Origin of the sequence: Carnobacterium sp. (genome assembly GCF_049673005.1) — a bacterium.
Taxonomy (GTDB): domain Bacteria; phylum Bacillota; class Bacilli; order Lactobacillales; family Carnobacteriaceae; genus Carnobacterium_A.
On sequence record NZ_JBATXB010000087.1, the window covers coordinates 1 to 46,384 of the forward strand.

Annotated in this window: 43 protein-coding genes; 3 read left to right on the top strand and 40 right to left on the bottom strand. The window is 33.0% G+C overall.

Annotated features, from left to right (window positions below):
* From WBF61_RS06405 to WBF61_RS06435, 7 genes are all read right to left on the bottom strand, one after another.
* Positions 1 to 1,739: glycoside hydrolase family 13 protein (locus WBF61_RS06405; RefSeq protein WP_424254945.1), on the bottom strand; the 1,739-nt coding region annotated here is incomplete at its 3' end.
* Between the two features lie 46 nt (positions 1,740 to 1,785).
* Positions 1,786 to 3,510: a glycoside hydrolase family 13 protein gene (locus WBF61_RS06410; protein WP_424254946.1), complete on the bottom strand. Its 1,725-nt coding sequence runs from the start codon at positions 3,508 to 3,510 to the stop codon at positions 1,786 to 1,788.
* A gap of 130 nt (positions 3,511 to 3,640) precedes the next feature.
* Positions 3,641 to 4,024, bottom strand: coding sequence for a hypothetical protein (locus WBF61_RS06415; RefSeq protein WP_424254948.1), 384 nt, complete (start codon positions 4,022 to 4,024; stop codon positions 3,641 to 3,643).
* A gap of 6 nt (positions 4,025 to 4,030) precedes the next feature.
* Positions 4,031 to 5,374: an alpha-glucosidase gene (locus WBF61_RS06420; RefSeq protein ID WP_424254950.1), complete on the bottom strand. Its 1,344-nt coding sequence runs from the start codon at positions 5,372 to 5,374 to the stop codon at positions 4,031 to 4,033.
* Positions 5,375 to 5,524: 150 nt separating this feature from the next.
* Positions 5,525 to 6,418 carry a diacylglycerol/lipid kinase family protein gene (locus WBF61_RS06425; RefSeq protein WP_424254951.1) on the bottom strand — a complete coding sequence of 298 codons (894 nt, stop codon included), beginning with the start codon at positions 6,416 to 6,418 and terminating at the stop codon, positions 5,525 to 5,527.
* Positions 6,419 to 6,458: 40 nt separating this feature from the next.
* Positions 6,459 to 7,409, bottom strand: a complete 951-nt coding sequence (locus tag WBF61_RS06430; RefSeq protein WP_424254953.1) for a LacI family DNA-binding transcriptional regulator — start codon at positions 7,407 to 7,409, stop codon at positions 6,459 to 6,461.
* Positions 7,410 to 7,593: 184 nt separating this feature from the next.
* Complete coding sequence (locus WBF61_RS06435) at positions 7,594 to 8,037, bottom strand: Fur family transcriptional regulator (protein WP_424254954.1); 444 nt, start codon at positions 8,035 to 8,037, stop codon at positions 7,594 to 7,596.
* A gap of 371 nt (positions 8,038 to 8,408) precedes the next feature.
* Here WBF61_RS06435 and WBF61_RS06440 point away from each other — a divergent pair, with 371 nt between their 5' ends.
* Positions 8,409 to 9,506: an FUSC family protein gene (locus tag WBF61_RS06440; RefSeq protein WP_424254955.1), complete on the top strand. Its 1,098-nt coding sequence runs from the start codon at positions 8,409 to 8,411 to the stop codon at positions 9,504 to 9,506.
* Positions 9,507 to 9,555: 49 nt separating this feature from the next.
* On the opposite strand, the gene WBF61_RS06445 is transcribed toward WBF61_RS06440, so the two are convergent.
* From WBF61_RS06445 to WBF61_RS06470, 6 genes are all read right to left on the bottom strand, one after another.
* Positions 9,556 to 10,398 carry a hypothetical protein gene (locus tag WBF61_RS06445; protein ID WP_424254956.1) on the bottom strand — a complete coding sequence of 281 codons (843 nt, stop codon included), beginning with the start codon at positions 10,396 to 10,398 and terminating at the stop codon, positions 9,556 to 9,558.
* A gap of 200 nt (positions 10,399 to 10,598) precedes the next feature.
* Positions 10,599 to 11,135, bottom strand: coding sequence for a nucleoside tri-diphosphate phosphatase (ntdP, locus tag WBF61_RS06450; protein ID WP_424254958.1), 537 nt, complete (start codon positions 11,133 to 11,135; stop codon positions 10,599 to 10,601).
* A gap of 225 nt (positions 11,136 to 11,360) precedes the next feature.
* Positions 11,361 to 12,521 (bottom strand): A/G-specific adenine glycosylase, encoded by a 1,161-nt coding sequence (gene mutY / locus WBF61_RS06455; protein WP_424254960.1) that lies wholly within the window; start codon positions 12,519 to 12,521, stop codon positions 11,361 to 11,363.
* On the bottom strand, positions 12,518 to 13,381 hold the full coding sequence (gene recX, locus WBF61_RS06460; protein WP_424254961.1) for a recombination regulator RecX: 864 nt from the start codon (positions 13,379 to 13,381) through the stop codon (positions 12,518 to 12,520). Before recX ends, mutY begins: the two co-directional genes overlap by 4 nt.
* 140 nt (positions 13,382 to 13,521) lie before the next feature.
* On the bottom strand, positions 13,522 to 14,466 hold the full coding sequence (locus WBF61_RS06465) for a hypothetical protein (protein ID WP_424254963.1): 945 nt from the start codon (positions 14,464 to 14,466) through the stop codon (positions 13,522 to 13,524).
* A 238-nt stretch (positions 14,467 to 14,704) separates the two neighbouring features.
* Complete coding sequence (locus tag WBF61_RS06470; protein ID WP_424254965.1) at positions 14,705 to 15,658, bottom strand: general stress protein; 954 nt, start codon at positions 15,656 to 15,658, stop codon at positions 14,705 to 14,707.
* Positions 15,659 to 15,884: 226 nt separating this feature from the next.
* Between WBF61_RS06470 and WBF61_RS06475 the strand changes: the two genes are divergently transcribed.
* Positions 15,885 to 17,000: a peptidoglycan-binding protein gene (locus WBF61_RS06475; protein ID WP_424254967.1), complete on the top strand. Its 1,116-nt coding sequence runs from the start codon at positions 15,885 to 15,887 to the stop codon at positions 16,998 to 17,000.
* A 145-nt stretch (positions 17,001 to 17,145) separates the two neighbouring features.
* Positions 17,146 to 17,814 carry a deoxynucleoside kinase gene (locus tag WBF61_RS06480; protein ID WP_424254968.1) on the top strand — a complete coding sequence of 223 codons (669 nt, stop codon included), beginning with the start codon at positions 17,146 to 17,148 and terminating at the stop codon, positions 17,812 to 17,814.
* A gap of 37 nt (positions 17,815 to 17,851) precedes the next feature.
* Here the strand turns inward: WBF61_RS06480 and WBF61_RS06485 are convergent, their stop codons facing one another.
* The 27 genes from WBF61_RS06485 to WBF61_RS06615 form a co-directional block, all read right to left on the bottom strand.
* The gene (locus WBF61_RS06485) at positions 17,852 to 18,400 is read right to left on the bottom strand and encodes a dihydrolipoamide dehydrogenase (protein WP_424254970.1); all 549 of its coding nucleotides are present in this window, start codon (positions 18,398 to 18,400) and stop codon (positions 17,852 to 17,854) included.
* A 97-nt stretch (positions 18,401 to 18,497) separates the two neighbouring features.
* The gene (locus tag WBF61_RS06490) at positions 18,498 to 19,472 is read right to left on the bottom strand and encodes a glycosyltransferase (RefSeq protein WP_424254972.1); all 975 of its coding nucleotides are present in this window, start codon (positions 19,470 to 19,472) and stop codon (positions 18,498 to 18,500) included.
* 54 nt (positions 19,473 to 19,526) lie between these two features.
* Positions 19,527 to 20,450, bottom strand: coding sequence for a beta-1,6-N-acetylglucosaminyltransferase (locus WBF61_RS06495; RefSeq protein WP_424254973.1), 924 nt, complete (start codon positions 20,448 to 20,450; stop codon positions 19,527 to 19,529).
* Between the two features lie 3 nt (positions 20,451 to 20,453).
* A complete protein-coding gene (locus WBF61_RS06500) occupies positions 20,454 to 21,566 on the bottom strand; it encodes a glycosyltransferase family 2 protein (RefSeq protein ID WP_424254974.1) in 1,113 nt (370 codons plus the stop codon).
* Positions 21,567 to 21,610: 44 nt separating this feature from the next.
* Positions 21,611 to 23,152 carry a lipopolysaccharide biosynthesis protein gene (locus WBF61_RS06505; RefSeq protein WP_424254975.1) on the bottom strand — a complete coding sequence of 514 codons (1,542 nt, stop codon included), beginning with the start codon at positions 23,150 to 23,152 and terminating at the stop codon, positions 21,611 to 21,613.
* A 25-nt stretch (positions 23,153 to 23,177) separates the two neighbouring features.
* Complete coding sequence (locus WBF61_RS06510) at positions 23,178 to 24,341, bottom strand: glycosyltransferase (protein ID WP_424254977.1); 1,164 nt, start codon at positions 24,339 to 24,341, stop codon at positions 23,178 to 23,180.
* A 47-nt stretch (positions 24,342 to 24,388) separates the two neighbouring features.
* Positions 24,389 to 25,555, bottom strand: a complete 1,167-nt coding sequence (locus WBF61_RS06515; RefSeq protein ID WP_424254979.1) for a glycosyltransferase — start codon at positions 25,553 to 25,555, stop codon at positions 24,389 to 24,391.
* Positions 25,556 to 25,608: 53 nt separating this feature from the next.
* Entirely contained in the window at positions 25,609 to 26,793 is a 1,185-nt protein-coding gene (locus WBF61_RS06520; protein WP_424254981.1) for a hypothetical protein, read from the bottom strand.
* 28 nt (positions 26,794 to 26,821) lie between these two features.
* A complete protein-coding gene (locus tag WBF61_RS06525; RefSeq protein WP_424254983.1) occupies positions 26,822 to 28,030 on the bottom strand; it encodes a glycosyltransferase family 4 protein in 1,209 nt (402 codons plus the stop codon).
* Between the two features lie 21 nt (positions 28,031 to 28,051).
* Entirely contained in the window at positions 28,052 to 29,215 is a 1,164-nt protein-coding gene (locus tag WBF61_RS06530) for a DegT/DnrJ/EryC1/StrS family aminotransferase (protein WP_424254984.1), read from the bottom strand.
* 52 nt (positions 29,216 to 29,267) lie between these two features.
* Positions 29,268 to 29,876, bottom strand: coding sequence for a sugar transferase (locus tag WBF61_RS06535; RefSeq protein ID WP_424254986.1), 609 nt, complete (start codon positions 29,874 to 29,876; stop codon positions 29,268 to 29,270).
* On the bottom strand, positions 29,869 to 31,746 hold the full coding sequence (locus WBF61_RS06540) for a polysaccharide biosynthesis protein (protein ID WP_424254987.1): 1,878 nt from the start codon (positions 31,744 to 31,746) through the stop codon (positions 29,869 to 29,871). The genes WBF61_RS06535 and WBF61_RS06540 overlap by 8 nt, the downstream gene beginning before the upstream one ends.
* 83 nt (positions 31,747 to 31,829) lie before the next feature.
* Positions 31,830 to 32,537: a CpsD/CapB family tyrosine-protein kinase gene (locus WBF61_RS06545; protein ID WP_424254989.1), complete on the bottom strand. Its 708-nt coding sequence runs from the start codon at positions 32,535 to 32,537 to the stop codon at positions 31,830 to 31,832.
* 12 nt (positions 32,538 to 32,549) lie between these two features.
* A complete protein-coding gene (locus tag WBF61_RS06550) occupies positions 32,550 to 33,290 on the bottom strand; it encodes a YveK family protein (protein WP_424254991.1) in 741 nt (246 codons plus the stop codon).
* A gap of 792 nt (positions 33,291 to 34,082) precedes the next feature.
* Positions 34,083 to 35,072 (bottom strand): tagatose-bisphosphate aldolase, encoded by a 990-nt coding sequence (lacD, locus tag WBF61_RS06555; RefSeq protein ID WP_424254992.1) that lies wholly within the window; start codon positions 35,070 to 35,072, stop codon positions 34,083 to 34,085.
* A 16-nt stretch (positions 35,073 to 35,088) separates the two neighbouring features.
* Entirely contained in the window at positions 35,089 to 36,240 is a 1,152-nt protein-coding gene (nagA, locus tag WBF61_RS06560; protein ID WP_424254994.1) for an N-acetylglucosamine-6-phosphate deacetylase, read from the bottom strand.
* 80 nt (positions 36,241 to 36,320) lie between these two features.
* On the bottom strand, positions 36,321 to 37,178 hold the full coding sequence (locus WBF61_RS06565) for a PTS system mannose/fructose/sorbose family transporter subunit IID (protein ID WP_424254996.1): 858 nt from the start codon (positions 37,176 to 37,178) through the stop codon (positions 36,321 to 36,323).
* Entirely contained in the window at positions 37,168 to 37,956 is a 789-nt protein-coding gene (gene agaW, locus WBF61_RS06570) for a PTS N-acetylgalactosamine transporter subunit IIC (protein ID WP_424254998.1), read from the bottom strand. Before agaW ends, WBF61_RS06565 begins: the two co-directional genes overlap by 11 nt.
* Before the next feature lie 38 nt (positions 37,957 to 37,994).
* Positions 37,995 to 38,474: a PTS N-acetylgalactosamine transporter subunit IIB gene (gene agaV, locus WBF61_RS06575; protein ID WP_424255000.1), complete on the bottom strand. Its 480-nt coding sequence runs from the start codon at positions 38,472 to 38,474 to the stop codon at positions 37,995 to 37,997.
* 25 nt (positions 38,475 to 38,499) lie between these two features.
* Positions 38,500 to 39,669: an SIS domain-containing protein gene (gene agaS / locus WBF61_RS06580; RefSeq protein ID WP_424255002.1), complete on the bottom strand. Its 1,170-nt coding sequence runs from the start codon at positions 39,667 to 39,669 to the stop codon at positions 38,500 to 38,502.
* 18 nt (positions 39,670 to 39,687) lie between these two features.
* Entirely contained in the window at positions 39,688 to 40,116 is a 429-nt protein-coding gene (agaF, locus tag WBF61_RS06585; protein WP_424255004.1) for a PTS galactosamine/N-acetylgalactosamine transporter subunit IIA, read from the bottom strand.
* 21 nt (positions 40,117 to 40,137) lie between these two features.
* The gene (locus WBF61_RS06590; RefSeq protein ID WP_424255006.1) at positions 40,138 to 40,863 is read right to left on the bottom strand and encodes a GntR family transcriptional regulator; all 726 of its coding nucleotides are present in this window, start codon (positions 40,861 to 40,863) and stop codon (positions 40,138 to 40,140) included.
* Positions 40,864 to 41,020: 157 nt separating this feature from the next.
* Positions 41,021 to 41,920, bottom strand: coding sequence for an ROK family protein (locus tag WBF61_RS06595; protein ID WP_424255008.1), 900 nt, complete (start codon positions 41,918 to 41,920; stop codon positions 41,021 to 41,023).
* Between the two features lie 87 nt (positions 41,921 to 42,007).
* Complete coding sequence (locus WBF61_RS06600; RefSeq protein ID WP_424255010.1) at positions 42,008 to 42,175, bottom strand: DUF6903 family protein; 168 nt, start codon at positions 42,173 to 42,175, stop codon at positions 42,008 to 42,010.
* A complete protein-coding gene (gene gnpA / locus WBF61_RS06605; protein ID WP_424255012.1) occupies positions 42,172 to 44,334 on the bottom strand; it encodes a 1,3-beta-galactosyl-N-acetylhexosamine phosphorylase in 2,163 nt (720 codons plus the stop codon). The genes WBF61_RS06600 and gnpA overlap by 4 nt, the downstream gene beginning before the upstream one ends.
* Positions 44,335 to 44,350: 16 nt before the next feature.
* Positions 44,351 to 45,232: a carbohydrate ABC transporter permease gene (locus WBF61_RS06610; RefSeq protein WP_424255013.1), complete on the bottom strand. Its 882-nt coding sequence runs from the start codon at positions 45,230 to 45,232 to the stop codon at positions 44,351 to 44,353.
* Positions 45,233 to 45,248: 16 nt separating this feature from the next.
* Positions 45,249 to 46,139 (bottom strand): carbohydrate ABC transporter permease, encoded by an 891-nt coding sequence (locus WBF61_RS06615; RefSeq protein ID WP_424255015.1) that lies wholly within the window; start codon positions 46,137 to 46,139, stop codon positions 45,249 to 45,251.
* Positions 46,140 to 46,384: the final 245 nt, after the last annotated feature.

A 46,384-nucleotide genomic window follows, 5' to 3' on the forward strand; every position in this document is an offset into this window, starting at 1 on the left:
ACAATCTTCTCGGTGTCTACTAAATGAGATAAAAGAACTATCGATTCGGTATCGCTTAACACTTCTAAATCTTCTTCTCCTTGATTAAAATAGGCAACAAGTACATCGTCCCCAAAAGAACGCTTAAATCCAACAACATTATCGTCATCACGAACATCAAACCAATCTAGTTTTCCATAACTTAATATTTCTTGATGTTCTTTTCTAAAGGCAATTAATTTTTTACTGAAATTTAGCATGTTTAAATCTTGTTTATCTTTATCCCAGACCATGCATTTACGACAATCTGGATCATCGAAACCATCCATCCCAACTTCTGTACCATAATAAATACAGGGTGAACCATGTTGCATAAATGTAAATGCTAGACTAGACTTGACGGTATCTTTGTTCCCTGCACTAATTGTTAAGATACGAGCGGTATCATGTGAATCTAGTGAGTTAAACATCACTTCGTTGGCTTGTTGACGATACAACATTAATTGCTCATTTAATCCCGAGACCATTTTACTTGCAGTCATTCGTTTGTTCATAAAATAATCTTCTATCGTTCCAGTAAAAGCATAGTTCATAACTGCATGGAACTCATCGCCTTGCAACCAACTTTGAGAAGAGTGCCAAATTTCTCCTAAAATATAAAAATCTTCTTTTAAATCCGTCGTGACTTGATAAAATCTTTTCCAAAAGTGGTGATCAACTTCATTAGCCACATCTAAACGCCAAGCATCAATATCAAATTCACGAATCCAATAAGCTGCTACTTCCAATAAGTAGTTTTGAACATCTTTATTGGCTGTGTTTAGTTTTGGCATATGCCCAGTGAATGCAAACGTGTCATAAGGTACTTGTCCAACATTTTCAAGTTCTTCAGTTGTTAGTGTTTCATCGATTTTAACCGGAAATTTATGTATATGAAACCAATCAGCATACTTAGATTTTTCTTCATTTTCAACAACATCCGCCCACTGATGAGAAAGCATTCCTAGATGATTAAATACCGCATCTAACATAATTCGAATCCCTCTTTTGTGAGCCTCATCAACTAATTTTCTGAATGTTTCTTTATCTCCAAAATCAGGATCAATTTCAAAATAATCTGTTGTGTCATACTTATGGTTTGACGTTGCCTTAAAAATAGGGCAAAAGTATATCCCATTTATTCCCAAATCAACCAAATAATCTAAATTATCAATAACTCCTTGTAAGTCTCCACCGTAAAAATCATCACGCGTTGGATGCTTTTTACTCCCCCAAGGCAATGTTCCATCCGGATCATTACTCGTATCTCCATTAGCAAATCGTTCCGGAAAAATTTGATACCAAATTGTTTTCTTCACCCAATCAGGTGACTTAAACCGATCAATTTCTTGAAAATAAGGCATTCGAAAAAAAGAGTTTGCAAAGGATAAATATTTCTCATCATAAGGAAATACTCCTCTATCTCCATAAAAAACTTCTGTGCCATCATTTCCAACAATATGAAAACCATAAGATAAACGCCTAAACTCTGCACCGGTTTTAATTAACCAATAGTCGTGAACGTCCGTACTTAACAGTAAATCCATTGGTACATTATCCATATACCATTTTTTTTGTTCATGCAAATAGGGATCTCCACTGATAATATTTACTTTTGAGACATCCCCTTTTTTTGTGCGGATCCGAATATGCATTTCATCTTTTGTATAGAGGTAGGCATACTCACTTTCGGGTCTATGAAAAATTGCTGAAGTTTCCATTGTATTTTTTCCTCATTCCTATTCATTTAGTAGATAATTGCTATTTTCAAAAAGTACTTATCCGTTTTTTATCAGTCTGTTTCAGTTCATTCTCTAACATAAATACTAATGAGCCATAAGGTTCTATTTTAATGTGTTGATTTTCCAACGAATTATTTCCATTAGACAATACTACTGTGACCGTTTCACTCGTAAAACGACTGTCACTATAAATAAATGACTGGTTTGTTAAATTGCAACAAATTAAAGCTGTCTGATCCCCAAGCTTGCGTTCATAGCAATATAAATGGTCAGATGTCTCAATTAAATGAAAACTTCCTTCAGTAAATAGAGGTAATTTTTTATACATGAATAATTTTCTATAATAATTTAAAATACTCGATTCTATTGTTTCCTGATCAGCTACATTATACTTAACTTCTCTATTAACTCCACTCCATGGTGGAGTTGTTGAAAAACCTGCAAATTGAGAGTCATTCCATTGCATTACTCCACGACTAGCATCTTTACTAGTCGCATTTAATTCTTTAAGAATATATTCTTTGCGATACCCTAAATGATAGGCTTTTTCATAAAATACAGTTGCTTCTGGAGCAAAGAAATGTTCAATTGCGTTTATTTCTAAGTTCTTCATACCTAGTTCTTCTCCATTTAAAATAAATGGAATACCTTTTTGTAAATACATGAGCGTTGCTAACATCTTACTGCTGTTTTCTCTGTAGTGAGTAGCGTCCCCAAAACGAGAAACAGCTCGCGCCATATCATGGTTATTCCAGTAAAGTGTTGGCCCTCCAAAATCAGATAACCGTTCCTGCCATTCAACCATCGTTTTTTTAAATTTTTTTATATCTAAACTCCCTGATTGCATGGATAGCGGCAACCGGATATCCTTTTGTGTTTCATCTTCAGTGAAGTAGCGAAAAGTAATGACTGCATCGCAACCTTCATTAGCTGGATCTGAATAGTTAACTGCTAAATCAATCGTTGCTGAGGCAGCTTCACCTACCAAAAATACATCAGGATAACGGCTACGCAAAGCTTGTGCAAATCTTTTCATGTAATCATTTACTTTAGGTAGATTGGCATAATAATTTTCAGCTAAAACCAACTCACCATCCTTAGTTGTGGGAACATTTGGATACCCTTCTTCTTTATCCATATGAATAAACGCATCTAAACGGAACCCATCAACGCCTTTCTCCATCCAAAAACAAGCAATTTCTAACATAGATGCTTGCACGTTCGGATTGCCCCAATTTAAATCTGGCATTTCCTTAGCAAATAAATGGAAGTAATAGTGATCTCCTAAAGGTTCTTTTTCCCAAACAGACCCTCCAAAAAAAGAGGCCCAATTATTTGGTAATTCCCCATTTTCTCCCCCATTAGCCCAAAGGTAATAATCGCGATATGGATTTTCTGAATCCTTTAAAGCTTCTTGAAACCAAGGATGCTGATCTGATGTATGATTTAAGACAAAATCAAATAGTACTTTTATACCACGAATGTGAGCTTCTTTGATTAATTCTTCTATGTCTTCCATTGAACCAAAAAGAGGATCAATCTCACAATAGTTAGACACATCATAACCATTATCAATCTGTGGAGAAGTAAAAATTGGATTTAACCAAATGACTGTAACACCTAAAGACTGAATATAATCTAGGCGTTGAATGACTCCTTTTAAATCTCCTACTCCATCATTATTGCTATCTTGAAAACTTCTAGGATAAATTTGATAAACGATTGCTTCTTTCCACCATTTTACGGTCATGTTAAATTGGTCCTCCTTTTTCCTTATTGGACTTGACTTAAGGATACTCAAATAAGGAAGCACTTACAATATCATTCAGAATGTTAACGGTAACAAAAAATGGACTAGTATTATTTTAACGTATTCAAAGCTATTTCACTTTTAAATCAGTCTCCTTCTTTTTTGCAATGAGTGTATTTTCTAATAATACGATTGCACCAAATGGAGCTAGAGTAATACAGTTTCCTTCAATACAATTCCCTTCATTTTGAAGGATAATTTGCCATTGATTCTCTATCATACCTGTTTGAGAAATCCGTTCTTTAGTATCTGAAAAATTACAAATGACTACTGCATGTTGATTATCCAATACACGTTCGTAACTGTAGAGACTGCCTTTCATTTCAAACATACGAAAGCTCCCTTCAGTAAAAATAGGAGTGTTTTTATGTTTTAAAACAGCACGGTAATAAGCTAGAATACTTGTTGGATCTTTTTCTTGTGCATAAACAGTGTACTTTTCTTCTATATTCACTCCACTTCAAGGAGTCATAGTTGAAAAACCAGCAAATTCAGAATCATCCCATTGCATGACACCACGACCAACATCTCTGGCTGTACTATTGAGTTCTTTCAAAATATGCTCTTCTGTATATCCTAGTGCTTTTGATTTTGCATAAAAAGCAACTGCCCCAGGTGTCTCGAATTCTTGTGGATTCTCATGTCTTAGATTACACATTCCTATTTCTTCTCCGTAGTAAATAAATGGTATCCCTTTTTGTAAGTACATTAAAGTTGCTAACATTTTACTACTATTATCTCGAAACAGTTTTTCATCACCAAAGCGAGAAACCGCTCTTGGCATATCGTGGTTATTCCAATAAAGAGTTGGCCCACCAAAACAATCTAGCTTTTCTTGCCATTCTATCATCGTCTTTTTAAACTCATCCTTATCTAAGATGGCGTGTTGCATATTAAACGGTAAACGCGCGTCTTTAACTGAATGATCTTCAGGAAAAAGCATAAATGAGATAATAGCATCACACATATCATTTTTAGGATCGATATACGCAAAAGCTAAATTTACATCTGCTGAGGCAGCTTCACCTAAAATAAAAATGTCTGGTTTTTCTTTCCTCAAACCACTAGTGAGATTTTGAATGTAATTTTTTATGTTCGGCAAGTTTTCATTAATTTCTTGAGCTGAGATAACTTCTTTATTATTTAATGTGATTTCTCTTGAAAAATCATCCAATTTATCTAAGTGAATAAAAGCATCCAAGCGAAAACCATCGATTCCCTTGTCTATCCAAAATTTACCAATGTCTATCATTGCATTTCCTACATGCGGATTATCCCAGTTCAAGTCAGGCATTTCTTTTTTAAAAAGATGAAAATAAAACTGATTACCTACAGGTTCTTTTTCCCAAACGGATTCTCCAAACAGTGAGGCCCAGTTATTTGGTAAATCACCATTTGGTAAAGCATCACTCCAAATATAAAAATTTCTATGTGGATTATCCGGCCCCTTTAATGCTTCTTGAAACCAATTATGTTCAATAGAAGTATGATTGAGAACAAAATCAAATATAATGTTCAACTCGCGTTTATGTGCTTCTTCGATAAGCTCCTCAACATCCTCCATTGTTCCAAATAATGGATCAATAGTATAATAATCAGAGACATCATAGCCATTATCTATTTGAGGAGAACGAACAATAGGATTTAACCAGATTGTATTTACCCCAAGTTTTTTGATGTAATCTAACTTTTGAATAATACCTCTAATATCACCTATTCCATTTCCGCTAGTATCTTTAAAACTCCGTGGATAAACCTGATAAATTATCGCTTTCTTCCACCATTTCTTATCCGTTGCTTTCATTCTAACCGACCTCCTCACTGATTTCATTATTAACCTAAGTTTAATCAAACTTAAATTTAATTGCTAAAATAATGACTCTATTTTCATCATTTAAGTACAATAAAAAACGGATGCCTTCATTAAATGAGGGTATCCGTTTTTAAAAATAAATTAGTTTAGCTTTGGCACATACACAGTTAATAATTGTTTATAGACTTCCAAATGAATAGGAAATTTCGGACCTTTATTGCCATCGACTGTTGTGGTAAATTCTTTTCCTTCTTTCGATTTTAAATCAGCTAATTTAAATTTTTTTAAGACAAGTTTTTCAGAATAATCATCACTTTCACGAAGTAATTCAGGGATAAGCTTCATTTTTTCTGCAGCAGTTGATTTTTTTAGACAAAGCATATATAAATATCCATCGTCAATTTCCGCTGATGAAAAGACAGTTCCTATTCCCGAAACCGACTTACTTAGCCCAATGACTAACATGCTATAATTCCCTTCGAAATCATCACCGTCTAATTTCATTCGAAAAACAGACGTTTCATCATCGTTTAGCGCTTTTACACCTTCCATAACATAAGCCAAAGGACCAAGTTTAGACTTAGCTTCGTCGTCTACATGTTGAACGGTCTCTGGTATAGATCCAACGGATACTGTACTAACGAAAAACAAATCATTTACTTTACCAATATCAACTTTCTTCGTATTCTTAAAATCCAATTGTTTAATGGCTACTTTTGCATTCATTGAAATACCCAAGACTCTTGCAAAATTATTGATTGTGCCTAACGGAATGACTCCAATCAATGGATGATAATCTTGTTTTGCTATACCATTAATACCCTCATTAATTGTTCCATCACCACCCATTAAAAAAATGGCGTCATATCCTTCTAATGCAGCTTGAGAAGAAAATTTCTCAGCGTCTCCTGCTTCTTGTGTTTCTTTTGTTACTATTTCTTTGAATTGCTCTCTTAAGCGCGTTTCTAATTGGGTTACAAATTCTTCTGCCTGTTCGCTACCTGAGGAAGGATTAACAACAATCATTGCTTTCATACTATCACAGCCTTCCTAAATTTTAATTGCCTTTTTTAGCTCATTTCTTCGTAGTACCTCTAATAATGAGTTCTGATTGAAATAGAATAGAACCTTGTGAAGCCCCGCCTTGGTCAATCTTATTTAACAACATTTTAGCACTAGCAGCTCCCATTTCTATTACAGATTGCTTAACAGTTGTTAGTTGTGGGAAAGCAATTTGGTCTAAAAATACACCGTCGTGACCGATAATTCCGAAATCATTTGGTATATCACCACCCATTTCAATGATCCCTCTTTCAATACCCAACGCTAATCTATCTGAACTACAGACAAAAATCGTATTCGGTGAAAAATCAGACCACTTATCTTTGATGAACTTTGCAGCTTGCCTAGAACGATTTTCAAAACGGACTACTTTAGGTTCGCGATTATTCTGGTTCATTGTTTGAATGTAACCTGATTCTCTAGATAATTCAAATACTTCATCTATATCAATACCGATAAAGATAATTTCCTGATACTTAGAATCAATTGCATATTGTGTAGCCAATGAAATCCCAGCTTTATTATCTGAATCAACAAAGTCATAGCCATGACGATTTTCACCAAATAAAACAACTGGTTTATTTGCACCAGTAATCCAATCGTAATCTTTTTCTCGAACTCCACACATTATGTACCCATCACAAGTCCCTATATCAAAGTTATTTTTTGTAACCAATTGCAAAGAATAATGCCGTGCATCCAATTCTTGAGCTATTCCGGTTAATAGGTTCATATAATAAGGTTCTGTCGTATCCATTTCTTCTAAAATAAAAAGCTTAATTATTTGGGTGCGGTTGTTAACTAGCGCTTTAGCAGCTACGTTAGGTCGGTAACTCAATTCTTCCATTGCTTTAAAAACAAGTTCTTTTAATTCATCCGTAACTTGTTCAGGATGATTAATGACCCGAGAAACGGTCATTTTAGAAACATTTGCTTTTTTTGCAACATCGTTTAATGTTGTCATATTTAATACTTCCTTTTCTAATTCTCATTCTGCAAACTATTTATTTTAATCATGTATCAATTCTGTGATGATCATTTCAAAAAATAACCTATTAGGACAAGAGAGTGTAAAGTCACACTAAATAATAATGATTCATTAAAAATGATAGCAAGACCGTTAATAATGGCTACCACAATTTGATACGTTACTCATCTTTCAGTCTTTCTTGGCATTCCGGACAAATACCGTAAACTTCCATACGGTGATTGGTTACTTTATACCCAGTTAAATTATGAGCTGTTTCTTCTAGATCTTCAAGACCAGGGTAATAAATGTCTTCAATTTTTCCACATTTTTCGCAAATAGCATGATAATGTTGAGTTGTTGCAAAGTCAAAACGACTAGATCCATCTCCATAAGTCATTTCTTTTACAAATCCAATTTTTGTAAATAATCTCAAATTATTATAGATAGTTGCTACACTAACGCTTGGAAATCGTTCTACCAATGATTGATATATATCATCTGCTGTTGGATGGGAGTCAGTTTCAATTAAGTATTCTAGTACAGCATATCGTTGAGGTGTTATTCGAATATTAGAAGCTTTTAATTTTTCAATTGTTTGCATCACCATTTGATTCGAAGCCATAAATAAATCTCTCCTTATTTTGTATATCCTTTAAATATTTTTTTGATCTCTGTTTATACTAAACAGTGTTTTTAAAAAGCATCAATTATTTCCTTAATAATAACGTTTATCACTTAAGAATGCAACAATATCAACTCTTTGGTGTTTCATAAACTTAGGTTTAAGCTAAAGAATAGTATGTTTTCTTTTTATTATTCAGTTTTTTTACTAACTACAAGTCTTTTTCATACATACTTGGCTTAATTTACCATTATTATAGATATATCTGTACAAGCTCTTCTCATTGTAAGTGGAATTTGTTAAAATGGCATTATCAGTTGATAAAAATATGATTTAATCGAAATAATTCTGCGGGAGAAAGGATATCTTTTATGAAAATCGGAGCAAGGACTATGAAAACTGGTCTAGCCATTACTCTTGCTTTAGCCATACCTTATTTGTTAGATATGCAAACAGCCGCTGTTTTAGCTGCTATATCTGCTATTTTTGCCCTTCAACCTTCTTTAAAACGATCTGTTAAGACACTTAAAGATAGAGTATTTGCCAATATTGTTGGAGGTGTTTTAGCAATTATCGTCAACGTGACGTTAGGAAATCATTTTGTATTTGTTGGTTTAGCTGCTGTTTTACTTATTGCAATCTTGAATCAATTTAACCTAGGTCCTGTAATAGGGTTAGCGACTGTAACATTAGTTGTTATTATGATGAGTCCTGGAACAAACTTTATATTTTCTGCTACTATCCGTATTTTAGCGACACTACTTGGTGTAGTTATTGCCTTTCTGGTTAACACTCTCTTTTTTCCTCCAAAATATGAAGAAAAGCTTTATCACTTAATTGATTATACTACCTCTGAAATCATGAAATGGATTAGAGCAAGTGTAAGAAAAAATAGTGAATTTTCAATTTTAAAAAAAGATTTAAAATGGGTCAAATCAGAATTAGATCGTTTAGAAGTGTATTTTGCTTTATTTAAAGATGAAGGAACCTATTCTCGTAAGAAAAATCGGTTTGAAATACTAAGAAAAATCGTTGTTTACCGACAAATCATTTCAACAACAAAAGTTGCGTACAGTTTAGCAAGTACTTTACATCGAAACGAAAATTCATTCAATCATTTTCCTGAAGAATTAAGAATTCAAATAAGGGAACGATTAGAAACGTTGTTAAGTGCTCATGAACAAATATTGCTAAAATTTAATGGACGTGTTGCTCCAAATGAAGTAAATTTCATTGATTATAAAGAATCCCTCAGAGCTAAATTCATGCACTCCTTTTTTGATGAAGCAAATATGGAAGTAGAAGTAAATAAAGACTTCACACAAAGTAATGCTGTTATCCATATTATGTCCAGCATTTTAAAATATGAAGGATATTTAATTCGTTTAAATACTTTAGTATCTAGTTACAAAGGCAATGTAAGAACACCACAAACTACAATTGATAATATTGAACACATCGAACAATAAAAAAAGGCTTTGATTGTTATTATACCAATCAAAGCCTTTTTTTCATTGTTTATTTTCCACTTGTTGTATCCACTGATATTGCTAATGCATTGTTGAATAAAGTCGTATATATTTCGTTGCCTTTATTATTCAATGTCTTTCCATCTTCTGTTAAAGTTGTTTCAAGGTCAAGATTTGTTGATTCTACTTCTGCAAGATAAGCTTCATGTAGATCAAACAAAGGTAGTTTAGCGTCGTTTATCATTTCTATCGCTTCTTGTAAATAACTTGTATAAACAAGCGTTCTAGAATTATATTCTTCTTTCCTTGAACTACTCGGGTTTGGTGTAACAAAAACAACCAATGTTTCTGGTAATGCTTCTTTAATAGCCTCATAATCTTTCATCATATACTCTTTTGAATCTGACAAACTTATATCTCTTACTTGGTCACCATATACAGGTATATGGAAGAAAACAACGTCTGGTTTTGCTTCTGATAATGATAGTGCAGTACTTTCTTCTAATAAGCGGTATGAATCAAAATCAGGTAAAGCAATAGTATTAAATTGTACGTTATCTGTTACTTGGTCATTTATGTATTCTTCAACGGAAAGAAGCCAGCTATCCGACTCCGAAAAATCTCCATAGAAACTAATAACTTTTTTTTCATTATCTGTTGGTACATTTGATAAGTAATCTAATAGGGATTTTTTATCTCTATTTTTTTCAAACGACTCTTTTTTTGTTACAGTTGGCTCTCCATCCTTAGACTTATCTTCATTAGATTGAGAAGATCCATTTGTTTCTAATAATTCCAATTTTTGTTTATTTTGATAATCTTGGCCGAACCAGAGTATGCCAATTGTCAGAACAATTAATACAAAAAGTATAAAACCACTTTTTTTTGTCAAGTAAGATTCACTCCTTTATTTAATATTTCATTTGTTATTATAGCACAGCTTAATTGGTTAAAGAAAGTCGAAGTTCTTTAATTTATACTCAGCAATAAAAAAGATCGATATAGAACTATATAAAAAAGGTACCTTTTAAAAATAAAGGTACCTTTTTATATTCATTATTGGAGAATCTAATCCCTCGTCCAGCAGAAGTTTTAGTGTTTGTTTGCTAATTGACGGTATCGGTCGTACCATAACTCAACATATTCTTTAGAAAAAGGTCCTTTTTCTTCATTGATCCACTCAACAAGAACTCTAACATTCTCCTTTAAAATATGATCGATATCCTCAGGATAGCCCCATAACTTACTATGTTCTTCATACTCATCTACATCTAATAGCCGTTTTTCTCCGTCCGGAAATACTTTTATGTCTAAATCATAATCTATATACTTCAAGCCTTCTTCATCTAAAGCATAAGGTGAAGCGAGGTTGCAATAATAAGAAATGCCATTATCACGAATCATTGCAATAATATTGAACCAATAGTGCTTATGAAAATATACAATTGCTGGTTCTCTTGTTAACCAACGTCGGCCATCTGACTCAGTTACAAGTGTATGATCGTTGCAGCCAATTAAAGATTGGTCGCTAGTTTTGAGAACCATCGTGTCCCTCCATGTGCGATGTAAACTTCCATTATGTTTATAGCTTTGGATTGTGATGTATTCTCCTTCTTTTGGAACTTGCATCCTAACCCAACTTTCTTTTTTCCTATAAAAATTCAATAAGAAATTAATAGAACAACCAGAGAGTGTCATTCACACTCGACTCAAAAGTATTATATCATAAAATCTGCTAGGGTTAACAGAAAAGCTCAGATAAAATGAAAGAATAATGAGGAATCTTTTTTTAAAAAAAGAACTCGTAATTTTATTTAGTATAAAATCACGGGTTCTCTTTAATTATTTACGTATTTAATTATTTATATAAAACAAGTAACTTTTCCATAATTTTGTTTGAGGACCAGGAAAAGTGAATTTTTCAAAGTCATCTGGATGAACCCATCTACAGTCTTCTGGCAAAATAGTTTTTAAACTAGAAACCTTTCCATAGTAGGCAGAAATCGTCCATTTTAAGTGACTAAATAGGTGCGTTATTTCAGCGAAAGACTTTTTTGTTAACAATGGTTTTATTTGATAAGCTTCATTTAATTCCAATAAAATATCTGATGTCTTTCCATCATCTATTTTATTGGAACGATTTTCTTCTACCAATGGGAAAAGCCACATATTAGCTAATAATCCTTCTTTTGGTCTTTTTTCTAATAGAAATTCGCCATTTTCATTCTCAATTAAAAAGCCTTGATAGAAAACTGGAACAGCCTTTTTCTTTTTGCTTTTAACTGGATAATTTCCCCATGTTTCATTAATGTAAGAGGCGTTAAATTCTTTGATTGGACTCAACTCTGGATGATAGTTTTTAGGTGTACAAATGCTGGATCCTAAATCCATAAACGCCTGGTTAAAGTCGCCTGGTTTGTAAGGATCTATTAGTTCTCTCATAACCGCTTCAAAAATTTTACGACTAGCTGGCTTAGCAATATCTGCATCTATTTCAAAAAGACGACTCACTACCCGCATCACATTCCCATCTACTGCTGGTTCTGGCAAATCAAAAGCCATGCTTGCTATCGCACCTGCAGTGTAAGGTCCTATACCGCTTAATTTGATTAGTTCTTTTGGATCACGAGGCATTGCACCATCATATTCTTCAATAATTTGTATCGCTGCTTTTTGCATATTTCTTACTCTTGAGTAATACCCTAATCCTTCCCAAGCTTTTAACAATTTATCTTCATTCGCTTTTGATAAGGCTTCAATTGTTGGGAATTGTTGCATGAAGTTTAGATAATATGGAATAACCGTATCCACACGAGTCTGTTGCAACATAATTTCCGAAACCCATATTCGATAAGGATCATTGTTTATTCTCCATGGAAGAGATCGTTTCTCTATATCGTACCAACTTAGTAAAGTTGCTCTAAATCGTTCTATCTTTTCTTCAGGCCACATTTTTATACCATGCTGCTCTAATAATTCTCGAGACTCATTTTTATTTAGATTGTCTTTTTTCATTCGTCTTGATCTTCCATTTCTTTTTCCTCAATAAACTGATTAATTAAGTCTCCTGCAAATCCTTTTTGAAATAAACTACTTTTAACTTTTTGAATTTTTTTATATCCTTTTAATTTAGCTTGTTTACGCCAAATTTTATCTCCTTGTGATTTTATAGCTGCATATTCCTCATTCTCTTCTTTCTCTACAGTTACTTCCTCCAAAACTTGGGTAATAATATCCGAGTCAAAACCTTTTTGCATTAAATTTTGACGCAATTTATTATTTGTTTCACGCGTAGAATGCTGTGAAGAGCGTCTAATAACTTTCTCGGCAAGTTGAACACCATTCTCAACCATTTGATCAAAAGAATATTGTTCGCTAGCCTTTTCAATGTTTTCTTCAGCGATTCCACGTCTTTTAAGCTCTTGTTTTATTACTCGAGGACCCTTTCCCCCAACATTTGCTCCCGTACGCGTAAAACTTTCTGCATACATTAAATCATCCAGATAACCTTGTTCTTCTAATTTTTCAATAACCTCATCTGCTACATCAAAAAATTCATGCTTTGCTAGATCGTCGCGGACTTCCTTTTCAGAACGCAAACCATAATTCAAATAATTTAAAGATCGTGTATAGGCCTTTCTAAAGCCATCTTCTGATTCTAATTCCTCTCTGAAATCTTCAGAAATAATCATACCTTTGTATAAAGCGTGCTTTACGAGAATGGCTTCATCAATTGGAAAAGCATAAGACTCATCTAAATAAATATTATAGCGACCTTTTCGTTTTTGAGTTTCAATTTTTGTGATTTTTGGTAAACTCTCATCAGGCGCTGTACTTTTTGAAGAGATAATTTTTTTTAACAAATCGTCTGTCATAGTTATTCGCCTCCTACTTAATATTGATTTATTTAGTATACCATAGAAATCACTAAAAAATAGAACAGAAGTTTGCCTATAAAAAATTAAAAAAACAGATAAAAGTACAGAATGTACTCTTATCTGATTCTATTCGTATTTTATTTCCACTCATCGTCTTGTAAGGGATCAATGACAGGTTGTCCTGTAATCGAGCTTCCATTAAATCTTGGTAAGTCCTGAGAATCACGGACTGCCGTTTCAGGTTCTTCATCGGCAACAAAATTCTTTCCTTTTTCAAGTTTACCTTGAAGCGGATTATTAGTTGGATCATACTCATTTTTCGTTATATTTTTATTCTTATCTTTTGAGAATCTTGCATTATCTTCTTGTACACTTTGGTCATTTAATTGTCTGTCTTCAAAACTAGACATTGCTTTTTCACCATTAGGTAAAGTTGAATCTTTAGTAACCCTAACACCGCTACCTGCTTGTCCTACTGGCTTTTTTTGACTCGCTTTATTAAAACCAGCATTTAAATCTTCTTTATTTTCTTTCCTACCTGAGTATTTATCACTTAAGAAATCAATCTCTTGATTTAATAAACCAACATCCATCTCATCATAAACGGATGACTTTCCAGAAGGATGAGATGTATCTAAAATTGATTTAGCTCCACTACCTGATTGTCCAATCGGTTTCTTATTTTTTTGTTCCTTGCTTGACTTACCAAGTTCCGTTGGTCCATCTTCTAGATTATAACGAATCGGAATATCGTTGATTTCTTCTACAAGTACGACATAATTGCCAGATTTTAAAACATCATTGTATCTCAAGGCTGTTTGTTTATCTATACCGTAATGCTCTAAAGCTACATCTTGCCCAATAGTTGTAAACATGCTTTTAAATTTCTCCCACATCGTCATATCTCCATCGGTTGAAACGTTATCAACTTCAACTAAAGTTCTATTTTTTATATCTGAATAATTTTCATTACTTGTGATGATAACGATATCGCTCATTAATCGTCCTTCGCTTAACAAACGCTCAACAGCTGAAATTGTTTCATCAACTGTATGATAAGAAGATTCAACTATTTTATTCATTTTTACACACTACTTTCTAACATTATTTTAGTCTTAATCTACTACCTCAACATTTATATTAGGTTATCCACTCATTAATACTTTCTTTGTCGCATAGTATGATTATTCATGTTCGTACATTAATTCATTAAACTTTAAATACCTTCCAGAGATAATAAAGCGGATACAATTCAAATGGAATGAAGAAAATATAAAGGGTCCGAATAAAGATAATGCATTCATCGGACCCGCCTTATATCTATTTCTCTTCTTCGTCCCTAATTGTTTTTCCACCGGCATCTTCATATTTGTTGCTATAGTATGCATCACTTTCAGGAATATCTTTATGTGGTTCAGGGTGCTCAACTTTTCTAGGCTCTCTATCAAATGATGAATCTCCGGCTAATTCGTCTCCAACAACACCTGTACTAATATTATCAGGATAAACATGATTGCTGTCTTCTGCATTTACTGATTTCTCATCACCAGTTAAATGGGGAGCGTCATGTCTATCTTGATTAAACATATCTTTCCCATTGTCTTCGATAAAACCAGTTGTCTCTGTTCTTTCTTTTTTAAACATCTCTTCGTCATTTGTATGGTCTCTATCTTGTTCTAAATCTCTATCTGGCGAAGAAATAGTTGACGTACCTGGAACGTCTTCTCTTGCAGATTGGGACTTAGAGGGATCAAATGGTTCGCCATCACCCGATGCTGGATTCATAGACTCTTTCGTTTTAATTTCACTAGGCTTCAATTGTTCTTCAGACAGTGCGTTTTTACTATCATTTGTTTCTAAAATAGAATCATCAGTGTTCAAAACCTCTTCATTCACTGTCGATAGCTGATTAGAATGCTCAGGCGCTGTGCTGTTCATTAAAATAATAATTTCGTGATTTTCTAAAGACTCGCTAAAATGTTCTGCTGTTTCAGCATCAACGCCATGCTCTACCAATGTATTAGATTCGTTTTCTTTACTATAATCTCCCATTCGAAACGTTTCTTTAATTTTATCCCAAAGTGACTCTTCTTCCTCATCATCTTCTTCGACTGATTCAACATCAACAAGCGTTAACTTTTCTAACTCGTCTTCATGTTTTTCATCAGTAATAATTAAGAGTTCTTCAGCAACATAGCCTTCGTTTAGGAGTCTTTCAACTGCTTTCACAGCCTCATCAGTTGACGTATATGTTCCTTCTACAATTCTATCCATTATCTGCACTCTCCCTTTTTATAATGTAACCATTTAAAACCAACTATCTGTTTAGATTTATTTTTTATCTAACCTAATGATAGCAAAAACTAAAAACTCAATCAAAGAAGAACCCTCAGAGATTATATTATTAGCTAGAATGTAACGTTTATTTGTTGACTTGCGTTATCACTTTATAAACCGTCGACAGTTTATCTTAGTGTTCATTATAGGATGGAGGAGTTATATGAGTTACCCTATTGAAAAAAGATTATTAAATCTTAAACAATCTAAGCTAATTGACTCACGAATAATTGTTGCTCACGAATCAGGAAATACTCGCAATACTGGTAAAAATGCGTTGGAAAATGAAGTAGCTTTTATGGCACGACAAGCTTTAAAAGGTGGATCATACGTTAGTCACTGGGTTGGTGGAGGTGGTAAAATAATTCAGTTAAGTAAAACCGGATTTGTTCAATATGGAGCCGGTGCGAATGCGAATGCCTATTCGTATGCTCAAGTAGAGTTAGCACGAACAAGCGATGCTACTGTATTTAAGAAGGATTACCTAGCTTACGTCTGGCTTTTAAAATCTTTAGCCTACGAGGCTCATATTCCAAGAACGTTGAATACTGGGAGAACAGTAAAAGAAAAAGGCATTAAAACACATCATTGGATTTCTGCTAACTTAGGTGGTACTACTCATCGAGATCCAGATGATTACTTATCTAGTTTCGGTATTAGCCTAAAAAAATTTGAAAAAGATTTGAAAGAACCGCTGGATCTCCAAATAAAGAATCCTATTGAACCGATAGAAATTAAAAACATCCATATAGTTAAGTATGGAGATACTTTATGGAGCATCGCAAAAAAGTATCGAACAACTGTAACTTGGCTGAAGAAATTAAATCATTTATCTACTGACCAGATTAATATAGGGACTATTTTGGTACTAACGACTAAACAAACTAATGGACCATCATTTCAATACTCTATGATAGAACGTAAAGAAATTATTAAAACGATCCAAAAAAACTGTGGAACAATTGTTGATGGAATTTTTGGACCAATAACAAAAAAAGCGATACTGTGTTTATTTCAAGAATCAATTCATGTACCAATAGACGGATTATGGGGCCCTAAAACGAAAAATTCAGTTAAAACTATTCAGTTTGGTGAAAAAGGAAAGAACGTTTATGCTATTCAAGCAATCCTATTCAGTTTTGGATACGAAATAACCGGCATTCCAGATCAACTATTTGGAAATAAGACGAAACAAGCTGTTCAACTGTTTCAAAAAGATCATAATCTAGTCAGTCATGGTAGTGTTGGAATTCACACTTTGTCTTTACTATTTGGTTAAAAAGAGTCACTGTTTGTTCAATTGTACCTCATTAGAATCGTTTTTATTTATAACACTTTCCCTTTCATATTCTAAATTATGATATACTAGTAAATGCAAAATAGCCGAAGACGACCACGGTCTTTGATAGGAGAGTGACCGTTAATTGAAAGGGGAACATAAAGCTGTGATTGTTTTAGCAGGAATGATAGGTGCTGGAAAAAGTACTTATACAAAATTAATATCTGAATCATTGGGTAGTGAAGCTTTTTATGAAAGTGTCGATGATAATCGTATTTTAGAAAAATTTTATGAAGATCCAAAGAGATGGGCTTTTTCATTACAAATTTACTTCTTAAACACACGTTTCCGAAGTATAAAAGCAGCGTTTTTACATGAGAATAATGTTTTAGATCGTTCTATCTACGAAGACGCATTATTTACTAAAATCAATTACGAAGAAGGCAACATGAGTGACGCTGAGATGGATACTTATCTTGACTTATTAGACAACATGATGGAAGAACTCGATGGTATGAAAAAAAAATCTCCTGATTTATTAATTTACCTACGAGGCTCTTTAGATACAGTATTAAGCCGTATTGAAAAAAGAGGTCGTTCATTCGAACAGATTGAAGGAAATCAAGGATTACTTGATTATTATACCCATCTTCATGGTCAGTATGATGCTTGGTTTGATTCTTACGACAAGAGTGAAACGATGATTATAGATATTGATACGCATGATTTAGAAAACTCTGACGACTCAGAAGCCATTATGAACCTAGTAAGAAAACGATTAGATGAAGTACGTCTGAATAAAGCTCGTGTGTAAAAAAAATAGTAAGCGAAGATGCTGTATCTTCTGCTTACTATTTTTTTGTTTTTTCTAACCATACGCACCCAAACGTTTGTGAAGCTGGCAAAACAGCCGCACTTTTCCCATGATTATCATAAGCTTTAAAAAATAATTTTCCTTCTCTATCGTAAGCGTACGCATAGACTAATACCCAATGGTTTTTGTACGGGCTTCCTAATATCCTAGCAGTCCCAACCGCTACTGGAATAAGATCAGGTTTATCCAACAATTCAACTACTTTGTTATCCGGTACAAAGTGCATTTTTGCACTATAATCTGGATTGTCTTTTAAAACATAATTTAACCCATGTCTCAAGTCCCAAGGGAACGTCCCTTTGTATGCCAAGGTATCATCTATAACAGCTTTCAACCCATTTAATAAACGTTCTTTAGTTAGGTCCTTGCCGTACTGGTGCTGATACAAATCATGCAATAAAACAGCACAGACGTATGATCCACATATACCTGGTTTTTTATTGTTAATCCATGAACGGTATTTATTATACCGTGCTGATTTTAATCCAGTCCAACTAAGCGGATAATTGGTCTCTTTTGAACTCATCTACTCACTCCTTTACTCAGACTCTCTCTGTTTCATTTTATCATATGTTGCTCCAAATAAATGGTATGTAAATAAAAAATACTCAATAGTCTGGAGTTTAAATCCCTACAATTGAGTATTTTTCTCTATTTTTAAGTTTCCAAATATAATAACTTAATTTTGAATTTTTCCGTGCGATGTAACAATTTATTTTAAGTTGCTGATTTCCTAATTCGTTTAATTTGAAACGGTATAGATTTTTTTTAAACTTTTCAATATCTTCGGTATCTTTATTTTTTTCATCATAGGTTTTCATTAATAAATCAATAGACAATGCAATGTATCTTCCTTTTAATTTTGATATATTTAATCCTTCAAAAGAAATGCATAATCTTATGATTAATAGCAATGTCTTTAGACCCGTCTCTTGTTGAATAGTAGATAATGACAGTCTTATAGGATAGCGTTTTTTGAATGTATGATAATACGGAGCTGGCGTATAAAAAATTTTTTCACTTTTCAAAATACACTCTACACACAACAATAAATCTTCATACGTGTATATAGTTGTATTAAAACGTAAATCTTCAGGTCGTTTGAATAAATCCATTTTGAATAGTTTATTGTGCATAAATCCCTGATCTGTTTCTCGGTTTATTTCCTTTTGAATAGCCTGCGTTTTTGTCCATTCTTGCATCGTATAATTTTTTACTTGTTCATTTGGACTAGCAGAGTCTTCTTCAACATAGCCGCAGACAACCATATCAACATCCGCTTTGATAATCAAGGACAACAAGTGCTCAAACATAACGGACTCTATACGATCAAACGCATTAACGAAACTAACGTATCTACCTTTAGCAATTAGCAAACCAGCATTAAAAGCAGAAGAAAGTCCCCCATTATTTTTATGGATAACCTTAAAACGAGTATCTGCTTTCGAAAAACGGTCACATATTTCTCCACTTGCATCAGTTGATCCATTATTTACTAAAATAATCTCTAATTTATGATAGGTCTGATACCTTAAGTCATTCAAACATTTAGTTAAATAGGATTCAGCATTATAAATAGAAACAATGATTGTTATCATAACGTAACCTCCCTACTAGTTCCAAATCCAGTTTGATGTATCATCATTCTAAAATTAATTTTTTTTACTATCTAGATAGATACTAAATTGTTCAACTATTTTTGAATCTACTGTTAAATCAAACTTTCTTGCAAAAAGATGAGCTGTCTTTTTTAATTGATCGTAATCACGTATTGTCCATACTTCTGGATTTGGGTTATTTGCTGTTTTAGACCACTCTATTTTCCGCATATTACTCAATTGTTTATCATTAAAATAATGAGACCCTAATTTTTTTTCAAAAGGAGATTGGTAAATTAGCGTTTGTAAAAAAAGTTCATCTGCACATTTTGAATGAGAAAAATATTTCTTAATCCATTCTTGATGCGAAAGGACATACTTTACAAACTCATCCGTAACACTAAACCAAGATGAACCAAATTTCACAGTTAAATTTTTATTCTTCAACCTATTTATTCCGAATAAACGTTGAATGGCTAAAAATAATTTATCTACAATTATGATTAAATAATTTAATGGTTTAAATGAGATTTTAGGTAAAAAATCTTGAAATAAATGATACCGTGATATGCGAGAAACTATTTTTTTCGTCTCTTTGTACTCTATTTTAGAAAAATGAATAAATTCTTTCCCATCATGTTTTTCAAAAAAATCGTGAATATCATTTTGTGTTTTTAATGGGAAATCTGCTCCTGATAGCAAGTGGAAATAACGATATTTTTTTTTATTGGCTTCTTTCAATAGCGCTAATTCGCATTGAATTTGACTGTATCCACCCCATTTAATGTCTATTCTAGGAATCAAGTACAAAGCAGATTTTAAAGAAAGTTGCTCAAAATGTTTAGAATTAAAATTAGTTGCTTTTTTGTCGACATGTATATAAATATCATTGCGTTCATCATCTAGTTGAAAGATTAATTGTTCTAATAAATCATATTGATTGTGTGCCATAATTAAGTAAGCATGCTTTCCTCTCATTAGCTATCTCACCTCTGCTTGTATTTTTATAGGTTCGTATTCTTTCCCCTTCACGGTGTTACTTTTATTTCTAAGTTTACTTATTGCCCAAAGCAAACCATACACTCCTAATGCAAAATTTAACTTTGCGCTTCCATAAAAAAGTTTCCAGTAGAATGGCAGTTGACTATAATCCATTTCTTGAAAGGCTTTTTTGTATTTTTCGTGTGAAAGAATCTTTTTTAACTTAGCTATTTTTTCATAAGGCTTTTTTTCACTTTCCATAATATTGAGTCCTAGTTCTAAAAGAGACAGCGCTATGCGATTAGTAAGTGCTTTTTTATATTCAGTTGATAGAGAATGTTCTTCTATATACATTTCCATTAAATCATACTTCATTTGATTTTGGATAAACAATCTTTCTTTGTATAAGGTAGTTACCGAAACTTCATTATCTTTACGATAATGATATAAACAATCGCTTAGACAAACAGATTTTTTTACATATCTAAAATAATAAATATTAAAGAGTGCATCTTCAGATCCTATGATTTTTGTAGATATAAATTTAATTTGATTATTTTTGATTATGTCCGTTTTATACAGTTTTGCCCATACAGTAACAATCGCATCTGCATTTTCAGGATGACTCATTTGTTTTCCTAACAAACCGAACATCCTTCTATGCAACTTTGTAGAAGTTTCTGCTTGTCCAAGTACTTCTTCTTTGTGTTTAAAGATTTTTTTAGGAAGAGACTTGTGTGAAAACTCTCTGATGTAAGAGCATAAGGCAACATCTGCGTTCTCTTCTACTATGGCACGTTGCAATAACTCGCAAGTATTTAATCCTATCCAATCATCACTATCTACATACATTATATAATTTCCTGTAACATAGTCTAAAGCATTATTTCTTGCCGCAGACAAGCCTTCATTTTTTTGGTTTATACAGATAAGTCGACTATCTTTAGCTGCTAATTTCTTTAGTACTTGTTCGCTATTGTCAGAAGATCCATCATTGATACAAATAACTTCAATATTTTTAAATGTTTGATTTAAAATACTCATCACACACTTTTCTAAATACTTTTCTGTATTAAATACAGGAATTATAATACTGATTTCAGGGTGTCTCATTGTCTACACTTCCTTTTTACTATTCGTATATCAAAAATATCCTATTATTCAGAACTAGTTAATTTCAACATTTTCTTTCTTTTAACAAATAGTTTAATAACTTCTAAAATATATTTAAACTCACTTGTTCGACTAAAGATAAGGAAGAATAAAACATTCGGAACAATAGCACAAATTAGTACTTTAATAATAAAGCTACTTAATGAATTTTCTAATACAATTGAATTAATTAATGTAGTTAAAAATGCTACGCTTAAAGTAGCTAATCCATATCCAATATATCTCTTGAAGTAATCGATGACACTTATTTTAAATCCATTTTTGTATAAAACAAAGGGTTCGATCCATACGACCGTTGATACACTACTAATAAAAGTTCCCATTAGAATACCTGCAATTCCAAAATATCTTGCTAGTATTAAAGAGACGATTAAGTTAACAGTAGCTTCTGCAATTGGTTTATAGCGGTCGTTCCAAAATAATCCATAGGCATCTTTGAATACTAACGTTGTCTTTCTTAATCCTTTCACATAAAAATTAATAACGATTAACACAACAATCCATTTATTCATTACAAACTGGCTACCAAGCCATAACGTGATAAAAGGATTTAAAAGGATCCATAACGATATTGAACAAAATCCAAAAATCCAAAAATTAATGAACAACATTACCTTATAAATATCAAAAGATTTCTCTTCACTTTCGACTGCATTTAAATTACCAACACTTGCTGTTACAGATTCAAATAGTTGATTTACTATTGAATTAATAGCACCTATAACTAGAGAGTAATTTGAGTACAATCCTACCCAAACTAATCCAACTATAGAAGAAATTAAAATATTGTCTGTACCTTCAACAACAACAGAACCTATTCTGTGGTACATAAGGGCTTTAATATTTTTAAAGATGATTTTACGATCACTAATTCCCAATCTTTCTTTATTCTTTTCTTTTAAGAAAGGATAAATTTTGTTAGCTTTATGCGCTACAAATAAATTTTCAATCATTGAAAACACTATCCTAATGAGCAGATAGAGTATAAAATCTTTTGTTAATATTAGGATAATAATTTGTGAAATCGTTGCTAAAAAAAGAAACCCACTTTTGTAAAAAGTAACTATATAGTTTTTTTGATCCGCAATGATTAACGAACGCTTGTATGCGTAGAAATAAGTTACAACGGAATTAGCTAGATAAAGTAAATAAATTGAATTAAGGTTTGGAATTGCTGGAGAATCTTTGATAATAATTGATAAAAAAGGTAATAACCCTAAGCCCAAGACTAAAACGATTAAACCAATTACTTTATACGAATGAGCATAAAAGTTCATCAATGCTTTAATTTTTTTTTCATCTTTAGTAGCTAACGGTTTATATAGTCCATAGATTACTGCAGATCCAAAACCTAGTTCTGCAAGAGAAAGAATAGATAGGACGTCTGTAAATAATCCGTTTACTCCGAGGTACTCTGCATTTAATATTCTTACAAAAACGATACGAGCTCCAAAAGAAAGTAGAATATTTAAGACTTGTCCAATCAATACAACAGCTACATTTTTCATAGAATTTGCTGTTCTCATAGGTTTCTCCTAACTAGCCAGTTATTTATAGAGAATAAAATTTATCCATCTCTGAATAAGTATCGACTATTTTTTTTCCGCTATTTTCAATAAAAGACATTCTCAACTTTTCATCATCTACTATTTTTTTTACATTTTTATAGATAGATTGACTGTTATTTTCAGCAATTAACCCATCAAATCCGTGTGAAATAAATTCATTAGCTGTAATAAAATTTGTAGCAATTAAGGGTTTTTTAAATATACTAGCCTCTGCCATCGATATACAATAGCCTTCTTGTTTAGATGGTTGAACATAAATATCACACTGTTTGTAGTAAGGAAATGGATTAGATTTTTTACCTAGCAGAATAAGGTGATTTTCAATTTCCAAATTTTTTATATCCTTTTCTAATTTGTTTCTGAGTTGCCCTTCTCCAATTAAAAACCATTTAAATTCGTAATTTTCGTTTTTTAATTTTGCTACAATTTGAGGAAGTCTTTCTTGTCCTTTTTCATCTTCTAAACGTCCAACAGTTAAAATTTTTAAACCATCATAATAAAAAATATTTTCTGATTCTTTTGATTTTTCTATATATTCATTTCTATCAAGAATAGGATAAAAATGCTCTGTCTTATCTTCTAGCTCAGGATATATTTCTATAAATATTTGTTTTGCTGCTTCTGAAACACAAAATATCTGATCGTACTTAGGGAAAATCTTTTTCCCTGCAATTTTTTCTTTTTCAGGAACTTTTGAATAATCTTCTTGGATCCACATAATTTTTTTTTGAGCATGAATTTTTTCAATAACAAATGATGTTAATGTATTTCTTGATCCTCCATCAAAAGCAATCGCTAAATCATAATGTTCTTCTTGTATGGGATAGCTAGATAACAGATGTTGATTTAATTGTTCAAATTTATCAAGCTTAATATAGTTATATAGCTGTGAAAACATCGATAAAAATTTCGTCATACGAGTTAATTTAAAACTTCTTTTTAAATATAACCCCATATTTAGCCCTAAACCTTGCTCATATAATTCAATTATTTTAACTGGCTTATTGATATTAGGTAGTAATGTTTTATCTTCTCTAGCAAGCATAATAGTAATATCGTAGCCCTCTATTGTATTGATTAGTTTTATCAACGATTGCTCTGTTCCCGCATTAGCCAATCGTCGGATAACGAAAACAACTTTTTTCATTAAAATCCACTCCTATTAGAATAATCACTATTCACTGAATCACAGCATTAAATGGCATAAAATTTTTCAATCTCATTTGTCGTATCAATTGTTTTTTGTAAATAAAATTTACTAATACTCATTCTTAGCTGTTCATCATCTAACATTTGTTTTACATTTTCGTATAAAGATTGGCTGGAAATATCTGCGATTAGACCATCTTTTCCATGGTTTAAAATAAATTCCTTTGCTGTTAAGAAGTTCGTAGCAATAATAGGTTTCCCAAAAGCCATTGCTTCAACCATTGACATACAGTACCCTTCTTGTCTTGAAGGCTGAACATAAATATCACAATCCCGATAATAAGGAAATGGATTGACTTTTCCTCCCATAATCGACAAATAGGATTCTATTTGTCGATTTTTTATTTCTTTTTCCAATTTTGACTTAACTCCATCATCATCTCCAATAAGATACCAGTGGAACTTATATCCTCCTGATTTCAACTTTGAAATAACTTCAGGTATCAAATCATGCCCTTTTTCTTGTCCTAGACGAGCTACTGTTAGTATCTTAAAACCTTTATAGCCATAATCACTTTTTTCATTCAATGCTTTTTTATAAAATGTATTTTTACTATATATAGAATAAAACACTTCTGTTTTATTTTTTAGCTCTGGATATAACTCTAAAAATTTATCTTTTGCTCCTTTTGAAACACAAAATATTTGATCGAAATACTTGAAAACGTTTCCTCCCGTTTCTTTTTCAACTTTTACTAGCTTCGAATAATCTTCATGTACCCACATAATTTTCTTTTTTGCTTTAATTTTTTGAATAACGTAAGACGTTGTAGCCCTTAAACCCCCATCATATGAAATGGCTATATCGTATTCCTCTTCTTCTAATGGGTAAGCATCTAAATAGAAATTATTTAATGGAATCATATTTTTTGTAATTAAAAATTGACCAATTCTCCAACTAACTTGTAATAAAGAGAGCCATTTTTTATTTGAAAAGGATTCATTTATGAATATTCTTGTGTCAATTCCAAGTCCAGTATCTGTTAAATATTTAACTTTTATAGGTTTTTTTATTAAAGGTAAAAGAGGTGCTTGATGTTTAGACATAATGATTGTTACATCATAGTTTTCAATAGAGTTAATTAAATTAATCAACGAATGTTCAATACCACCGTTAGATAATGCTTTAAGTACAAAAACTGCTTTCTTCATCTTTATTAGCTCCTTTACCTTCTCAATTCATTCAGTCCAATTTATACTTATTTTTAAACCTTCTCTTTTTCTTTACTTCCTTTATCTGAAAAATAAACTGTTACAAAAACAATTAAAATGAGTACCCAACCAATCATTCTAAGCCTTGCTGCAGTACCTACATTATCGTTAGATAGTCCAATCAGTCCGAACCATACAAATGCGTGTAACAATAAATAGTTATGAATGGGAGAAAGACTATTTTTTTTAATCCATAAAAATCTTAGCAAACCTATCATAGGTACAGACTCAACAATAAATAGTAATAATGTGCTAAATCCATTAATTTGCCAAGGTAATGGACCGATAAAGTTACTTAAATAACTATGAAAATAATTAACAAAAAAAGTACCGAAAAATGGTTGTTTTAAATTAATATACATTTGACTACCACCTGAAAAATTTGTTAACGCGCTAGATCTATATTCTAAGGCATCTCCCAGTGACATTTTTAGATAGGGTAATGGATAGTCCATCATAAAAGTATAGTAAAGTATAAAGATAGTGAAAAAAACACTGATTGCTACAACGGGTCGTTTCAACTTTTTGAATTGCTTATAACTAAAGTAAATAATAATCGTTACCATAAAAGAACCCGCAGCATAAAATCTTAACTCTCCCATAATCCATAAAATTGGGATTAAAAAAAGAATTATAAGGGCATATTTTCTGTAGTCAAAAATAATTAATCCGCTTAAGAAAACAGATAAGAGATAAAAAAACATAATCCAGATATCACGGTAGATTGAAAACGTAGAATACATAATTAAACTGGAATAACATACAAAAGCAAGGATTAGTATTGTTTTTGAATTAAACCGTTCATTTATCATTTCATTACTGTTTTTATTTGTGTACTTAAATATAAAGTCAATTATCCAGGTACTGATAAATACAAATCCTACAAAACCAAGATAATTAAAGAACCTTATAATATATACATCTTCTATTCCTGTCAGTTTTACTATTGTCCCAATAATCAGAGGATAGATTGAAGTGAGAATAGCGTACTCACCAGAGACTATATTTTTTGCTTGCTCCCAGTAGAAAAAGCCATCATCTTTCCCTCCAAGAATTTGAATTGCGACTCCTTCATTTCCTTGTTTCATCGCTAGTGTGTAAATAAAATAACTTAATATAAAGTACATTAGAAATAATAATTGTTGTAGTGTTAGATAAAGTAACTTGCTCTTCTTCACTTTTATCCACCTCCTATTGAGTTGTTCATTACTTAACGTGCTGTTCAGTTCCAATAGATTCCTTATTCAAAACGAACTCTTCTTCTATAATTTTCTTCGTTTTCATTTCTATATATATTTTTTCCATCAGATTATTAACATTCTTACTATCAAATCGTTTTGCTGCTTCTTTATTATGCTTACCCATTTTCCTTCTTAAATCTTTATCACTGCTCAGTTTATCCATTGCACTCGTAAAACCATTAATATCAAATGGATCTAAACAATAGCCGGTTTCTTCATTTTTTGTATAATCTCTAATACCATTTACATAAGAAGAAATAAGAGGCAATCCACTAGCCATTCCTTCAATAGCTGCAATTCCTAACCCTTCTCTTTGTGAAGGAAAGATATAAATATCTGAAGCTTTGCACAATTGAGCAATATCTGTTCTAAACCCTAAAAATTTTACTCGTTTCTCAATGTTCAATTCTTTTGATAAATGTTTTAAATAAGGTTCCAGTTCTCCTTGTCCACAAATAACATAATAAATACTTTGATTGATTGTTTTAGATAAAGCCCGAATAGCCGTTTCATGATTTTTCCTACTGCTTATTTCTCCAACAGAAAATAAAACAGTTGAATCTTCTGGTACATCTATTTCTTCTCTCAGTTTCTTTCTATCAACAACTGCATTACTATATTTACCTGTATCTAAACCTACCCCTGGAATATAGTAACTAGTTTTCATTTTAAAAGACTCATTTGCTCGCTTATAATCTTCTTGATTAATCGTTATTAATACATCGGTATAACTAGATAAGACCCTTTCAATTGGATAAAATAACCAGTTTTTTAAAGGACTTCCTTGGAAGAAATGAAATCCATGAGCGGTGTAAATAACTGGAACGCTATTTCTTTTAGCGGCTATTCTAGTCAAAGCTCCTGTAATCGGAGTATGACAATGAATAAATGAAAAATGATTTGTTTCTATAATTTTCTTTATTTGACGATAAGAATGGATGTGGGATGATAAATCTCCTACGCCACGTTTACAATCAATTTGATGATAAAAGACCCCTAGTTCGAGTAATTCATTTTTTAATTCTTCAGCATTTTCTAAAGAAGCTGGACTACCTTGTTCAAAATTGGCAGCGACATGCACTTCATAGCCTTGATTCTTAAGAAGACGGATATTCGGCATATTAAACTGATAAATCATCGATGAAACAGACGCTAACATCAATACTTTTTCCATGATATTCGCTCCTCACGTTAACTAAAGTTGATTAACCAACAGGCGCTTACTTAATAATTTTTTCAAACTATGAATAATATACTCTTGTTGGATTTCTGTCATGTTTGATCCAGAAGGAAGACATAAACCAGTTGAAAACAAATCTTCCGAAACTGAATTTTCTTCTTGGTTGTGCTCATAGAATTTTTTGTTTACAAATAATGGTTGTAAGTGGAGTGGTTTCCATAAAACACGAGACTCAATATTCTTTTTACTCATTAAATCCATCAGATCATAAGGCGAAAATCGAACAATAGCTGGATCAAAAGTTAGTGTCGTTAGCCATCTATTTGACATCGTATTCTCTAATTCTGGCATAAAGTTAATTCCATCAATAGAAGATAATTCTTGATGGTAGCGATCATAGATCGCTCTGCGTTGTGAGACTCGTTCATCTAAAACTTCAAGTTGTGCCCTTCCTATACCTGCGACAACATTACTCATACGATAGTTATAACCTATTACTGAGTGCTGGTAATGCGGTGCATTATCACGTGCTTGTGTTGCTAGAAACACTGCTTTTTCTATTAAATCTTCATCTTCTGAAACCAATGCTCCTCCACCTGAAGTGGTAATAATTTTATTTCCATTAAAAGAATAAATGCCTAATTTACCAAACGAACCACTTTTTTTACCTTTATATTCAGATCCTAATGATTCTGCCGCATCTTCAATAATTGGAACGTTAAAACGATTAGCTACCTCTAATAGTTCGTCCATCTTGGCTGATTGACCATACAAGTTAACAACGATAATGGCTTTTGGTCGCTCTCCTTTTTTTTCGGCTTCTTTTAATCCACGATAAAGTGCAACTGGCGACATGTTCCAAGTTTCTGGTTCAGAATCAATAAACACAATATCTGATCCTAAGTATAGTACCGGGTTAGCACTAGCTACAAAAGTAAACGTTGAACAAAAAACAGTATCTCCTTTTCCAACTCCCAAAACGCTTAGTGCTAAATGAATGGCAGCTGTACCTGAGTCAGTAACAGCTGCACTTTTCACACCAACATAGTTCGCAATATCTTTTTCGAAGCGAACAACGTTTGGGCCAAGTGGTGCAATCCAGTTTGTTTCAAATGCTTCATTAATATAAGTTTGCTCGTTACCAGACATATGAGGAGAAGATAATAGAATACGTTCCATATACAACACTTCCTTCCTAAACTATTCGATTCGTTACAGATTTATAAAACGGTTATTTCGCTTCGCCTTTGAAGTAGGGCATCGTATCATTCGCTGAGTAATCGATATTCTTCCTGCCAAAAACTTTGTAAATAGTAGAAAACAAAATCTTTATATCCATTTTGATACAAACATGGTTAACATAGTAAACATCCAATTTAAATTTATCTTCCCAACTAATCGTATTCCTACCATTAACTTGCGCCCAACCTGAAATACCGGACATTACTTCATGTCTTCTTAATTGATCTTTATCATAAAGCTCTAAATATTGAGGCAACAAAGGTCTTGGTCCAATAAAACTCATTTCTCCCATCAAAATATTAAATAATTGAGGAAGCTCATCAATACTTGTTTTTCTTAAATAAGCACCGATTTTTGTTATGCGTTGACTATCCGTTAAAAGCTGACCGTTTAGTACAGTTTCAATTCTCATTGTTCTAAATTTATAAATTTTAAATTCTTTGCAGTTTTTCCCTACTCTATCTTGTCTAAAGAAAACGGGCCCTTTTGTTTCATATTTAATTAATAAAGCACTAATAATTAAAATTGGAGAAGTGACAATAATGAGTAGTAGTGAAAATAAAATATCTAAATCACGTTTTACATAGTTTTCATACATTAGATAACTCTCCTCCCAGCAGTTCGCTAGTACCGTGGTCAACGAAAACTGCCTCATTATTTTTTGTTGTTTTATTATTTGTAAACTCTAATAATTGTTCTTTTAATTCATTTGGTTTGCAATTTTCCAAGCCATAAACAAAATTCATTACTTGATTAGTAGCCATGTTTTTAACTTTTCCAACAAATATTTTATCGTAAACTTGTTCTTGACTTTGTTCATCTGCTACTAGAAGTTCTTCGTACAGTTTTTCTCCTGGTCGAATACCTGTTTCTACTATTTTGATATCCTTTTCTGAGTAACCGCTTAACCTCACTACATTTCTAGCTAAATCTAAAATTTTAACCGGTTCTCCCATATCTAAAATAAAAACTTCTCCTCCTTTTGCTAAAGTACCAGCTTGTATCACTAATCTGCTAGCTTCAGGAATAGTCATAAAGTAGCGGGTCATACGAAAGTCGGTAATGGTAATAGGTCCGCCATTTTTTATTTGTTCTTTAAATAATGGAACAACACTTCCACGGCTTCCTAAAACATTCCCAAAACGTACAGCAGCAAATTTTGTTTTTCCAGGCTCATTTAATCCGGTAACAATCATTTCTGCAATTCGTTTTGTTGCTCCCATTACATTTGGTGGATTTACAGCTTTATCGGTAGAAATCATCACAAAACTATCGACCCCTGTAGCTTTAGCAGCATCCGCCATATTTTTCGTTCCATAAATATTATTTTTTACGGCTTCTTTGGGATTGTATTCCATCATTGGAACATGTTTATGTGCTGCAGCATGATAAACACGATCTGGCTGATAATTTTGCATCGTTTCAAAAATACATTTCCGGTCTTGTACATCTGCGATTACTGGGATAATTTCAATCTTTTTACTATAAAGATTTCTCAATTCCCTATCAATTTGGTAAATAGAATTTTCACCATGTCCTAATAAAATTAATCGTTTTGGGGAAAACTGAGCTATTTGACGACAGATTTCAGAACCAATTGACCCTCCTGCCCCACTTACTAAGATGGTTTTATTTGTTAATTCAGATAAAATTTGCTTCATATTCAGTTTTACTTCTTTTCTCCCGAGTAAATCAACAACGTCTACTTCTTTAAACTGGGTAACGGATAGCTTACCTTGGAGTACATCTTCAATCGATGGCATTAAATTAACTTTTACAGTGAGATGATTACAGCTATCAAGGATTTCTTTATATTTTTGAGGTTTTAACGATGGGATTGCTATAGTAAGTTGTTGAATGTGATGTAAAGCTATTAAATCGGGGATATCTTTTATTGTCCCTAGAACGGGAATATCATATAACTGGGTTTTTTGTTTAAAAGGATCATCGTCTAAAATACCAATAATTTTTATTTCATTATAATTTTGTTTTAGTCCTCGGATAAAAATATTACCCCCTTCACCAGCACCAATAATTAACGTTCTAATTTGATTTTTTAATCTTTTTCGCTTTAATTGTTTGCATTGGTATTCATGATAGGTCCGCCATATTACGCGAATTCCAATAATAAAAATTGCAGAGAATAGAGTTATCAGCAATAGGAAGCGCAAAGTAATAGTTGTTTTAGTAATAAACGAAAGAAGTCCAACGGACAGAAATGTTAAATTTAAGACTATAACCAGTGTGAAAACTTCCTTCAGGCTCATGTATCGATTAATATGATTAAAAATTTTAAAATAAGAAGCAAATACTAAATACATAGCTATACTCATTAGCATACTGACCAAATAAAAAAATTTAGGTACTATGATGTAGGGGTTTAAAAAGAGATAAGCTAAGAATGCTGATAGACAAATGGCTAAACTATCATAAGTTACTAAAGATATTTTTTTTAATTTTCTACTCATAATGTCACTCTTCTCTCTTTAACGTGGTTAATGTAACCTGGATTTTGTTCGGGGAATAACCTGAGGTGTAAATCAGTTAACTATTAGTTTATGGCTGTATAATAACCATAATCAAGATTTTCTTCTACTTTTTTACGATTTAAAATAACGCCAATTACGTTAGCATTCACTTTTTGAAGCAAGATTTTAGATTGCATAATTTTATCTTTTGTAGTGTTATCTTTTCGAATAACAACAATTGTTCCATCGACTTTACTAGCCATTATTTGTGCATCAGTAACAATCATCACTGGTGGTAGGTCAAAAACGATCAAGTCATAGTCTTTATCTAATTCAACTAATAGCTCATCCATTCTCTTAGAAGCTAATAGTTCAGAGGGATTAGGTGGAATCAAGCCACTTGTAAGAATAAATAAATTATCAATAGCTGTATGATGAACCATATCACTAAGTTCTATTGACCTATCTGTTAAAAGTGACGTTAAGCCATCGTGATTCGGTAGATTAAAAAAATGATGAATAGTCGGTTTTCTCATATCTGAATCAATTAATATAACTTTTTTGCCTTGCAAGGAAAAAGATACTGCAAGATTAGCAGCCATAGTTGATTTCCCTGCCCCCATCATGTCTGAAGTAATAGCGATTGTCTTAATTTCTTTATCAAAAATTGAAAATTGAATATTCGTCCGAATTGTCTTAAATTGTTCTGATATTACAGATCCTGGTTTAGTTAACGTAACCAATTTAGAAGGTGAACTTTTTGTGTCTGTAGATTTCTTTTTGAACATCATTTTTCTCCCCCTTTATTCTTTACTATTTATTCTTTGTAGATTTAAATTAAGCTGATTCGTTTCTTTTTCAATAGTTGTTTCATCCGTATTGATTTCATAAACACTACCTAAAATAGTCCATTCTACTTTTTCAGTGATATAATTATCTGATTTAATTGTCTTATCCATTAACTCAAGGAAAAATGTTAATCCTATACCCAGCATTAATCCTGCAATTAAACCAACTATCGCATTTAATGGAACATTTGGAGAAATAGGAGTACTTTTAGGTATGGCTTTTGAAATTATAGTGACATTATCTACTTTCATAATCGTTCCTATTTCATCTTTAAATGTTGCTGCTACATTATTTGCTAATCTTGCTGCGACGTATGGATCTTCGTCGGTAACATTAATAGAAAAAACTTGTGAACTTTCTTCCGTTTCAATAATAATTTTCCCGGAAAGTTCATCTGTAGTTAGAGGAGTATCTAACTCTTCTCTGACTTGATCTAGAATTACTGGTCCTTTAATAATATCCTTATACGTATTTATCATTTTAATATCTTTATCGATATCGTTTACTTCAGCTCCAGTAGTTTCAGAAGTTATACGATTAACTAATAGTTGTGTACTAGAAGAAAATTGAGGGGTAACAAAAATTAGAGTATACGCAATCATTAATCCAAGACCTAATAAACCTAAACCGATAATCATAAAAATTCTTTTCTTTAGTGTAGTAAAAATTGAAGCCAACCCAAGTGTATCCTCCATTGTCCTGTCCTCCTGTTAATTATAGTTATATTAAATTGTTTAAAAAAAGGGTATAAGAAATAAACCTAAGTATATTCGTTTTTTTACAAATATAATTTAAGATGCACATACTAGAATAAATTAATAAATATAAGGGATCATGCTTAAAATGAGGGTTTCTAAAAAATAGAGGGATTAAATCAGATTATGAAAATTTAATATAGTAAATACTCTTTAGAGGTTTGTTCGAGAGGGTGTATTTCCGGGTTCAACAGAAACTTTTTTTGAAGAGTAAAACTTTGTGAGAGGTGTACTAACTTTTCTAAAGAGTATTTACTAATGAGGTAAACGAAAATAAGATGGAATCTTTTTATTAAACAGGATAATTGCGTTCACTAAATAAACGAATGGTATTATCGATCTGTTTTTTTACTTTTTGGATTTTTTTTGAGAGTGATAAATTAAGGTAGGAAAATATAAATCGAGGTAAAGAAGAGTATAAAATTTTAGGAAACGTTGCTATCAGATTTACAGTAGAGATTCTACTTACTGATGAGGGTGCAACCTTTGACCTAAATTTAGTATAGCACCAACATTTTCTATATGATAATATGCACCTTATTTTTCAAGACTATTCTTCTCAAATGTGACAGAATAATGTACGAAATCGTTTTAACAAAGAATATAGCCGCAAATTACAGGATTAAAAAGAAAACCTGTTTAATTTTTAAAGTAAATATCCTCGAAATCCGAACATACTGTATTAATGAGAAAAACCAACTTCCGTTTTATGAAGTTGGTTTTTTTCTCATTTTATTTACTTATTTTATTAAACCAAGATGATGCGGTTGTATTTAAAACAGCATTTAATTCTTCAATATTTTTCTTCCCAGTTGACTTTAACCAGTCACGTCCCACTCCTTCTCCTTTTGTTGCATAAGGAGTTACACCTTCTGACCAAGTTGCACGGCCACATAGTACACCGTTAAATGTTGAGCCCGCTTCTTTTGCGAATACTAATGTATCTTGGAACAACTTTGCTGTAACGCCTGCACTTAAGAAAATAAAGGGCAACTCGGTTGCTTCACTTTGTTCTTTAAAGTAAGCGGCTGCTTCTTCTTTTGTATAAACCGTCTCGTCTTTAGCATATCCTTCTACAAAGTTCATATTTACTGGAACTTCTATTTTTAAAACATCAACATTGTAGTCTGGTTTAGAGAATTCTCTCATCGCTTCGATAACTTTGTGCGGTTTTACTTTCGCAAATTCTGCGCCTTTTACATCCTCATTTGTTGCATCATAGGTTACGATTTCTAAAAAGAATGGAATATCTTCCGCTAAACACTCTGACCCTACGCGTTCCATAAAGACATGTTTTTGTTCATTAATAGTTGTATCTTCATCTACATCATAGTAAAGCAAGAATTTAATTGCATCTGCACCAGCTGCTTTTAATCTTTTTACTGACCATTGTGTTAATAAATCTGGTAAACGACCTGGTTCTGTTGCATCATATCCTGTTTTTTCATAAGCTACTAATAATCCTGCATTTTTATCGCGCACTTTTGCTGCAGGTAAACCATATTCTGGATCTAGTAAAATAGAGGTTGCATAAGGCGTTAATTCTTCTGAAACTAGTTCTTTAAAGCGAATAATCCCTTCATCCCCTACATCTGTTGTACTACCAGCAGCAATCATTTTTTTCAATGATCCACGTTGGTCGATAGCTAAAGCTCCAATAATTCCATTTTCATCTGATAAACGTTTTAATGCTTCTAATTTAGTATGTGATAACGTTAGCATATATACTATCCCCTATCTAGTTAATTTGGTAACGGCAGTCGCCGTTTAAGAACGTCGCTTGTAAATCTAAATGTGAATTTAACACGATAAAATCAGCTGCATAACCCGGCGCAATTTTTCCGCACTCGTTATCTATTCCAACACTTTTAGCAGGAACTGCAGTTGCCATATAAATCGCTTCTTCAGGTGTAGCAATTCCCCATTTCACAACATTTTTTACTGCATCTTTTAATTCTAAGACACTACCAGCCAATGATCCACTTTCAAGGCGCGCTGCTCCATCTTTTACTTCAACAGGAAACTCACCCAATTCATACTGGCCCTCTGGCATCCCTCCAGCCATCATACAGTCGGTTATTAGAACGGTTTCTTTTCTTCCTCTAACATCCATCAATATATTAGCAGCTACTGGATGTACGTGGTGACCATCACAGATTAATTCGGCAAAGACATCTTTTAAATTCATTGCTGCACCAACCATACCGGGTTCGCGGTGATTCAAAGGTCTCATACCGTTATAAGTGTGTACAAAAAGAGAAGCACCTTTTTCTACAGCTAACTTAGCTTCTTCATAGGTTGCATTACTATGACCTAAAGCCACATTTATATTATTTTTAGTTGCATACTCGATAAACTCAAGAACTCCTTTTCTTTCTGGAGCAATAGCAATTTTTTTAATGGTTCCACTGGATAATTCTTGCCAAGTCTTTAACTTATCAATTGTTGGATCACCAAAATATTTAGGATTTTGTGCTCCTTTATATTTTTCAGTAAAGAATGGTCCTTCTAAAAAAATTCCTTTTATTTTGGCACCCTTTACAGATTTATAATTATCGCCAACCATTTTCACGACTTTGTTTAATATCTCAGTTGAAGAAGTTAACGTTGTGGCTAAGAAAGAAGTAACTCCACAAGAAAGTAAGCCTTCTGAAATACTATTTAATCCTTCCTCATCTGTAGCCATTAAGTCATGATTCTTAAAACCGTGAATATGAGTATCTACTAAACCAGGCGCAATACTATATCCTGAATAGTCTAAAACTTCTTTTGTTTCATTTGGTTTATCTTTATAGAAGTCCCCAAATGTTCCTTCTTTAATTTCTAAATAACCAGGTCCTACAACTTCATTTTCCAGAAAAAATTTTTCTGCAAAAACGTATTTTAACATGACTTATTCCACCTTTTTACTCTTTAGTTATTCTCTGCTAGTCTTAATATAAAAAGGGGAATAAATTCCCCTTAAACTTGTTAGAATAATCCTACTAAACTACCAATAACCCCAATTAATACTGTCATACCGATTAGAGTCAGAGGAGATTTCCCTTTTTTCAATAACCAATAACAGAAGAATGTATAAGCTAATGGAAGCAGTTTAGGCATAATTTGATCAATTACACCTTCTTGGATGTTAACGGGTATTTCACCTGCTTGAATAACTAATCCGAGTTTGAAGTTAACATAAGACGCAATCAAGGCTCCAACAACTGCTAGACCTACAATAGAAGCTGCACGAGAAATTTTCTTTGTGCCCTCTTTTAGTGAAGAAATGGCTTTAGTACCAGTGTTATAACCATAGTGCATTAAGAAGAATCTTAGACCAAAGTGAACAATATTAAATGCAATCAAGAAAATAATCGGTCCAGCTACGTTGCCTTGCGAAGAAAGTGAAGCTCCAATTCCTCCAGCGATTGGCAATAGTGTTAGCCAGAACATCGCATCACCGATACCACCTAAAGGTCCCATTAGAGCTACTTTAATGCCTCGAATAGTTGCTCTGTCTTCTTTATTTTCTTCCATTGCAATAATAATACCTTGAACAAATGTCACCAAAAATGGGTGAGTGTTAAAGAATTGCATATGATCCAATAAAGCGACTGAAAGGTCTTCTTTATCTTTATGAATTTTTTTCAATCCTGGAATCAGACCAAATGTCCAACCTCCACCTTGCATTCTTTCGTAGTTAAATGAAGATTGTAACATCAATGAACGCCAAACCATTCTATTTAAATCTTTTTTTGTTATAACCTTGTCAATTGTTGGGTCATTATAGGTGTTTTTTATAAATTCATCTTTATTTATCGTAGTTGCTGTCTCTTTAGATGCCATCACTATAGTCCTCCTCTTCATCAATCCCACTAGCTACAACGGGTGCAGTTTTAGGAGCGTTTCCTTGAGCCATGTAGTCATATCCAGCAATAGCCACTGCTAAAATAGCGACTGCAAGAATCGGTAATTCTAGATAAGCTGCTGCAACAAAGCCCATTGCGAAGAATGGTGCATAAGTCCATTTGAACATAATTTTAAGCAACATTGCAAAACCAACTGCGGGCATGATACCACCTGCAACGCCTAATCCACCGATTAACCAAGCTGGTAATAAACCAACTATTCCTGCTGCTTGTTCAGCCCCAAAATAGATAGGTAAGAATGAAATGACGAAAAAGAAAATGAATAGGAAAACAGGACCCATATAATTTAAACGATCAATGGATTTTGTATCGCCTTTCATGGCGTAGTCATCCATTTTATGCATGATTGGAGAATAAGCTGTAAACAATAAAGTAATAAGAGCTTGACCCGCAACGGCAAAAGGAACGGCAATACCTACAGCCACTTCAGGTGCTTGTCCTGATAAGATTGCGAAAGCTGTACCGATGATTCCTCCAATAACAACGTTAGGAGGCTGTGCTCCAGCCAGTGGAACCATTCCAGCCCATACGAGCTCTAGTGTTGCACCAGCAATCAAACCTGTTGTAAAATCTCCTAAAATAAGTCCAACGACTGCCCCTGTGACAATCGGTCTGTGAATATGTGTTAAGCCGTTAAATTGATCAATACCAGCAATTCCTGCCCATAAACCAATTAGCAATGCTTGAATAAACATCTTTTTTCCTCCCTTATTCTATTATTAGTAAAACTGTATTAAATTTTTGTCATTAAATCAAAACCACGTTCGTTTGGTATTCCTTTTACTTCTAACTTAACGCCTAAAGCATCTAGTTTTTTAAAGATAGCGATATCGCTTTCATCTACAGATACAACTGGAGAAATTTGTTTTTTCCCTTCTGAAAAATGTAGATTTCCAACGTTAATTTCTTTTAATGGTACTCCTCCTTCGACAAGTCTCAACGCATCCTCAGGTGTACGCACCACTAACAAAATCTTTTGATGTGGTGCAGCTTTATCAATAATACGAATGGTTTTTTCGATAGTAAAGAAACGACTTTGAGCGGTTTCTGGCAAAACCATATCCATCAAGTTTTGCTGAACCTCATCAGTAGCTACGTCGTCATTGGCAACAATGACTAAGTTAGCTCCTAATGTGTTGGTCCAAGTCATTCCGACTTGACCATGTATTAAACGATTATCAATTCTTGTTAATAAAATATTTGGTGTTCCCATAAGTTATTCCCCCTAGATTGTTTTTTTATTTCTTATAATCGTAAATCGTTACGCCTTTTACAACGCGGTTAACGGTTCCACTTGGTGATGGTGTATCTGGTTTGTTTCCTACTTTAATAGAAGAAAGTAACGAAACGGTTTGTCCGTACATGACATAAGGTAGTGCTAGATAAGCATCCGGAACATCTGTCCCTTCAATACCAAATGAGAATGTGTCACCATCGTAGTTATCTTTACCAGTTGTTTCAATCGCAACAACAGATTGTGCAATTCCATCAGCTTTTAGTTCCTTTAAGATATCTAAGTCATATTTACGTGTATAAGATTGGTTTGATACAAATACAAAGACTAATGCTTTTTCATTTACAAATGATTTTGGTCCGTGTCTAAAGCCTAATGATGAGTCAAAAGCCGTTACAACTTTTCCTGCTGTTAATTCAAGTACTTTTAATTGAGTCTCTCTTGTTAAGCCTTCAAGACTTCCTGATCCTAAATAAATAATGCGATCATAATCTTCGTCAATAACTTTTTGGATCTCTGACACTCTTTCTATGACAGATGAGCCCATTTTACGAATCGTTTTAACGTGTTCTTCTTTTTCATTTTCTGAGATAGTATCAAAAACTAAAAGAGCCGTTAATGTCATACATGAGTAACTACCTGTCATAGCGAAACCTTGGTCATTTGAAAGTTCTGGCATAAGTAAAACTAAATTATCATTATCTCCTTGTGCACGTTTTGCTAATTCGCCATCTTTGGCACATGTGATGGTTAGTTGATAAAAGTCCGTTACGATTTGTTTACCTAATTCTACACTTGCAACACTTTCAGGACTATTCCCACTTCTTGCAAATGAAACCAATAAAGTTGGGATATCAGATTTATAAAATTGATACGGGTTAGAAACTAGCGTTGTTGTTGGGATACTGCTTAATTCCCAGTGATTCTCATCAACTTTTCCTTTTAAGTAAGGGGTAATGGTATCCCCTACGTATGCAGAAGTGCCCGCTCCTGTGAAAATAACTCTCATTTTAGTATACTTTTCAGTCAGTTTGTTTAAAAACGCTCCAATTTCACTCTTTTTTTCTGTATAAGTTGAAAATGCTTCATCCCATAAGTCTGGTTGTTGTGCAATCTCTCTTGTCGTAATGGTTGCACCTAAATTTTCTAATTCCTCTTGGTTTAATGTAAACAAATCTGAACACTCCTTTTATTATATTCCGTCTTCCATATCTGAATTGACGCTACTTTTTTTCTTTTGGATAAATTCTTGCAAGCCTTCTCTACCTGAATCTAATACTTTAGTTGTAAAGTTATCTAGTGGTAACTCCCGACTAAAACACCCGTCTAGTACCGCTGGTAAATTCGTACCTGAGATCACTCTGATGTTTTCTTTTCTTGTAGAAAGAATAACCGATTGATTAAATGGTGTTCCTCCAGGAATATCTGTAAATATAACAACGCCTTGCCCTTGATCAACTGTTTCAACTGCACTATCTAATAATGCTTGAAGTTTTTCTGAACTTATTCCTTCTGAAAAATTAATAACATTAAATTTTTCTTGTTCTCCTGCTATTAATTTCACCGATGAATATAAACCGCTTGCAAAATCTCCATGACCACATAAAACAAGTCCAATCATAGTGTACCCTCTTTTCATTTTTTATTTAGAATGTCGTACTTTATAAACAAATTGATCACTTCTAGCTACACTACTTGTGTATTCAATTACAACATTTTGCTTGTTGTAAGAAGTTCGCTGAATTCTTAAACACGACGCGAAGAAGTCAACTTCTAGCATCTCTGCTTCTTCATCATTAACCAAACTAGCTGAGAATTCTTCGTCCGCGATTTTAACCGTTTGATTGTAATCTTCTCTAAAAATTTCATATAATGGTTTGAACGACAAACGCTCCTTAGTTAAGTTTTCAAATAAATAAACTGGGATATAACTAATTTCAAACATCATTGGCTCTGAATCAGCTAAACGAATTCGTTCTAATCGATAAACTTCTTCTCCTTCTTTTAACCCCATTTGTTTTGCAACCATAGGATTGACAGCATCTATCTCAAAAGTTACAACAATCGTTTTTGGTTCTTTACCTAATTGACGCATGTGGTCTGTAAAACTATAATTATCCATTAAGTTTTTCCGTTCTTTTAAAGCTCCGGATACAAAAGTTCCTCGACCATGTCGCTTGTATATGTATCCTGAATTTTCTAATTCTGCTAAAGCTAATCTAACTGTTGTACGACTAACATCATATAATTGGCAAATTTCTCTCTCTGACATCATTTTATCATTCGATTGCATTTTTTTAGTAATGTCATTTATTAGAATCTCAACAAGTTGAGTATACAAAGGTGTCGCACTATTTTTATGGATCATTATTATTCACTATCCTCTACTGGTCATTACTGGTACCTACCAGTTGACTTAACTATATATCATCTAAAAAAGCCTGTCAATAGAAAGCGTTATCTTTTTATAAAAAAAGCTCTATTATCTCTCAGTAAGTTACTGTCAAGATAATAGAGCTATACTTTTATTTAAACACGCTTAAACCGGCACCTATGATTCCATTGTTTTTTGCTATCTGGCTGATAAATAAACGGTCTAACATGGTTTCTTGTTCTTTAATTAAATAATGTTTTAGCTTCTCTTTTAAAACAGTTAACAAGAAAGGATTGTTAACAATGACACTTCCACCAAAAACAATTTTATGAGGATCAATTAGGCTAGTAACCGCATAAACACCTTGTGCTAAATTATCTGCAATCTCTTCAATAATCATAAAATAACCGTCTACACCTTTTGTATAATTTTCAAATACATCCTTGGTTGTTGTTTCTTTAAGTCCAAGTTTCTTTTCTGCTAGTTTTTTGATTGCGGGACCGGATCCAACTTGCTCCAATCGTTCATTTTTTGAGTCATTAGATTCAGAAAGGACAGGAATTAAACCTAATTCACCTGCAAAACCAGCACCTCTAAGAAAAGAACCATTATGAATAGTTGTACAAGAAACACCTGTGCTTATAGTCATATAAACAAACGTTTCTTCATTACTCATTTGAGCCATTTTCCATTCTGCGTATGCTGCCATATACACATCGTTGTCAATAACAATCGTTTTCACTTCAAAGATTTCTTTCAAACGTTTAACAACTGGAAAATTTTCCCAAGGAATATTGTTTTGGAAAACAGCTACACCATTAGGAATATCCACTTTTCCTGGAACCCCTACACCGATTCCTGCAATCTCATCTAAAGAGGTACCAGAATCTGTTACTAGTTGATTGATTAATTGAACCACTTGATTAAATAACGTTTCACTAGAGGTAACATCACTTTTTAGTTCCATGCGATGCGATAGCTCTCCTGATTCAGTTACTATTCCAGCAGCAATTTTTGTTCCGCCGATATCTAATGCGATTGATTTTTTCATGTTTATTCTCCTTTTGTCTCTGTTAATCAAAATTAAAACCTTATCAAAGCAATGAGTTGCTTCAATAAAGTTTTAATAAGGCACGTATTAAACGTATTTTTGATTGTAATTGTACAATAACCCTAGTAATCCTGTTAAGCCAATTAACATAATTCCTAATTCCATTTTACCTGTTGTTCTTTGGCCATAAATAACCAATCCTAAACTAACAACAAAAATAAGTAATTTCACAATGATCCAGGTACTTTGTTTCATTTGTATTCCTCCCACCGAATCTCACTAGGTGATAACGTTACTTCTGAAGAACGACCTTCTCCATCATATACCGTTGTTTGCTGCTCCACCATTGAATTGTTTACAATAGCCATTTTTTTTATCGATGGATAAGCATGAACTTCACATTGAATATTGCTCGCATGCCATTTATTAAAGTTATTTTCTTTGTTGGCTGCATAGAATAAGGCACGGATTAATAATCTTGTATTGTCTTGACTGTAAGGAAGTCCTGCCATATACACTGCTCGTCCTTCACCAAAATCATTACTTGATAAGTGAACTTCTCCATTAGAATATTCTATAATTTCAGTCGTTTCTGATAAAGCATAGACGTTTTTCATAGTTTCACCAAAATCAAAAGTACTTGTGTCTGCTGAAATAAAGTGTTTATCTAACGCACTTGTAAAGTATTTATCCGTTGATAAACTAAACCCTAACTCTTTATCTACTCCAAGCGCAGTTGCTAATTGAAAGTAATGCCCTTCATGGTGATATGCAGTAGGTTCACCAATACCAACAAAGCCTCCACCTTCATAGATCCATTTTCTAACCGTCGTAATGAGAGTTTCGTTCATCCATTCTTTTCCGCCTGAGAATGCTGTTCCTCCATCTCCTGCATTAATGATAACATCGATGTCTTTATCTATACCTTTGTTTACCACGTCATCAAAGCTGATGAAAACAACATCAACAGCAGCGCCACTTAACGACTCAATGACTCCTAAATAAGAATAAATTTGTTTATACCACAGAGCATGTGCAACCATATGTGTTTGCCACGTTCTTATTTCACCCCACGAGTTTAAAATAGCTACCTTAATTCCAGTGTAGGGTTTTACATTTTTAATCGTGTCATAAATCTCACGAAACTCATCTGTAATATCCGCAATATAATCGACAAACCCAGGAAACTTATACGCTAAACTCAAATATCCGCCATAACCAATGCGGTCAACAGGGTTACGTAATATCGCTCTACGTGCTGTTAGCCAATTTTCATTAGCCTCAATAACCGGATCATTGCCTTCAAAGAAAGTATCTGGGAAAAAGTAAGGCAAGAAGCGCCCTTCTGTGTAGTTAACGTGCGGGATATCAGCGATCATGCGTAATGTTGCCCCACCCCCTACGCTTCCTACAACCGCATCCAATCCAATCATTTCGAAGTGCTTGCCATAAGGCTCTGTCCCAATCCAGTTGTCTCCTAAGAACATCATCGCTTCTTTTCCGCTCTCATGGACGATATCAACGAGTTCTTTTGCTTCTTTAGCAACAAAATATTGAATGAAATCCATGTAATCTAAATAGGTTTTCGTAGGAATCCGGAATGATGTATTGTAATACCCACAGTCGACAATATCTTCTGGTCTCAATCGGTACCCTTTTTCTTTTTCAAAAGCATCTAGTGCTGCAACAGAAACACTTGCACCATAGCCGAACCAGTCCACAAATTTTTCTTTTCCGAGATTATTAAAAACAAGCGTAAAGTGATAGAAGAAAGTTGTGAAACGAACAACATCTGTTGCCGGATTATCAATCAACCATTGCTTTAAATAGGTTTTCATATATTCATTCGAATAAGGTTGTCTTACATCAAATGGAATATCATGAGGTTTATCGCCCCAATCGTTTGTGATGTGATTATACATTTGAGTCGGATCCCATATCGCGTAAACTAAGAATGATACTGTGTATTCATGGAATGGAATAGCATTAGAAATAATGACTGTTTCATCAGATTCATTGACATCCCAATTTGTTGTTTCCACGATATCCCCCGTTGTACGGTCAATGACTTCCCAATACTTCTTAGGATCATGAAGGAAATCAGGTTTTAGCTGTTCTGAAAAATAACCTTCCATAAACGGAATTGTTAACTCTTTTGAAACAGCTGTATGAAAAAGACTCATCAAATAAATTTGTTGGCATTCTTCTAAATGTTTTTCAGCAAAATCATTGTGTGCACGAGCAACAAAATAAGTTGTATAAATTTTTGCATCTAGCTCTTTAATCTCATCGTCTAATTTTGTTCCATCGCTATCGCGAATTGCATCCGCTCCCCAACGTTTCATCATTTCTTTTGTTTCTGCTAAAAAATTCTGTTCACTTGGTAAAGTAACTCTTCCAGTACTCTTTTTCATTTTAATTAACCTCTTTCTAATCTTTTAGTCCTCCAAGGCTCATCCCTTGAGTCAATTTCTTTTGTACTAAAATATATAGTATTAATGTTGGCAGCATAACGATAACCATACCGGCATACATTTGACCATAGTTAGCGGCTGATTTTTGTGCAGCCATTAAATTCATCAAGCCAACTGGTAACGTTTTATTTTGACCAGGGATTAATGTCAACGCAATGATATATTCATTCCAAAATGTTAAGAAATTAAATAAAATAATCGTAATAATGCTTGGACGCGCCATCGGTATCATAATTTGAATCATTGTTTTGAAGTAACCCGCTCCGTCAATAAAAGCTGCTTCTTCAAACGTAGTGGGCAATGTTTGGAAATAACTCGATAAGAGATAAATCGTAAACGGCAACGCTGTTGCTGCATAAACAATGGATAAAACAAACAAATTGTCTAACAAAAATCCTTCTCCAAAATAAGTTCTTAAGAAAGTGTCTCCTTTTAATAACATCAGGAAGATAGGAACAACAATATAGTTTACGTTAATAAATAAACCCGCTTTGAAGAATGAATTCATTAATTTGCTGCCTTTAAATGTGTAACGGGCTAGAACATAAGCTGCTGGTAAAGCAACAATTAACAAAATAACCAATGAAAGAGCTGTTACCATAAATGAATTTAATAAGTATGTCCCCATATTGGCTTTTTGAAAGGCATCTATAAAGTTTTGAAAATAAAATCCTTTAGGCATTGCCCATGGACTTCCATAAAATTCAGCATTTTCTTTAATTGAGGCTAAAAACACCCAAGCTACAGGAACAAATATTGTAATGGCTAATGTAATTAAAGCCATGTAGATAAATAAACGATAAAGCTTATCAACACTCATATTTTTTATTTTTTCCATTTTAGTGTCATCCTCCTTAATACTCAAGTACATCGCGTTTAGTAATATGACTAATTATAGCTGCTAAAGCGAATGAGAATAAGAAAATCACCACTCCAATTGCCATACCATAACCATAGGATGAATTTGTGTATGCTTGTTTATACATATAGCTTAAAAACACTTCGGTTGAGCCATCTGGCCCTCCACCTGTCATTGCTTGTACTAAAAGAAAACTTAGATTAATCGTACTGATAATAAAAAATGTTAACGTTGTGCGAATATTATTCCATATCAAGGGCAGAGTTATATTGAAAAATTGAACAAAACGACCTGCTCCTTCTAAGGCAGAAGCTTCATAGTAACTTTCTGGAATACTAGCCATACTTGACATATACATCACCATATAATAACCGATAGCTTGCCAAACTAAAGCTCCACCAATACTATAGATAACAATTTTTTGATCGCCTAACCAAAGTCTTTGTAAATTTTCAAGTTTTAATGTTGAAAAAAGATTATTTAACAATCCTGTATTTGGATCGTAAATAGCTGAAAAAATACCCGAAATAACAACAACAGATAAGATATTTGGGATATAGAAAATAATCCTGAATAGATTATCACCCTTTACTTTTTCTCTTGAAAGCAACGTAGCATATAAAATAGCAAAAACCATTGTAATAAGTGTGACTACAACAATCAATAAGATACTATTTTGGAAAGCTCTAAAAAATTTCAGATCGTTCCATAATATTTTAAAATTATCCAATCCTACAAATACTTGATTATTAGAAAAACCGCCCCATTTATACATAGACATTCTAAAAACTTCAACTGTTGGTAGAAAAATGAACACACCTAATAAAATTAAAGCTGGTGTCATACAGACTGCTATAAAAAAATTCTTTTCTTTTTTCTTATTCATTCTCTTCACCTCAATTTAATAAATAGAACGATGAGGGATTAACCTCACCGTTCAAACTTCGTGAAATTTAATTTATTTTTTATTTTAAAGCAGGTCTCAATTGATCGCTTGCTTTTTCAACTGCTGATTGCCATTCTTCGATTGTCTTATCGCCAGTCACAACACTATCAACAGTAGCGAATAATTCATCTGCCATGCTGACACCTTCAACAGCGTCTGTCGCAGCAAATCCACCCATACCGGCT

Coding starts and splice junctions, on each gene's coding strand:
- WBF61_RS06410 (WP_424254946.1), bottom strand. CDS start 3,510: ATGACCGTAAAATGGTGGAAAGAAGCAATCGTTTATCAAATTTATCCT.
- WBF61_RS06420 (WP_424254950.1), bottom strand. CDS start 5,374: ATGAAAGCAACGGATAAGAAATGGTGGAAGAAAGCGATAATTTATCAG.
- WBF61_RS06425 (WP_424254951.1), bottom strand. CDS start 6,418: ATGAAAGCAATGATTGTTGTTAATCCTTCCTCAGGTAGCGAACAGGCA.
- WBF61_RS06430 (WP_424254953.1), bottom strand. CDS start 7,409: ATGACAACATTAAACGATGTTGCAAAAAAAGCAAATGTTTCTAAAATG.
- WBF61_RS06435 (WP_424254954.1), bottom strand. CDS start 8,037: ATGGCTTCGAATCAAATGGTGATGCAAACAATTGAAAAATTAAAAGCT.
- WBF61_RS06440 (WP_424254955.1), top strand. CDS start 8,409: ATGAAAATCGGAGCAAGGACTATGAAAACTGGTCTAGCCATTACTCTT.
- ntdP (WP_424254958.1), bottom strand. CDS start 11,135: ATGCAAGTTCCAAAAGAAGGAGAATACATCACAATCCAAAGCTATAAA.
- mutY (WP_424254960.1), bottom strand. CDS start 12,521: ATGAAAAAAGACAATCTAAATAAAAATGAGTCTCGAGAATTATTAGAG.
- recX (WP_424254961.1), bottom strand. CDS start 13,381: ATGACAGACGATTTGTTAAAAAAAATTATCTCTTCAAAAAGTACAGCG.
- WBF61_RS06465 (WP_424254963.1), bottom strand. CDS start 14,466: ATGAATAAAATAGTTGAATCTTCTTATCATACAGTTGATGAAACAATT.
- WBF61_RS06470 (WP_424254965.1), bottom strand. CDS start 15,658: ATGGATAGAATTGTAGAAGGAACATATACGTCAACTGATGAGGCTGTG.
- WBF61_RS06475 (WP_424254967.1), top strand. CDS start 15,885: ATGAGTTACCCTATTGAAAAAAGATTATTAAATCTTAAACAATCTAAG.
- WBF61_RS06485 (WP_424254970.1), bottom strand. CDS start 18,400: ATGAGTTCAAAAGAGACCAATTATCCGCTTAGTTGGACTGGATTAAAA.
- WBF61_RS06490 (WP_424254972.1), bottom strand. CDS start 19,472: ATGATAACAATCATTGTTTCTATTTATAATGCTGAATCCTATTTAACT.
- WBF61_RS06495 (WP_424254973.1), bottom strand. CDS start 20,450: ATGAGAGGAAAGCATGCTTACTTAATTATGGCACACAATCAATATGAT.
- WBF61_RS06500 (WP_424254974.1), bottom strand. CDS start 21,566: ATGAGACACCCTGAAATCAGTATTATAATTCCTGTATTTAATACAGAA.
- WBF61_RS06505 (WP_424254975.1), bottom strand. CDS start 23,152: ATGAGAACAGCAAATTCTATGAAAAATGTAGCTGTTGTATTGATTGGA.
- WBF61_RS06510 (WP_424254977.1), bottom strand. CDS start 24,341: ATGAAAAAAGTTGTTTTCGTTATCCGACGATTGGCTAATGCGGGAACA.
- WBF61_RS06515 (WP_424254979.1), bottom strand. CDS start 25,555: ATGAAGAAAGCAGTTTTTGTACTTAAAGCATTATCTAACGGTGGTATT.
- WBF61_RS06525 (WP_424254983.1), bottom strand. CDS start 28,030: ATGGAAAAAGTATTGATGTTAGCGTCTGTTTCATCGATGATTTATCAG.
- WBF61_RS06530 (WP_424254984.1), bottom strand. CDS start 29,215: ATGGAACGTATTCTATTATCTTCTCCTCATATGTCTGGTAACGAGCAA.
- WBF61_RS06535 (WP_424254986.1), bottom strand. CDS start 29,876: ATGTATGAAAACTATGTAAAACGTGATTTAGATATTTTATTTTCACTA.
- WBF61_RS06540 (WP_424254987.1), bottom strand. CDS start 31,746: ATGAGTAGAAAATTAAAAAAAATATCTTTAGTAACTTATGATAGTTTA.
- WBF61_RS06545 (WP_424254989.1), bottom strand. CDS start 32,537: ATGATGTTCAAAAAGAAATCTACAGACACAAAAAGTTCACCTTCTAAA.
- WBF61_RS06550 (WP_424254991.1), bottom strand. CDS start 33,290: ATGGAGGATACACTTGGGTTGGCTTCAATTTTTACTACACTAAAGAAA.
- lacD (WP_424254992.1), bottom strand. CDS start 35,072: ATGCTAACGTTATCACATACTAAATTAGAAGCATTAAAACGTTTATCA.
- nagA (WP_424254994.1), bottom strand. CDS start 36,240: ATGTTAAAATACGTTTTTGCAGAAAAATTTTTTCTGGAAAATGAAGTT.
- WBF61_RS06565 (WP_424254996.1), bottom strand. CDS start 37,178: ATGGCATCTAAAGAGACAGCAACTACGATAAATAAAGATGAATTTATA.
- agaW (WP_424254998.1), bottom strand. CDS start 37,956: ATGTTTATTCAAGCATTGCTAATTGGTTTATGGGCAGGAATTGCTGGT.
- agaV (WP_424255000.1), bottom strand. CDS start 38,474: ATGGGAACACCAAATATTTTATTAACAAGAATTGATAATCGTTTAATA.
- agaF (WP_424255004.1), bottom strand. CDS start 40,116: ATGATTGGACTTGTTTTATGTGGTCATGGAGATTTTGCAAGCGGTTTA.
- WBF61_RS06590 (WP_424255006.1), bottom strand. CDS start 40,863: ATGATCCATAAAAATAGTGCGACACCTTTGTATACTCAACTTGTTGAG.
- WBF61_RS06595 (WP_424255008.1), bottom strand. CDS start 41,920: ATGAAAAAATCAATCGCATTAGATATCGGCGGAACAAAAATTGCTGCT.
- WBF61_RS06600 (WP_424255010.1), bottom strand. CDS start 42,175: ATGAAACAAAGTACCTGGATCATTGTGAAATTACTTATTTTTGTTGTT.
- gnpA (WP_424255012.1), bottom strand. CDS start 44,334: ATGAAAAAGAGTACTGGAAGAGTTACTTTACCAAGTGAACAGAATTTT.
- WBF61_RS06610 (WP_424255013.1), bottom strand. CDS start 45,232: ATGGAAAAAATAAAAAATATGAGTGTTGATAAGCTTTATCGTTTATTT.
- WBF61_RS06615 (WP_424255015.1), bottom strand. CDS start 46,139: ATGAATAAGAAAAAAGAAAAGAATTTTTTTATAGCAGTCTGTATGACA.